Source organism: Bacteroides sp. RCH18 (genome assembly GCF_058231005.1).
In genome coordinates, this window is record NZ_JBIPTC010000001.1 from 1672470 (window position 1) to 1730140 (window position 57671).

Sequence of the window (57671 nt, forward strand, 5' to 3'; positions counted from 1 at the left end):
TTATCATAAATGATGAGTGAGGTAACCCTAGCTCATTCTTTTCAAATGGTTTAGCCTTGTTAAACACTTCCCATTGAATCGCATTAGGAATGGCTACTACTTGTGAATGTCTTATCCATTTTAACAAATTAAATCGTGAGGTTTCACAAACTCCTACAATTATATCAAATTGATTATACATCCATTGCTCTATAAATCTATAAGCCTTGAATTTTCTTCTTTTATTAAAGTTATTGTGTTCCGTTGTTATGAATTTCGCATGTGAATGCGACAATACTTTTCCCAAACTTATATATAATTGGGCCGGCCAAAGATGGACATGTATAATGTCATAATAAGTGAGATATTTTCTCAATACAAAGACATTAAAAGGATTATATAAATTATTATATTTGCCAATATTTACTTTTATCCCATTATCCTCAAATACTTTTTTCATAGATACTGAATTTCTATTCAATACTAGAAGCTCTACCGCATATCCTTTTTCTTTCAGTCGAGGTAATAGGTTTAATAAAAAGCTTTCTACTCCTCCTTCTGATAAACTATTTGTAATATGTAATATTTTCATCAGCTAAAAAAGACCAATTGATAATTCAAATCACCTTTCACAAGGTTAAGAGTCAAAAATATAAAGGATGCCAATCCTATAATAACTGCATATGTTTTTTTGGAAGATAATAACTGATAAAATGAAGCAATCAAGAGTACTTCCCCTATAGAAAAGAAAGTTGCAATACGGGCTGCAATAATACCAAAGTCATTCCAAATAACTAGCCAGCAAAGTGAAAAAACATAAATGGTAACAAGCATCCTAAATGCATAAACCTTTTTATCTAAACGATCATAATATTTTAGACATACTGCTGAAACTATTAATTGTTTCAACACCGTAGGATTGGAAAATACCCCTAAAGTTTGATTGAATCCTTCCCATCCTGAATAATTCTGAATCCTATCCAAACCTTCCATATACGGCAAAGATTTTAGAAATTGCCCAAGTGGCATACACACACCTATAACTAAGGAAATTAATATAAGATATCTCAAAGTTTTTACTCCTATCTTCAAATTACATAGAAAGTATGAAATCAGAAAAGTTATAGCAGCTAAATGGATTGTTGCAGCTAATAGAATAACAAATAAAAAATGATATATTTTCTTACTCACAATATAGCGGATGCTATAAAGGCACAAAGCGCACGCAAGCCCTGCTCGAATTTGCATTAATTCCCGCCCAATATAAGTATGAACATAATAAAATAATATAGCCGTGAAAAAATAAGGAGTATATTTTTTGTAACAAGAAAGATTGATTCCAACGCTTAAAAATGCCATCACAAGAAATAACAGTATCGAATTGTCGGAAAACAAGCCTATAAACTTATTAATATAAATATAGCCTTTATCATTGGCAACAATAGCCAAATCCCCTTCGCTACTAATGACAGATTTATTATTCAATAAGTAAAAAAAATCTGAATATGATTTATAATCAGGAAAATTATAACGTAATCCGGCAAATAAGGCTAATGCAAAAAACACCATGCAAAACAATATTTTCTTCTGTTCCAACTTTACAGGAATAGAATCACAAAAACTGGACATAAAAAGAAAAATAAATAAAAGATAGAATGGTAACACTTCTTACTTCTTTACTTTTAGTGCTATTTTTTTCGCTATAAAATAGAGAACAATAAAAATATCTATAAAGCCATATAGCCTATGTTTTTCCAAAAGTAGTAACAGCTTATAAAAGACAGAAAGAGAAGGATGTTTTATTATCATCTCTCTAGGCGCATTATATAGTTGACACAATTTCTTCCTTATATCTCCTTTAGCATGCATTATAAAATCAACTTTAGCTTTCAACGTCAAAAAAACTAAATCCTGTTGATAGTCATTATTCTGACCAAAAAAATCTCGAAGTATACTAATTACAGCTTGTATATCTAACAGAGACTTTTCTGTTATATTTGTAGTATATGAATTTGAATTATACTGTACGTAATGTAAATAGGCTTGAGGAAGATAAGCTACCTTATTTGCTAAATAACAAATTCGTGCAATCGTAGACATATCTTCCCACATATTAATTCCTTCAATAAAAGATATATTATTATTCAAATACAGTTCCCTTTTTATCAATTTATTAGAATTAGAACTATGTAATCGGCCAGACAATATCCATCGGGCACATTCAGCTCCTGTACTTGGTGCTACTTGTTTTTTATAGATTTGTTTTTGGGGATAATTCACATAATAATCAGCTATTACAATATCTGCACTACTTACTTTAGCTTTATGGTACATCTCCTCCAACATTGCAGGTTCTACATAATCATCACTATCAATGAAGATAATATATTCACCTTTTGCCATTTTAATGCCTATATTACGGACACCAGCTGAACCTATATTTTTTTGATTATTTACTATGTTTACCTTTCTATCAGGATATTGTTTAATAACTCGTTCAGATACCTCAATACTTTTATCCGGAGTACAATCATTAATCAAAATATATTCTACGTTCTCAAACGTTTGTTCAAAAACAGAGCGCAAACACCTCTCAATAAACTGTTCTGTATTATAAATGGGAATTATCAAAGAAACAGCTATAGAACTACCTTCTAAGTTATCTTTCATTTTTATTCAGCAAATACATTAAGATGAGATAAATAAAAGGAATACGATAAATCCATATCCGAATTTTCCTTTTCAGAGAAAGGTGATTAGCACCAATCTTAAAAAAGCCAGAATTTTTATATTGGCTATATATAGTTTCTTTTTCTTTGAATGGAAGAGCCTTTGTTAATAAATTAGTTAAAGCAACGTATTTATAACTATTAATCCATACTTGAGCATAGCAAGAATATTCATCATATGAATCTCTATAACAGTTTTGAAGAGAATTAATTACAATAAACCAACTATTAAAAGAATATCTATTTTGGGCATAAGTTTTTATAGTGGTTATACTGCCACTTTCTCTAATAACATAATTATAGACAGGTAATTCTAGGAACTTCATTCTATTACAGAACCTATATATTCTCAGCATAAATTCATAATCTTCATGAATAATTCCCTCAACGAAACGAAGATTATTTTTTTTATAAATATCCGTCTTTAATATATGTACACAAGCACTTTTCACAATAGGAGCGCTTTTTATATATTCTGTCCCTGACATCACATTCGAAGGTTTCTCTCTCCATTCTGTACCTTTGCATTTTTTCCCTTGTATAACATCATATAAATTAAACCCTATGTAATCCAGCTCATATGTTTCCAGTTGATACAGCAAGGTTTTCAAAACATTTTTTTCTATATAATCATCTGAATCTACAAACCAACAATATTTTCCTTGCGCACGTTCTATACCATAGTTTCTAGCAGAACTTAGTCCTCCATTTTTCTTATGATATATGGTTATATTAGAGTATTCTTTTTGCAATTTCTCTACTATAAAAACTGAATTGTCTGGACTGCCATCATCTATCACAAGAATCTCATATTCATCCTCATTAATATCTTGTTCTTCAAGCGAACGAATACATCTTTCAATGTATTGTTCAACATTATAGGTGGGGAGTATTATTGATAACTTTTTATCAAATATATCTTTCATTTAAAATATCTTTGTTAACTGTTTACACCTTATTATAATTCTAACACACCTATAGTTAACTCCGCTTCATTCGTTTATAAGTCCTTTGATACAGCCAATACCAAACTCTATTTCGTGCTATAAATCTAAATACATTCTTTTTCATTTTATCTCTAAAAGTTCCCCAAGAACCCGCAAAATGATGAATGGTGACAGTATTTTCTGTTAATCTAATTTTGCCATCGGTATAAGACTTAGGACTAAATATATCTTTGGGATATATAGTAATGAAACTTGGAAAATCTTGATAAGAATTATCACGTTTCAAACCATGTACAAACAAGGCATTTGTGACCACAATAGCATTAGTTGTAATATCAAGTGTACCATCTTTTTTTATAAAATGCCTACCTACATAATGGTTTAGATTTTCTTTCACCCACACACCACCTTTCTCACTTGCCATTATTCCTGTAGATAGATCTTCATCACTCTCAAACCCCAAAAATGCACAATGATGTAAAAAAGGGTCTAATGTCTTTACAACTTCAACATCTGTATCCATGTATATGCCACCTTCATGATAAAGCGCATACAGACGTACTATATCTGTTACAAAAGCAAACTTACAACTATTATAAGCTTCTCTAGCATAAGGGTACATATCAAGATCGAAATTATCCTCATTCCACTCTTTAATTTCGTAATCTGAAAGAATCTGCTTCCATGAGTTCATGCATTTTTTTACAATTTCCGGTTTTTCCCCTCTACCAAACCAACAATAATGAACAACTTTAGGTATCATATTTATTTACTTTATTATTCTTTTAAAAAAGCGAAGTATATAAGCAGGAAGCATCAAAGGAATTAAAATAACTATCTGTAAAGATGGATAAGTTTCTCGAATTAAACGAAATTTCGCCATTTTACAATAATGCACATATTGTAAACTCATTTTTAATTTATTTTTAAAAGAAACTTGTTTATACGAAATAAGCTCTTTTGTATAAATCATTGAAGAATATGGACTCTCATCCATTATTTTTCTATAAGTATCGCTCAACCCGCTGGGTAAATACTCACAAACATATAAACCTTCATGCACATATCTTGCCATATATCTTTGAGCAATTCTGTTCCATACAACAGCTTCTGTACAAAAATTTTCTTTTTCTATTTCTGGAAAAGGATATTCTTTCATAATGGATGTACGTACAACTTCCGCTCTATCACCTCTTATTTTATATTTTGTTCGATAAGATAAAAAATCAGTATCCAAAATCTCATATTTACATGGAGTACCCACTGTTTCATAGTTATGACTAACTCTCAAAGCTACAACGCCACAATATTTATTATCACCTTCTATATCTTTCAAAAATTTATCAAGAAGTAAGACAGCATCATCTGTTAAATAATCATCACTATCGACAATGAAAAACCACTCTCCGTTAGCTAATTTTACTCCTCGATTTATCGCACGATGCTTACCACCATTTGGTTGATAATAATAGCGAATTGCAAATCTATCTTCTGACAACGATTGAATATATTCTTTTGTATCATCTGTACTACCATCATCTACAACTAACCATTCAAAATCAAAAGAGGTCTGTCGACAGAGACTTTCGTATAAACGTTCTAACGTATGACAACGATTATAGGTAGAGGTAAATATTGTAATCATAACTAATTCTTCTTTCTAAATGGACAAGCTGAAAGGATAGCATTTAAATCAATTCTATTTGCTGTCCATACTTTCTTATATTCCAACAACGAATTGATTGATATATAATGATCTACTTTCAAGACCGGCTCAGTAAATTCTTTACCCACTGATAAATAATAATCTCTAAATTTTAAACCATTTTCTTCTACACGATAAGTGAATTCACACCAAATATTAGGAACAGAATAAGTGTCCGCAATTATAACTCCATGTAAAGAAGTAGATAAAATGAAATCACAACTACATACAGCGTCAATAAAATACTTCCAGTTATTATAGCTATCCAAACTGATAAGACATACATCTTCTTTTGAATATTCTGATAAAATCTTATAATTTCTTTCAATGCAATCATTATAATGAAGAATAATACCAATTTTATATTTCTTCTTCATTACAGGAGAATAAAATAAAGGGAAAAGAAGTGCTGGATCTCCATAGACAGCAGGACAATCTAAGCCTTTTTTAAGAAAATACTCTCTAGTTAAGGGACCGCGAACAGAAAAAATTTCTAGTGGTTTCAACTCCATTTCCAAACTAGAAACTCCAATACCACTACCCCAAACAATACTCCTTTTATGTATTAACCAAGGAATAATACTTCCAATACATAAATAATTCTTTTTTTTACCATATCGAGAAAACAAAGAGTATTGATAAGGAATAATTCTCCTTTTACTTACTAAAGCAGCAATTATAAGACTCACATCATCGCCCCAATTATTATTAGTAAACTTATAATATCCTCTTGAAGGCGATATACAAGCCGAGACAGTTATAGCATCCTTATCAACTAACTCCCAAAACAAATAATAAGCATATTTTAGGAGATGAAAAGGACGACCAACAAAATATTTTATGCAGTAATACATTACTCCATTCTTACGTAATTGATTAATGATATGAGACATAAAAATTATAATTTATAAAAAAATGTAGCTAATATTATATTGATATACAGACTTTAGTGCCACATAAAATATATTAGTGCGAAAACATTAAGATAGCATTCGATTTTTTAATAAAATAATCTTTTGCGCCACAAAACTTCTCTCGCTCGAAGAACAACCGATATACAATATAGCCAATAAAGAACACAATAAACTACATCCCACAACCAATACAAAACGAATTCCTCCCATTGGTAAGTGATAATAGACACAAATAGGAAGAATCGAAGAGCAAATAGAAACTACTAATATATTCAAATACACTCTCTTAAAATACGACAAAGGCGATATTTCTATTTCGCCTCGCAACATAAATACACGAGCAATTAGGCAACATTGAGAAATAACAATAGCCACAACCAAAGTTATTTCCGGAAAAAGTCCCCAATATAACAACATATAAGAAAAAGGGAAATTAAGCATTTGCAAGCCACCTACAACTAATTGATAATTTCTTATTTTTCCAGTTGCAAGCATAGCTGTCACAAGTGGATTTGATAACGATTCGAATAGAGTTAGGACTAAAACTAACCTAATAAAAGTTACAGTATATTCTGGAACAGTAACAAGCCAAACATTTAAAATGCTATTAGCCTCAATTATCACAGGAAGTGACAATAAAAGTAACATATAAAACGACAAACGTGCTCCTTGATAAATTAAAGTCATCATATGTGAAGACTCCCCGATTGCATAGGATTTTATAATTTGAGGATTCAATGCTGTCATAAAGTTATTCACAAATCCTGAAATAGCAGCATTTACTTGAAGTGATATTCCACGAGCTGCGTTTACCGCCGGACCACAAAAAATATTAATAGCAATATTAACTCCCTGATCACGAAATACAGTAGCAGAAGAACCTATGAAATTCCATCCTGCAAAACTAAGCATTTCTTTTAAAAGAGATTTTTCGTAAACAAAACGATAAGTACATTCTTCAAAATGCTTCTTGCAATATAAAACATAAGTCATTTGGATTATGAATGCTACAAATAATAACAATATTGCATATAAAATCAACTTCTCAAATAAAGTAACATATAAAATAAAAACAACGCCAAGTTTCAACAAAACTTCTAAGATACTTATATAAGCAAAAACTTTCATTTGTTCATGTGCAATAATAGCAGCATTATAAGGAACACTAATCAGGTTAATCATAAAAATCAACATAGAACATTGCAATACCCAATTAGCAGCTTCCATCTTTTCTATTGGAATGTTCATTTTATTATTTAAAAACCAAACCCCACATATTTCAACCAAAAGACATACAAGTAAAGCGATTATTACTTGTACAGTTACTGCCGACGAGAATATTGTTTTTAGTCTATCTTTACTATCACGTCCTAATTCAAAAGTTATAAAACGACTAATTGCAGTAGATAATGAACCTGAAATAACAGAAAACATAGCAACAACTCCACCTACTACATTATAAATTCCAAAATCATCAACTCCTAATATATTCAAGACTAAACGACTTGTATATAAACTTATTCCCATAGTTATAAACATACGGAAATAAAGGAATAATGTATTTCTAGCTATACGCTTATTATCTACAATATAATTCATGCGAAAAGTTCACATTTCCCTAGTGGAAGCTATGAATTCTATTTGCTAATTTCATTTTTCAAATTATCCATTATTCTCTTACCTAGTAATATCCAGATAGCAGTAGAAAAAATAGCTAGAAACATAAATATTAAAACATATACTTTCATTCCTAGACTTGAAGAATATAAAGGTACAACCGCTGGCTCAATCACTGCAAAAACTGGTTTTTCTTCTTGTACCTTAGCTCGCGCAATTTGCAATTGGGTAGCTACTTGGCTATAGACCTGATACGCTAAATTCATATCATTTTGCAAACGTTCTTGCTCTGCACGAACACTTTGAAGTATCAGATTATCATGACTATCTACATAAGTGACATATTTATTTTGAGCCATATAATATTCCAGTTGTCGCTCTTTAAATAAATTTTCTAAGTATGAACAATCTTCTTTTGCCTTAAAAGTACGATAACCAATAATATATTCCTGCAACCTATTAACTGCAGAATCTACTACAACAGCAGCTACTTGAGGATTTTGTAAAGTGACAGAAACTTTGGTAATAGCCGTTTTCTTATTTATTTCAACAGTTATACTATTACGAAGAGCATTAATTTTAGCATTTTCCTCACTTGTTAATTCAATCACATCTTGTTTTCTTTTATTAGAAGTAGGCTTATCATCATCAATAAACAAGGACTTAGTCCCATCAATTATCATATTAGGAATACCTAGAATATAATTCCACCATGGAGAAATTTGCTTATCCAAATAAGCATCTAAAGTCAATGATTTGTCCCCATCTAATACAGGCAATTTAATTGCAAGAAGTTCAATTAAAAAAGGAGTAGAAGCAACTATATCTGATGAAAGAGAGGTATTTAACGCATCAACATCGCTTGTAACAACTCCGTTACCAAAGAAAGAAGCAGCCAGTCCAGCCATTCCTCCTCCTTTATCACTTCCCATTTCCGGAGAAAGTATAATATTAGCAGTATATCTTTTAGGTATACTAAATGCTACAATAATTCCAATAATCAACCCAATTCCTGCAGCTTTATACAATGACTTACGAATATAAATAATATTATAAAAAAAAACTTTCAGATCAATTTCTAATTCTTCCCCTGTACGCTCGCAAACACTCATCGTTTTATTTTTCCTTATATTTTCCTCCTCCATAACAAGCTATTTTTTTATCAAATTAGCAATAGAAGCAATCATCATCCCCAAAGAACTGAAAGAAGTAGCATAACCTAAAATATTAGCTATGTTCCCTTTCTTCTTAGCCTTACTAGGTACGATAATCTCACATCCCGGCTCAATCTGTTTCTTACCACTACCCTTAACCTTAGTCACCTGACCATTCATGTAAACAATGAATTTCTTACTCTTCCTTGCATTATCAGAATAGCCACCGGCCTGATTCAGGTAATAATCCACATCCTTTCCCTTCATATAAGAAACCGTATTGGGGACCATGACAGCACCATTGATAGTCACAGTATTATTATTCTTTGGTATGAAGACCACATCACCTTCACGTAAGACAAGGTCGGCACTACCCTTAGGATTAGTCAAAGCCTTCTCCAGATCAATGCCTACCGTAAAGGTATCCTCAACACCAATACCCAAAGAGTCAATCATGGCCTCACCCAATTGTCTGCTCATCAGGCGAATCACATCACCCATACGTTTCTTCTCACCCGCACTTGCCACACGGGTCAATTTCGCACCACGAAGATAGGCAAGGTTAGTAGGACCACCCGCTTTATTCACCAGATCGGAAAGACGTTCCTCACGGCTGGTCATGGCGTAATTTCCTCCGAAAAGGATTTCACCATCAATGACTACATTCTGTTGTGCCTGATAACCCGGACTGCGACGGACATAAACTTCGTCATAAGGCTGAAGGATAAAACCGGGCTGACCGTCGATGACAAAACCATCCTTTAAAGAGAAGGTATACATCTGACCGATCGTATCATTATCCGCGGTACTACGGGGATTCTTGATTCGTCTCGACACATCAATACGGACAGTAGAGGCGGCTTCTTTCAAGCCACCGGCCTGGATGATCAGATCCTCAAGTGTCATGTTATCAGCATAAGGATAGGAATCGGGGTGCGCGACTTCACCGTGAACTGTGACATTACCCCGGTCTTCCAGGTCATGGATACTTGGAATGTAGAGGATGTCATTCTTCATCAGGGCGAGGTTCGGGGAAGTACCGTTCATGATAGACCTGATGTCTATCTGAACAACTTCACTGGTCAGGTCTTCACGCTGGCGATAGAGGACAGCACGATTCAGGAAAGCGTCACCGGTCAGGCCCTGGGCTTCATGGACAAGTTCGCGGATCGTATTCAGTTTACCGCTGAGCTGGTAGATGCCGGGACGATAGACAGCGCCACGGATTTCCAGTTTGTTTGTGAAGCGGTTAAGGATGGCTTCGGCTGTTACAACGTCACCGTTACGCATTGTGTAGATGCTGTAGTCCATATCCTTGACCGTGTTGACCTCGTATTCCTCACCATTCTGACGGACAACACGTAATGAACGGGTGTAGGCGTCAGCTTCAAAGCCGCCGGCATATTTGATTAAAGTGGCAAGGTTCTCGTCTTTCTTCATTTCGAAACGCATAGGACGTTTTACCTTGCCGCTGATCTTTACCAAGACATCGTAGGCGGGGACGATAACCACGTCACCTTCCTGAAGGCGGATGTCATCCTGTGTGTTGCCTTTCATAATAAATTCGTAGACGTCGATGGTGGCGATATTCTTTCCGTTGCGTACCAACTGAACGTTTCGAAGGCTGCCGATATCACTCACACCGCCTGCACGATAAAGCGCGTGGAAGACGGTAGAGAAGGAAGAAAGGGCGTAGGTACCCGGCTGTACGACCTCTCCCATCACGTTGATCTGGATAGTACGGATATTACCCAAAGTCAGACGGATGTCGGAAGTAGGGTCGGTAGTATTGTTCAGACCGTTATAGATCTTATTCAGGGCGTTCTTCAGATAGTCGTTGGCGGCGGAGACTGTCATACCGCTAAGGTTGACAGGACCGATCTTCTGAATGTTGATGGTGCCTTCAGGAGAGATTTGCTGGCGGATCGTGTTCTGGCTCGCACCCCAGATATCGATGATGACTTCATCACCGGGACCCAGGCGGTAGTTGGCAGGAGTGGCAAGGTTGACACTAGGCTCGAACGTCAGGTTGCGGGTATTGAAGATATTGCGCCCGAAAACCTGGTCCTCACGGGCCAAATCTTCCGTAGTCGGATGATCCTCCAGCATGTCGGAAGTATTCTCCTTAGTCTCTTCACGAAGGCGGGACTCGTTGATATCCGTACCCGTGGATTGGGAGGTGTTTACATTGTTCTGCTGCTCATAGAGCTGCTTCACACGCATAGCCTGTTCCTTGGTCACACCTTTACGCGCAAGTTCGGAAGCAAGCTGTTTCTGTTCCTTGCCTTGCCGGATACCGTCCTTTACATATTCCAGTACCTGTGAGTCACTCATGGACTGGGCCATAAGCGAGCCACTTCCCAGCATAGAACAAAAAAGTAGAATGCTAAAAAGTCGTTGTATTTTCATTGACAAATAAAAAAGTTAGTTGGTTTCACACAGTTCCTGCATACCGTGACAGACCGCAGACAACTGTTGTTTAAGAAGAGAAGGGGGAAGAGCATCAAGGAGGGTCAGAGAACGCTGCAAGACAGACCGTTTTCTATCCTCGTCTTCCGGATTGGCGTACATCGACACATTATATCCCTGAAGGATGGCCAAACACAGGGTAGCATCCTGTTCCGGTGTCTCCCCCCGTTGTGAATATAAATCGTTTATCTGTTCGTGGATGGATTGTTGTAATGCTGAAAGGTCATCCAGATACACGTGGCCTGCACTCCCCTCACCAGGAAGCAGCATGCGCACCAAACTTAATAAACCCTCTATGTTTTCCTGTAAAATAACGGCATCCATATCCCTTGCCTTAAACAGCCGCCATAATAGGCTCTACATAACCGACAGGCATATCCACACAGGCACATCCCAGCATATTCAGGCGAACGGCGATCTTACTCTTGCCATCCACATTAACCAGTTCGCCAACAAGGCCCGTCAGGGGGCCTTTAATCACACGGACCTTTTCGCCACGGGCCAAAGGGGCACTGTTCATGCTTATCGATTCTTCTGAATAATCAAGCATGAAACGGAAACGGGCCATCTGCTCGTCAGGGATTACGGCAGGACTACTCTCGCCGCGCATCACCATGTAACGGCTCACAGTAGAAAAACTCAGGACTTCCATGCGTTCCCTAGGGTCAACGTGTACGAAGACCATCATAGGAAGCAAGACGGAGGTGACCAGCTTGCGACGGTCGCTCCATTGGTGGAATTCCTGTTGAACGGGAACGAAATTCTCGATACCCATCTTGTCCAGATGCTCGGAAACCTTCTTTTCATGATGCATCCGAACCAAAGCAACATACCAGCGTTTTGAGTGTGCTACGCCTTCCCCTGTCCCATAAATAGGCCCAGCATTGAGTGATTTCTTTTTTCTTAAAATCATGTTTTTTTACCCCATGTTTATCCGTTACTTCTTAGGTAACTCACAAACAAAGGACAAGCGAAACAGGGAACTTTTTTCAACGAAAACATCGGAAGAGGACTGGTATTCAGGAAATAAGGCAGAAGTGAAGGGGTTTTTCATAAATTGGAATAAAAAAAGACATAACACGGATATTGTCATTTTCCGTATGTTATGCCGACTTTTGATTCATTTTAAGAAATTAATTTCATTTTTGTTTGCGTATTTTCATAAATATGTCCATCTTTGCGCCATGAATCATTCCGTTACCTAAGAAGTAACACACACCGATAAACACTGTATATCAGGATTCTAAATCACACATACAGGCCAGAACCGCACCTCTTAACGTAAGACAAATTCATCCGGTTTACCTCCGTACGCTCTTTCAGCTCAAAGCCCTTCAGATAAATCTGCGTGGTCTTGATCGACTTATGCCCAAGGGATTCACTGATCATCTCGATAGGGACACCACGGTACTTGGCGGTGGTAGCCCAAGAATGGCGAAGCGTGTAGGAAGTCACGGGGAAGTTGAGACGTAGCCGCTTTGCCAGGGATTTCAGGCAGTAGTTGAATCTCCGGAGAGCGGACTGGTATTCACGGTAAGCTTTCTCATCCTTCCTTTTCTTATCTCCCTGAAGGATGCCGAAAAGGTAGTCGGGACAGCCGGGACGGGGAGACCGTCGGTTACGGAGCTGCTCGAGCATCTCCTGTGCGCTGTCCAGAACCTCGACGCTCATGGGAGTCTTCGTCTTGACACGATTGTAGTGCAGCACATTGCTATCAAGAGCGGATTTCTCCAGATGACTCAGATCGGCGAAAGACATCCCGCAAAACTGGAACATCAGAGCGGCGATAGCCTGGGTACGGCGGAGACGGTCAGACTGGGGGTCTTCATAAAGAAGCCTGCGAAGTGCAACGACGGGAAGCGCCCTTTTCTGACGAACGTCCACTCCCGTATAGACCTCATGGAACAGGCGGTGGACATAAGGAGCGCTACCCGCCTCCACACCACGATTGTAGATACTGCGAAGCATACGCATATACGTGGAAATCGTATTGGGCTTCAGACCACATGCGTAAAGATGCTGTTCGTAACGGCGAAGGCGGTCACGGGTGACTTGACGGAAAGACACACTATGGACACCACAAAACTTGCTAAAAGAAAGAAGGGCGTTCTGATAGACATGCGCCGTAGAATAGCGGCCCTCCTCGCGCAAACGGCCGATATAGATATCGGCACAACGACTAAATCCATTTTTATTCATTATTTATATCACTAGTTAGATTACACAATACAAAGTAAGATGAATAAACATGAAGTCTTAGTTTTATCTTGTTTGACTATATTAAAATTACTAAAAAACTGATGCTCACGAATACAATCGAGTAGGAGGAAAACGAAGTAGAAGTTTTCCTCCTACTTTCGTTTTCCGACCTCTCACACCACCGTACGTGCCGTTCGGCATACGGCGGTTCTCTTAACTGCGATGCAATTGGGTATAAAGAATTATCATTGACGGATAACCCGCCATTACAAGCTTATCTGTTGTGATTGCTCTATGCAATATCCAACTATCCGCAATGGGCCAATAGCCTTTACGGGTATTCGCCCATTCCCAAGATTTCCGACGAGGGATGCCACACTTCTGCAAGCTGGCAAAACGTGTACGTACCCGCTTCCAACTCTTCCATATATACATTCTAAGACGACGATTGTACCACTTCGCTGTTTTGATTATAAAATCTTTCATATCGGCATAACGATAGTATGTCAGCCAACCTCGGATGTATTGCGTCAGGTGGAGTTTCAGCCAAGCGTAGCCTTGACCACTACTACGGCTGGTCAGGTGCTTGATGGTGCGTTTGAACTTGGATTGACTTTTCTTATGAAGATTAAGACCACATTTACGGTCGGCTCTTCAGTAGAAGGAGTGTCCAAGATACTTCTTGCCGCAGATGGAACCGACTTCTGTCTTCTCTTTGTTTACTTTCAAGAATAACTTCTTTTCTATAAACTCGGAAATACTATCACGGACTCGCTCCGTTGCCCGAAGACTATGGACAAGGATCAGACAATCATCGGCATAGCGGACAAACGGGTGCCCCCTGCGTTCCAATTCCTGGTCCAACTCATTAAGAAGAATATTGCTCAATATAGGACTCAATGGACCACCTTGGGGGACGCCCTCGGCAGTCTCCGCGTATTTGTGAGATACTACAACTCCTGCATTAAGGTATTTGTGTATCAAAGATATTACACTGCCGTCCTTGACGGTTCGGGATAAGACCTCTATCAGTTTGCTGTGGTTAACACGGTCAAAGAACTTTTCCAAATCCAAACCGATACAGTAGCGATAACCTTGGTCTGCATATTCCTGCACCTTATGCAGTGCATCGTGAGCACTACGATGAGGGCGGAAGCCGAAGCTGTTGTCACTGAACTGAGGTTCGTAAAGCGGTATCAACACTTGGCTGATTGCCTGCTGAACAAAGCGGTCTACCACTGTCGGGATACCTAATGGGCGAGTTTTACCGTTGTCTTTCGGAATTTCTAACCTGCGCACAGGGGACGGACGATACTTCCCCCTGCGTATCTTTTCCAACAATTCGTCTTTATGGAGGGTAAGGTATGGCAACAGTTCGCTCGTCTCCATCTTATCGACACCTCCCACTCCTCCATTCCTTACGACTTGGCGGTATGCCGCATTCAAGTTCGATGGACTTAGAAGGAGTTCCAACAGATTGTTTTCTTCCAATTGCACTTCCACAAGCTGCTCATCTTTTATCTCCATAAAAGTCTGCACTCCCACATACTCGTCGGATGCTGTCCTATCCATTTGTGGGCAGTTCGTTTTACTGATTTTCCGCATTGACTCTTTCATAAAGTATTAAATGGTACTTGTTTGATTAAAAGTTCAGTCCTTCACCGACTGCCGATTTTTTTACCTTGTCGGTTACTATGACCTCTGCTGACTTCTCACGGTTCGTTATTACTGCTTGACTGTATTTATTTATTTTTCCTCGCCCGTGAGACCTCCCCAGTTATGGACATATTCTTTCCATCTTATGTCTGCTTGATTTACTTCGGATGTTCCGGACAACTATAGGACTTCGTTTTGTTTAGCAAACTTATCCACATCCTTAAGCCTTAATATCAAGTTTCTGTACGTCAGACCAGATATTTGCCGCAGGCTTCCTTCAGATTCCACCTCACGATGGACACCCTTGCCGTTGGCTATATACTTCCCGTTGTCAGGGCGCTTTAGGGACTTACACCCGTTAGAATATGTTCGTGCTGGGCGAACTAAAAAAATGTAAGAGAAAACCTTTCAATTTTCTCTCACATTTGGAAAACAATAAAATTAAACTCACTTACTAATTGCCAATTCGTTCGCTATTGCTTTCTCTTAAAACAGCAATTGGCATCATTCTCCGTTCTTTTCAAGAGACTTCTTCTCTTAAGCAATCTAATTCTCTACCTAATTATTAATTTACTCCCCTTAAAATTCTGTCTAGCCATGGACAGTTCATCTACCTGTTACCTATTGTCTGTTTATAAATAGTTCCTTATATTTATAAGAGGAGCTTTCTTTCCTTTTTTACCAAGAAAAATAGAAGAAAAAATAGATTTAATTAAAAAACGCCTTTCAGAGCACTCTGAAAGGCGTTTTTTAATTGCAGAAAGATTTCACTTCCTGCTTTATATCAAGGATAATTTCTCTTTTTTACGGCGCGGACTTCTGTTCCCGTCTATTCTAATATGACTTTCTGCCCGCTCAACTGATAACTGATTCCTAAAGAACCAAATACTTTTTTCAATGTTTCATGCAGGTCTTTTGTCAGTATCGTACCGTTATAGTACAATTCATTATATTTTTCACACCCTACCACTTCCACATCAAATATATGCTGAATATCTGCTACTACATTGACCAACGGGTCATCTTCATAACCGAGCACTTCGGGCAGTTCTTCCTTTTCCTGAACAGGACCAATCTCATTCTCATTACAGCGTACACTTTCACCGGCATTCAATGTCTGTTCACCGATTGGTGTCTCTACCTTCACACTTCCCTCTTCACAATTGACAGTGATCGTTTTTCCTTCCTGCTCAACCAAGAATTTTGTACCTAACACCGTAACATCTCCGGCTTCCGTTCGTACAGTAAATGTTTTACCCGGAGTCACGTCAAAAAAGGCCGATCCGAGCAGATTCAGTTTACGCCCCCAAAGCCAGCTCACTTTATTATAAGACAAAGTTGAGTTTTGCATCAGCTTCACAGAACTGCCATCCGGTAACTTGTAATCGACAGCTACTGCTTCAGACGTAATCTTCTCTTCCGACAGATAGTAATAACCGCCTATTCCGAAAAGCAGGACAAACAGGGCCGCTACTCTCCAGTAAATACGACTGCTCCTGCGAACAATCAGTTTCTGTCTTCCTGCAGCGTTCGGTCTGCTTGTTAATGCATCCGCACGTTTTTCTTCACGAAATTCTTCTAACTTCCCACCAACTACAGACTTCCGTGCAAACAACTCACCTTTCAGAGGAAGTTTGCCGTCTTCCATATATTGTTCCAGAAGTTCTTTCCTATTCTCCATATCCTCACCTCAATTAAAAATCCATAAATTAGCAGCTACAGTCAACAGGAATGATTTGCTCAATCGCTCTCTCAGTCTGGATATTGCCATGTGGGTAGTATTATAAACAGTACGGGAAGTCAGCCCCATCACTTCGGCTATTTCATCCGAATCCAGTTTTTTATAATACTTCAGGTATAATACCTCTCTCTGCTGCTTTGTCAAGCCATTTATTTCTTTCTGCAGAACTTCTAACTGCTCTCTTTCAAGTTCGGAACGGACAATCGCTGTTTCTATGTCTATCTCCAAATCGAATCTATATTCGCTTGAATTAACTTCGTCCAATGATGTGAATACGCCATTAGCAGTTTTCTTCAACTCATTCAGCAGCATGCGTTTCAGCGCCACACACAGGTAAGCGGATATGGACTGAGGCTCGGAACAACTCTGCCTCTTCTCATACAGATAAACGAACAATGACTGAATGGATTCAGTTACCAGATTATCATCACCGGCAATCTTCATCCCATATCCGTAAAGTAAATCCGAATATTCATTGTAGAGTTGCCGGAATGCTTCTTCATCCCCCTGCTGGATTTTCTCCCAAAATGTTGTATTCATTTCTCCTTCCCTTATTTACAGGTAACATAATTCTTCCCCTTTTACCAATTATTTTTGTTAAATTCCACCAAGCAGACTAAAATTCACTTGTGAAGTGGAATTTAATGTGCTTGAAGTCCATTTGTGCCATCTGAAGCACATAACCTGAATCGGCAAGGAATACGTCACGTCCTTCCCTGTCCTTCGCCATATATTGGTATTTACGTTTCTTGAAAGCTTCCAGCTCAGCAGGATCATCGCTTTCTACCCAACAAGCCTTGTACAAACTTACCGGTTCCCAACGGCAAGAAGCATTGTACTCGTTCAGCAGACGATACTGGATAACCTCAAACTGCAACTGTCCGACCGTACCGATAATCTTGCGGCCGTTGAACTGATTGACAAACAACTGTGCCACACCTTCGTCCATCAACTGGTCGATACCCTTTGCCAGCTGTTTCTGCTTCATCGGATCGGCATTTTCGATATACTTGAACATCTCCGGCGAGAAGCTGGGCAAGCCGCGGAAATGAAGCAGTTCTCCTTCCGTCAGCGTATCACCGATCTTGAAAGTTCCGTTGTCCGGCAAACCGATGATATCTCCTGCATAGGCTTCGTCAATGGTCGTTTTCCGCTGCGCCATAAACTGGGTGGGCGATGAGAAACGCATGGTCTTGCCATGACGGACGTGCTGATAGGGTGCATTACGTACAAATTTGCCCGAACATATCTTGCAGAATGCTACACATGAACGATGATTCGGGTCGATATTGGCGGTAATCTTAAAGATGAATCCGGTGAATTTCGGTTCGTCCGGTTTCACTTCACGCTCTTCTGCCTGTACAGGACGAGGACTGGGAGCAATCTCCACAAAGCAGTTCAACAATTCCTGTACACCAAAATTATTCAAGGCAGAGCCAAAGAATACAGGTGCGCAATCTCCTTCCAGATAAGATTCCACATCCAGTTCCGGATAAACTCCTTCGATCAGTTCCAGATCACCACGCAGCTTGTCTGCCAGCGGCTTACCGATCTGCTTATCCAGCTCTTCCGTATGTATATCGACTTCTACCTTCTCCGTCACCACTTGTTTGGAAGGTTGGTACAAGTCCAGTTTCTTCTCATAAATATTATATACTCCTTTGAAGCGGGCTCCCTGTTCGATAGGCCATGACAGCGGGCGGACCTGAATCATCAGTTCTTCTTCCAGCTCGTCCAGCAAGTCAAACGGATCCTTACCTTCACGGTCCATTTTATTAACGAAAATGATGACCGGAGTTTTTCTCATACGGCACACTTCCATCAGTTTACGGGTTTGTGTTTCCACACCTTTCGCTCCGTCTACTACAATGATAACGCTGTCTACAGCAGTCAGCGTACGGTATGTGTCTTCGGCAAAGTCCTGGTGACCCGGAGTATCGAGAATATTGATCTTGTAGTCCCGATAGTCAAATTCCATTACGGAAGTTGTCACCGAGATACCACGCTGTTTCTCAATCTCCATCCAGTCGGAAGTAGCCGTTTTCTTGATTTTATTGCTCTTGACCGCACCTGCCACCTGAATCTGACCACCGAAAAGCAATAACTTCTCCGTCAATGATGTCTTACCGGCATCCGGATGCGCAATAATGGCGAATGTTCGCCGTCTCTGTATTTCTGTATTATCTGCCATATTTATTATAAGGTGTCGATGCATCTTTTCAGGCTTTCCTCCCAATGAGGAATTTCGATGCCGAACGTTGTTTTTATTTTTGTTTTATCGAGTACGGAATATGCAGGGCGGTTCGCTCTTGTAGGATATTCCGCCGTATGCAGCGGTTTCACTTTGCATGAAGTGATTCCTGCCAAACGATGAATAGCTACCGTAAAGTCATACCAGGAGCAGACTCCTTCGTTGCTGAAATGATAGACTCCACGAACGATGCCTTTATTAATAATAGCAAAGATGGCCTGTGCCAGGTCATTGGCGTAAGTAGGAGTTCCTACCTGATCGAAAATGACTCCCAGACTATCACGCTCTTTGCCCAGACGGATCATCGTCTTCACGAAGTTGTTGCCAAAAGTGGAATAAAGCCATGCGGTACGGATAACGACTGACTTTTCGCAATGATTCAGTACCTCATATTCTCCTTCAAGTTTCGTTGTTCCATATACCGAATTCGGACATGGATCGCATTCTTCTGTATAAGGGATATGAGCGGTGCCGTCAAAAACATAGTCGGTAGACACCTGAATTATCGCCGCACCATTAAACTGCGCTGCACATGCCAGCGTTTTAGGAGCTTCACTGTTCAGCTTGTAAGCCAGTTCCGAATCATCTTCCGCTTTATCTACTGCTGTATATGCCGCACAATTAACAATAAGCTCAATCCGCTTTTCAGCAATATATGCCCAAACAGCGTCCTTATTACAGATGTCCAGTTCCTGCACATCTGTGAAATAATACATATGTTGCGGATTCTCTTTTGCAAGAACTTGCATTTCATTGCCAAGCTGACCATTGGCACCCGTCACTAAAATTCTCATTTATTCATCAAGTTTTAATTCCCCTTTCAGGTCTTTATCGTAATAGTTTGCCAACATGGAAAGAAAGCTGCTGATAGCTTCTACCGCCTTCATAGTTCCCTCGCTGACAGGCTTTTTCTGCAGGCGAAGCAAAAGTAGTCCATAGAGTGCTTCGAAGCAAGTCTCCAGTTCCGGCTCTTCTTTTTTGCCATTCTTATTCCGCAGTTCTACAATAAACGGCAATGCTTTGAAATAAGCGGCACTGTAGAAAGGAAATTTGGGAGAAGAAGTCAACGCATTATGAAGCTCTGTCAGATTGATGATGATGTTCTTGTTAATCTGCAAATGACCTTTTTCACATACCCCTTCCTCATTCATCATGGTGATCAGGTTGCCGTACCACTCTCGCAGGGCAGGACGCTGATCTTCCGGATAACGGGCGATCACATTCGCCTCGATCTCCTCCAGCTCACCATGATTGGCGCGGATCAGGTCTTCTTCTTGCCACATATATATAAGGTACTCGGCAATGTTTTTCTCTTTAAGCTGTCTGGCTATCTGATTCATAAGTTTTCTTCTTAATAAAGTGACTCTCCCAGCAACGTATAGATTAATCCCGCCACCGACACCAGCATCACAATGCTGCCAATCACACGGTTCAGTATCCAGATGCCCCGTAAGTTAAACTTAGTGCGCACTTTATTCACAAAATAAGTGATTCCGAGCCACCACACCAGCGCCCCCGAAGCAATGGCAAGATACCCCGTAATTTCTTCGAACACCACGACACCGGGCTGCACAAAGGCAAAACGGGCAAATAGTCCGATAAACAGGAATATAATCAGAGGATTGGAGAGCGTGACAAAGAATGCGGTAATGAAATTGTGAAAGTAAGAACCTTTATTGGACGATGCCGGACGGATGGATTGTACCGGATTGCTGCGAAAGGTATAGATTCCGAAAAGTAGCAGCATGATGCTGCCCAACAACTGCAGATAAAAAATATTCTTATTAATATAATCGAACACAAAGCTCATGCCATAACCCGTCAACAGAGCATAAGCTATGTCGCTTAATGAGGCCCCAAGCCCTGTCACAAATCCATACCAGCGCCCTTTATTCAACGTCCTCTGAATGCAGAGAACACCCACCGGACCGAGAGGTGCGGACACAACAACGCCTATAATAAAGCCTTTCACTATTATATCGAATATTGTCTCAATCTGAATCATGCCGCAAATATCGCACTTTTTTATGAGAAGAGGATAGGATATTAACGTTTTTTCCACACAAGAGTCACTATATACACCAAAATTGCTTATCTTTGCGCCACAGAAAAATCGTAAAATCAAAAAATAAACATGATTCTTTTTTTCAGAACCCCTTCCAAGAGCGTGATTGCCGTAGAGAGCAACCATCAGCTCACCCCGGACGAAAGTAATAAACTCTGCTGGCTTTTTGGAGAAGCCGTGACGGAAAGTGAAGAAAACCTGAAAGGCTGTTTCGTCGGTCCACGCCGCGAAATGATTACCCCTTGGAGTACAAACGCAGTAGAAATCACCCAAAACATGGGACTTGAAGACATTCTCCGCATCGAAGAATATTTTCCGGTAAAAGATGAAAATGCCGACTACGACCCGATGCTGCAACGCATGTACAAAGGACTCGACCAAAACGTATTCACCACCAACCGCCAACCGGAACCTATCGTATCCATCGAAGACCTCGAAGCCTACAACGAAAAAGAAGGCCTCGCACTCTCGAAAGAAGAAATGGACTATCTGAAAAAGGTAGAAAACGATCTGGGACGCAAGTTGACTGACTCCGAAGTTTTCGGTTTCGCACAGATCAACTCCGAACACTGTCGCCACAAAATATTCGGTGGAACATTCATCATCGACGGTGTAGAACAGGAATCGTCTCTGTTCCAGATGATCAAAAAGACCACACAGGAGAATCCGAATAAAATCATCTCTGCTTATAAGGACAACGTAGCCTTCGCCGAAGGTCCGGTAGTTGAACAGTTTGCTCCGGCAGATCACTCAAAACCTGACTTCTTCCAGGTGAAAGACATCAAGAGCGTCATCTCACTGAAAGCAGAAACTCATAACTTCCCGACGACTGTAGAACCGTTCAACGGCGCATCTACCGGTACAGGCGGTGAAATCCGCGACCGTATGGGTGGTGGCAAGGGCTCATGGCCGATCGCAGGTACTGCTGTCTACATGACTTCCTATCCCCGCACGGACGAAGGCCGCGAATGGGAAGAAATTCTTCCGGTACGCAAATGGCTATACCAGACTCCGGAACAGATTCTGATCAAGGCATCCAACGGTGCTTCCGACTTCGGTAACAAGTTCGGCCAACCGCTGATCTGCGGCTCGGTACTGACTTTCGAACACACGGAAAACAACGAAGTTTACGGCTACGACAAAGTAATCATGCTTGCGGGCGGTGTAGGCTACGGCACACAACGTGACTGCCTCAAAGGTACTCCGGAAGCAGGAAACAAAGTAGTCGTCATCGGTGGAGACAACTATCGTATCGGACTGGGTGGCGGTTCCGTATCTTCTGTAGATACCGGTCGTTACAGCAGCGGTATCGAACTGAATGCCGTACAACGTGCCAACGCCGAAATGCAGAAACGTGCCAACAACGTAGTACGCGCACTCTGCGAGGAAGATGTGAATCCGGTAGTTTCTATCCACGACCACGGTTCGGCAGGTCACGTAAACTGTCTGTCGGAATTGGTGGAAGAATGTGGCGGTCTGATCGACATGAGCAAACTTCCGATCGGCGACAAGACATTGTCCGCTAAAGAAATTATCGCCAACGAAAGTCAGGAACGTATGGGACTTCTGATCAAAGAAGAAGCCATCGAACATGTACGTAAGATCGCCGAACGCGAACGCGCTCCGATGTACGTAGTAGGTGAAACAACCGGCGACCACCGCTTCTCTTTCCAGCAGGCAGACGGCGTACGTCCGTTCGACCTGGCCGTTGAGCAGATGTTCGGTTCATCTCCGAAGACTTATATGATCGACAAGACCGTAGAACGTCATTATGAAATGCCGGAATACGAATTGCCGAAATTACATGAATACCTGACCAATGTGCTGCAACTCGAAGCCGTAGCTTGTAAGGACTGGCTGACAAATAAGGTAGACCGCTCCGTAACGGGTAAAGTGGCCCGCCAGCAATGCCAAGGCGAACTTCAGTTGCCGTTGAGCGACTGTGGTGTCGTAGCACTCGACTATCGTGGTGAAAAAGGTATCGCCACTTCTATCGGTCACGCTCCGCAAGCCGCACTGGCTGATCCGGCTGCCGGCTCTATCCTTTCGGTATCCGAAGCACTGACAAACCTTGTATGGGCTCCGATGGCAGAAGGCATGGACAGCATTTCCCTGTCTGCCAACTGGATGTGGCCGTGCCGCTCACAGGAAGGTGAAGACGCCCGTCTTTACACTGCCGTGAAGGCATTGAGCGACTTCTGCTGCGCTCTGCAAATCAATGTTCCTACTGGAAAGGATTCTTTGTCCATGACACAGAAATATCCGAACGGTGAGAAAGTGATTTCTCCGGGAACAGTGATCGTTTCTGCCGGCGGCGAAATATCCGACGTGAAGAAAGTCGTATCTCCGGTACTGGTGAACAACAAAAAGACAACACTCTATCATATCGATTTCAGCTTCGACGAACTGAAGCTAGGAGGTTCCGCTTTTGCACAGTCTCTGGGTAAAGTAGGCGATGACGTGCCTTGCGTACAGGATGCCGAATACTTCCGCGATGCTTTCCTCGCCGTACAGGAACTGGTGAACAAGGGACTGATCCTGGCAGGACACGATATCTCAGCAGGTGGTCTGATCACTACATTACTGGAAATGTGCTTCGCCAACGTTGAAGGCGGTATGGAAATCAGCCTCGACAAGATGAAGGAACAAGATATCATCAAGATTCTGTTTGCAGAAAATCCGGGTATCGTGATCCAGATCAGTGACAAGCATAAAGAAGAAGTGAAAAAGATTCTGGAAGATGCAGGCGTAGGATTCGTGAAACTGGGTAAACCGACCGACGAACGTCATATCCTGGTATCGAAGGGCGACGCTACTTATCAGTTCGGTGTTGACTATATGCGCGACGTATGGTATTCTTCTTCTTACCTGCTCGACCGCAAACAGTCTATGAACGGCTGCGCAAAGAAACGTTTCGAAAACTATAAGATGCAACCGGTTGAATTCGCTTTCATGCCCGGATTCAAAGGTAAACTCTCTCAGTATGGTATCACTCCGGACCGTCGTACTCCAAGCGGTGTCCGCGCTGCCATCATCCGCGAGAAAGGAACGAACGGCGAACGCGAAATGGCTTACTCACTCTATCTTGCCGGCTTCGACGTGAAAGACGTGACGATGACCGACCTGATCAGCGGACGCGAAACACTGGAAGATGTAAATATGATTGTTTACTGCGGTGGATTCTCCAACTCCGACGTACTCGGTTCGGCCAAAGGATGGGCAGGAGGTTTCTTGTTCAACCCTAAAGCCAAAGAGGCACTTGATAAGTTCTACGCACGTGAAGATACGCTTTCACTGGGTATCTGCAACGGTTGCCAGCTGATGATGGAACTGGGACTTATCAATCCGGAACACGAAAAGAAAGGCAAGATGCTGCACAACGACTCACATAAATTCGAATCGACTTATGTAGGCCTGACAATCCCGACCAACCGCAGTGTAATGTTCGGCTCATTGAGCGGCAGCAAACTGGGTATCTGGGTGGCTCACGGAGAAGGTAAATTCTCTCTGCCTTACGATGAAGACCAATACAACGTAGTGGCAAAATACAGCTACGATGAATACCCCGGCAACCCGAACGGTTCCGATTATTCGATCGCAGGTCTTGCCAGCGCCGACGGCCGCCATCTGGCAATGATGCCTCACCTCGAACGTGCTATCTTCCCGTGGCAGAATGGTTGCTATCCTGCTGACCGTAAGAACAGCGATCAGATTACTCCATGGATAGAAGCGTTTGTCAACGCCCGCAAATGGGTAGAAGAAAAGACTAAATAAGAAATCTTTTTATCATTGAAACGGAGGCTGTTATTTTTATAAAGTAACAGCCTCTCGTTTTAACTCCTTTTCCATACCCAAAGTCTGCATATTACAACTTAACTTCCCTAAATAAACAGGATATACAAATAGCTGCGAAAGCTCCTGTATACTTCACTTTGAGAGCACCGTTATCTTAACCTAAAATTTTGTAGTGTCGAAAAATCTTCTTAATTTTGTCAAACTTTCCCCCTCACTAAAGATTCAATAACCCATAAAAGTCCTATTTGTATGAAAAAATGGCTTTTTTTATTATTATTGTTTCCTCTGACCTGTGTCGCCCAGACCTATCAGTATCTAGGAGTGGAAGACGGGTTAAGCAACCGGAGAGTGTACTACATTCAAAAAGATAATGTTGGATATATGTGGTTCCTCACACACGAAGGAATCGACCGGTACAACGGCAAAGAGTTTAAACGGTATAAATTAATGGACGGCGACAAAGAACTCAACTCGCTGTTAAATCTGAATTGGTTATATATCGATCCGGAAGGAACGCTATGGGAAATCGGTAAGAAAGGCAAGATTTTCCGGTATGACCGTATTCATGACACTTTTGAACTCGTCTACAAGTTGCCGATAGAGGACTTTAAGGATTTACCGGCTCCCATCACTTTCAGCTGGATCGATCATAACAATCATATCTGGCTGTGCAACGAAGAAACGATCTTCCTTTACAACACCCGGACGGAAGAAGTTACTCATGTTAAAAACTGCCTCAGCGAAGCTATAAACGACATCGAACAAATCGACGAATCCCACTATTTTATCGGGACGGAGATGGGTATTCATCATGCCCAGCTGAAAGACAACACACTGCAACTTCTCCCCTGCGACAAGCTCGACAACGTCAATATTCAAGTTAACGATTTACACTTCGACCCCAAAATCCGCAAGCTGTTCATCGGTGCCTTCCAACGGGGAGTCATGGTTTACGACATGAAGACGAAAACCATCACACAACCGGAAGTCAGCCTGAAAGACGTAAGCATATCACGAATCAAACCACTGAATGCCAAAGAACTGCTGATTGCTACCGATGGCGGAGGTATCTATAAAATGAATGTCGATACGTACCAGACCGTACCTTTTATCGTAGCAGACTACAACAGCTACAATGGCATGAACGGAAACAGCATTAACGACATCTACATAGACGACGAAGAACGGATATGGATGGCAAACTATCCGATAGGAATTACCATTCAGAACAATCGTTATCCGAGTTATAAATGGATCAAACATTCTGTCGGTAATAAGCAGTCGCTGATTAACGACCAGGTGAATTCTATCATAGAAGACAGCGAGGGAGATTTATGGTATGGCACCAACAACGGAATTAGCCTGCAGGACTCAAAAACCGGAAAATGGCGCTCGTTTCTGAGCACCTTTGAGAATGTACAGAACAGCAAAAACCATATATTTACAACCTTATGTGAAGTATCTCCCGGCATTATTTGGGCAGGCGGATATTTCTCGGGACTTTATCAGATAGATAAACGCACGTCGAAAACAACTTATTTTACACCCGCTTTGTATGCTCATGAAAGTATACGTCCGGATAAATACATACGTGACATACGCAAAGACTCACGCGGTTATGTATGGAGCGGAGGATATTATAACCTGAAGCGAATCAACGTACAAACCAAAGACATACGGCTCTACCACGGACTGCATTCCGTTACCGCCATCATCGAAAAGGATGACAAAAGTATGTGGATAGGTACGGCAACAGGCCTGTTTCTTCTGGATATAGAATCCGGAAAATATGAACGCATCCAACTGCCGGTAGAATCTACCTATGTCTACTCCCTGTATCAGACCAAACAAGGCTCACTATATATAGGTACCAGCGGATCGGGAGTACTGATTTATGATCCCCAGACAAAGTTGTTTACCCATTATTATACGGGAAACTGTGCCATGATATCCAACAATATCTACACGATTTTATCGGATGAAGACAATGAAATTCGGAGAACGGACTCACCAGCTTCTATCCCAAACAAAAAACCTTCTACAACTGGACAAAGGAAATGGGACTGATGACTACGCACTTCAATGCGTTGTCCGGTACCCTGCGCAGAAATAACAATTTTATCTTCGGTAGCTCGGACGGTGCCATAGAGTTCAATAAAGACATGAAGCTCCCCAGGACGTACTCTTCCAAGATGATCTTCAGTGATTTCAAGCTGTTTTATCAGACGGTATATCCGGGAGACAAGAATTCACCATTGGAAAAAGATATCAACGAAACCAAAGAATTAAGACTAAAATATAATCAGAATATCTTTTCACTGATGGTTTCTTCCATCAACTATGATTATCCTTCCAATGTTCTTTATTCATGGAAGCTGGAAGGATTTTACGAAGAGTGGAGCAAACCCGGCAATGAAAGTACAATCCGTTATACCAACCTCGCTCCGGGAAAATATGTATTGCGTGTGCGTGCCATCTCCAACGAAGACCAACGGGTGATGCTTGAAGAAAGAAGCATTGATATTATCATTGCCCAACCTTTCTGGCTCACTCCCTGGGCAATGATATTGTATGCAATCCTGATTTCTCTCATTGCTGTTATCATCCTGCGTGTTCTTATTCTGAAAAAACAGCGGAAGGTTTCCAATGAAAAGATACACTTCTTCATCAATACGGCACACGATATACGCACCCCGTTGACATTGATTAAAGCTCCTCTGGAAGATTTACGCGAAAAAGAAGCTCTGAGCAAGGAAGGCATAGCCAACATGAACACTGCCATACGCAATGTAAATGCCTTGTTGCGTCTGACAACGAATCTTATCAACTTTGAGAGAGCAGATGTTTATTCTTCGGAATTGTACATTTCGGAGCATGAGCTAAACACGTTCATGACAGAAATATTCAACGCATTTCAGTCTTATGCCAATATCAAGCATATCAACTTTACGTACGAAAGCAATTTCCGGTATATGAATGTATGGTTTGACAAGGAAAAGATGGAATCTATTCTGAAGAATATAATATCGAACGCATTAAAATACACGCCGGAAAATGGTAATGTGCAGATTTTCGTATCAGAGAACAATGATTCGTGGAGTGTGGAAGTGAAGGATACCGGAATCGGTATTCCAGCCAGCGAGCAAAAGAAACTGTTCAAGCTTCATTTCCGTGGCAGCAATGCCATCAATTCGAAAGTGACGGGAAGCGGTATCGGTTTGATGCTGGTATGGAAACTTGTCCGGTTACATAAGGGCAAAATCAACCTGTCGAGCGTGGAGAATCAGGGATCGGTGATTAAGATATCTTTCCCTAAAGACAGCAAACGCTTCCATAAAGCACACCTTGCCGCACCAAGCAAACGCCGGCAAGAGATTACAAGCACAACCAATGTGCCTGCCAGCATCTATGAGAATGTGCATAAGGAACAGAATCCGAATCATCAGCGAATCCTAATCGTAGAAGATAATGATGAGCTGCGCAACTATCTGTCACAGACACTGGCAGAAGAATATACGGTGCAGAACTGCTGCAACGGGAAAGAAGCACTGACCATCATTCCGGAATACAAACCGGAACTGGTTATCTCGGACATTATGATGCCGGAAATGAGAGGGGATGAATTGTGTGACGCCATTAAAAATAATATCGAAACGTCGCATATTCCTGTTATCCTGCTAACAGCTCTTAATAATGAAAAAGACATATTGTCCGGCCTTCAGATTGGTGCTGACGAGTATATTGTCAAGCCATTTAATATTGGAATATTGAAAGCTACCATCTCCAATCTGTTGATCAACCGCGCCCTTTTGCGAAGCAAATACGGTAGTCTGGATATGGACGATGAGGATGATCATGAAGACGAATGCATCAACTGCTCGCAGGATATCGACTGGAAGTTTATCGCCAATGTACGGAAGAATATAGAAGATAATATAGACAATCCAGCTCTTACAGTAGATGTGCTTTGCAATCTGATGGGAATGAGCCGTACCAGCTTCTACAACAAACTCAGGGCATTGACCGATCAGGCTCCGGGCGATTACATCCGCCTGATCCGCCTGAAACGTTCGGTGAAGTTGCTGAAAGAAGGTACACACAGTATAACAGAAATAGCAGAAATGACAGGATTTAGTGATGCGAAGTACTTCCGCGAAGTATTCAAGAAGCACTTCAACGTAAGCCCCAGCCAATACGGTAAAGAAGGTAAGCCCCACAAGGAGGGAAAGGCTGGAAAAGAAAACAAGTCCGGTAAGGAAGGAGGAGAAAAGGAAGAATGAACATTTACCTCGAATCATTTGGAATCTTTTTTAAAATAGGCGCCTTCACCATTGGCGGAGGCTATGCAATGGTTCCACTTATTGAGAATGAAATCGTAACCAAACGGAAATGGATCGCACAGGAAGACTTTATCGATCTGCTGGCTATCTCTCAGTCCGCTCCGGGCATTCTGGCAGTGAATATCTCTATCTTTATAGGATATAAGCTGCGTGGCATCCGGGGAAGTATTGTCACGGCACTGGGGACTATACTCCCCTCATTTATTATCATTCTGGCCATCGCGCTCTTTTTCCATTCTTTCAAGGATAATCCGATTGTAGAACGTATATTTAAAGGAATACGTCCCGCCGTGGTGGCTTTGATCGCCGCACCGACTTTCACCATGGGACGGTCGGCCAAAATCAACCGGTACAACTTATGGATCCCCGTCGTATCGGCATTATTGATCTGGCTATTGGGCTTCTCCCCGATCTGGATTATCATTGCTGCCGGTGTAGGAGGTTTCCTATGGGGAAAATTTAAAAAAGTGAAGAGTTAAATAAGTTGAGAGTTGAGAATGGAGAGTTGAGAGTGTGCACTCAAGGCTATGATTCAAGATTCATAATTCTAAGTTAAAAAGAGATGATTTATCTTCAGTTATTTTATACGTTCTTTAAAATCGGACTTTTCGGTTTTGGCGGAGGTTACGCCATGCTTTCGATGATACAAGGTGAAGTAGTAACCCGCTATGGGTGGGTGACTTCGCAAGAATTCACAGACATTGTTGCCATCAGTCAGATGACTCCGGGTCCTATCGGTATCAATGCGGCTACTTATGTCGGTTTTACGTCGACAGGAAGTGTATGGGGATCAGTTGTTGCTACATTCGCTGTTGTTTTTCCCTCTTTCATACTGATGCTGACAATCAGCAAATTCTTTCTGAAATATCAGAAACATCCGGTAGTGGAATCTATTTTTGCAGGACTGCGTCCGGCAGTTGTCGGATTATTAGCTTCCGCCGCACTGGTATTGATGAATGTGGAAAACTTCGGTTCACCTACAGAAGACACCTACACATTTGTCATCAGCATCATTATCTTCCTGATAGCCTTTATCGGCACCAGAAAATACAAGGCAAATCCGATATTAATGATTATCGCCTGCGGGATTGCAGGACTACTGCTTTATTAAAATAAAGTAATAAGAGGCTAACTAAAAAGTCAGTAGTATCTTAAATCTCCTCCTTCGAGAAGGAGGAGTACCCGCAGGGGGAGGTGGTAGGTGAACATGCAGTCCTTACAGCTTGACCTTCTTACTTACCGATTTTGACTCATTATGAATACGGTCTAAAGCCGTCACCACATAGCGGTATTTGGTCTTACCCGTTTCATACGGCAGTTTGTAGAAAGGATTTCGGGTGATAGCTACGATATGTGACGGATCATCAAGATTCACCTTTTCTTTGGAACCGAAACGGTATACTACGTACTGAATGGCTTTGTCCATTTCAGTCTCCGCTTTCGGAGCAGTCCAGAAAAGGATATAGCCATCTTCTGTCCATACCTTTTTCATCTTGCGTACTTTGCCCGGAGCTTTATCATCCATAAAGTCGAATACCGGAATTAAAGCCGGATATTTATGATACTCCTGTACCAAGGCATCCCGATATTTTCCAGCGTTCTCGACTACGGCTGCCGCATACCACTGGCAACTTCCGCCGATAGTCTGATAAGAACGCTGCAAAGCCATCTTTCGTGGAAGCTGGTTGATAGAAGGGTTCTTCGGATCGGCATGCTGAATGGTATTCATGACTGCCTGACCGATAAACAACGGACGGTTCTCCGAATGCTTCGCCCACCAGTCAACCAGTGTTTCGTAATCGGCTGCCTTGTGTCCTATCTCCCAATAAATCTGAGGAATGTTATAATCAATCCATCCTTCACGTGCCCAAAGCAATACGTCGGCATAAAGATCATCATAGTTCTGCAAACCATTTGTGTTGCTGCCCAACGGATCTGTTTTCTGATTGCGGTAAATACCGAACGGGCTGATACCGAACTTCACCCACGGCTTGATGCCCCGTATCGTTTCATGAAGTTTCTTGATCAGGATATTCACGTTGCCACGACGCCAGTCCGCCTTATTGCTGAAACCGCCTCCGTAACGGGCAAAGCTCGCATTGTCCGGGAAATCGACTCCCTTGATCGGATAAGGATAGAAATAGTCGTCCATGTGGATAGCATCTACATCGTAACGGGATACAATATCGGAAACAATCTTGCAGATATGCTCACGGCTTTCGGGAAGTGCCGGATCAAAATAGATCTGATCACCATAAGTGACAAACCATTCCGGATGTTCATGATAGATATGTGTCGGTGCCAGTTGATTCTTCAATGAAGTCTTCACACGGTAGGGATTGATCCATGCATGGAATTCCATATTCCGTTTATGGCATTCTTCGATCATGAATTGCATCGGGTCCCACATCGGGGAAGGCATTTGCCCTTGTGTTCCTGTCAGGAAACGACTCCACGGTTCGTGTTGTGAAGCATACAATGCATCCGCTTCGGGACGCACCTGAAAGATAATCGCATTGATACCCGCTCCCTGAAGAGAGTTCAACTGACCGACCAGTGTCTGTTTCAGCTTCTCTGTCGGTATGCCACGGAACTGTCCGTTGACAGCCTGTATCCATGCAGCACGAAACTCACGTTTAGGATATGCATTGCCCGATGGCGCCTGCGCTCTTACTTCTGCCGCCAGAAGCAGAACTAATAAGAAAAGATAGTTTTTCAGATTCATAATGTTCTTGAGTCATAAAATAATGTGGTGCAAAGATAATAGATGCAGATACTATCTCCAACTATTATTGAGGCCATTCGACAACAAATCTTGCACCACCCGCGTAGCTGGTGTCCAGATAGACATTTCCATCCACTAATTCCATGATCTGACGGATAATAGACAATCCTAGTCCGGTACCCTGAGTGAAGGCGTCGACCTTCGCGAACCGTTCGAAAATGGAGTCCCGATAGTTTTCATTGATTCCGGGACCGGAATCTTCGATAATGAAACGTACCAGACGATTCGGTTTGTCTTCTGCATAACTGAGACGTATAAAGCCGGATTCCGTGAATTTATTGGCATTGTTCAGCAAACCGAGCAGCACACGCTTCATCCAGATTTCAACCGTACACACTTCGACCGGAGTGGAAGAAGGCATATATTGTAACTCAATTCCCTCTTTCAGATTCTGACGAATCAATCCCAAACATTCCTGACAACACGCATCTACACTCACTGGCTTCTTCGGTATATCATCGGTCTGAGAGTCCATGTCGGCTATATCAATCACATTATTTACCAAATCCAGCAGATAAGCATTGCTGCTTTCCATCTGACGGGCATATTCTTCCATCTCTTCCTGCGTCAGCCCACCGGCAGCCATCAAGGATGAAAAACCGATAATCGAATTGAGCGGAGTACGGATTTCATGTGTAATATGCTGGATAAAAGAGCTTTTCATGTGGCTGGCCTTGATAACTGCCTTATTTGCCGCATCCAGTTTCCGGTTCAACGACAAGGAGCGCATATAGTAGAACGTGATAACAATCAACAATATCAACACCAGGCATCCGACAATCACGGAAGTTATAAAGAGATTGCGGTTGACCTCCGCCCGCAGTTCCAGCTTATCGTGCTCCAACTTATCTACTTCGAACTGCACGGTATATTTGCTTAATTGCTCGTCCAGCTCTGCCGAACGAATGGAATCATTAATATGTGCATAAGATTTATAAACCTCGCAGGCATCTTCAAAGCGTCCCATCTGCTCCATAAACTGGGCTTTCAACAGGTGATTGGCAGGATAACAGCTCCCCACCGAATGATGATAATCCATCAATGAGTCCAGATAGTTGAGTGCCATCTGATTGTCATTCAACGTCCGGGCACAAAGAATTTTATATCCCAACCATCCTTCACGGGGAAAAGCATTTATATTTTCGTGATAAAACTTATCCGTTTCTGCAATAAACGGCTGCGCCTCCTTCTTCCCTTTCAATGCCAACGTAGCAATCACTTGAAACTGATAATAACGCATAGTAAGCTCCGGTCGGACAGGGATATCCTTACGCTTCATTTTCTCAATCAGTCCCGGCATGCAGTTCAAGTATTCTATCGCATTGGCATACTCCCCTCTAGCCAGATGAGTCTGGATAATATTCAGTGACACCACGTAGGCATCTTCATAAAAACCTGCATCGCTAAAACGTGTCAGTGCGGAAGAATAGTATTCGAGACAGAGCTTGACGTTGTTACTGAACACCCGATGATTATATCCGATACACATTTCGCTACAAGCCATTCCGAAAGCACTCTTGGCCGCATCCGCATCTTTCTGAAGAAGTTCTGTCTCACGCATGGCCTCATCCTGCAACCCCTTCTCGGTAAGCAACTGAATATACTGGCGCCACTGTGTATAGCGATTATTAACATTGCCACGTTTCAAAGACCAGTCCATATATTCGTATGCAACCACCTTCAGGCTATCTGTATTCCTCAACCGATAATAATGGGAAGTAATCAGAGAATAAGCATCGTCGATTCTGGCAGTATCGTTCTGCTGCCTTGCCAATCGCATATACTCCTGATAGAAAGGTATGAAATCTTTCTGACCTATTTTTTTTGAGATACTGTCGGAAAGGACTTCCAACTGTTGTTCTTTGTTTGTGCTACTAAAGGCTAAAGTAGATGCAAAACACAGAATGAATAAGCTAATAACCATCCGGATGTTTTTCACGATTCAAGTCAATTTGTTGTTATTTTGAAATGTTTGTTGTAAATTCTGGACCAAGATACGCCAATTATCCCGAAGAGATTTCTTTTTATTACTAATTATAACATATCTTAACCCGACCAAAAACCTTTCTTCTACCAATAAAATCGCTAACTTTGCCGACTATCATAAAAAAGGAGTATTTTATGTCAGAAAACAAACATATTTCGATCAAAGGAGCGCGGGTTAACAACCTGAAAAACATCGATGTAGATATTCCACGCAACAAGCTTGTCGTGATCACCGGACTATCCGGTTCGGGGAAATCGTCGCTCGCTTTTGACACTCTCTATGCAGAAGGACAACGTCGTTATGTAGAAAGTCTTAGCAGCTACGCACGCCAGTTTTTGGGACGAATGAGCAAACCCGAATGTGATTTTATTAAAGGAATCCCACCGGCAATCGCCATCGAACAGAAAGTGAACAGCCGCAATCCGAGATCTACCGTAGGAACTTCCACCGAGATTTATGAATATCTGCGCTTGCTTTATGCGCGGGTGGGACGGACATATAGCCCCGTCAGCGGAGAAGAAGTCAAGAAGCATTCGACGGAGGATATCGTCAACTGTATGCTTTCGCATCCGGAGGGAACCAGATATACCGTATTGACCCCTATCCGCCTGCGCGAAGACCGTACCCTGCAACAACAACTGGAGATAGACCTGAAACAAGGCTTCAATCGGGTGGAAGTGAACGGTGAAATGAAACGTATCGATGAATACAAGCCGGTGGCAGGCGACGAAGTTTATCTGCTGGTAGACCGTATGGCAGTGGCAAGCACGAAAGATGCCATCAGCCGACTGACGGACTCTGCCGAAACCGCCATGTATGAAGGTGACGGTACGTGTATGCTACGTTTTTATCTGCCGGACGGCACCACCAAACTATATAGTTTCAGCACGAAATTCGAAGCGGACGGCATCACTTTTGAGGAGCCGAACGATCAGATGTTCTCGTTCAACTCTCCTATCGGTGCCTGCCCCGTATGCGAAGGATTCGGCAAGGTGATCGGCATTGACGAACATCTGGTAGTGCCCAACCGCTCGTTATCCGTGTATGAAGGGGCCATCGTCTGCTGGCGTGGCGAGAAAATGGGAGAATGGAAAGATGAACTGATTCATAATGCGGATAAGTTCGATTTCCCGATTTTCACCCCTTACTATGAGCTGACAGACGAGCAACGTCGCACACTTTGGGAAGGAAACCAATACTTCCACGGCATCAACGATTTCTTCAAGATGCTGGAAGAGAATCAATATAAGATACAGTACAGGGTAATGCTGGCACGCTACCGTGGAAAAACAATCTGTCCGAAATGTCACGGTACACGTTTGAAACCGGAGGCAGGATATGTGCGGGTAGACGGAAAGAGCATTTCCGAACTGGTGGATTTACCCATCACTGAACTAAAAGAGTTCTTCGACCATCTGAACCTCAACGAACACGACAGCAATGTAGCCCGCAGAATTCTGATTGAAATCAACAGCCGCATCCGCTTTCTGATAGATGTAGGGTTGGGATATCTGACTTTAAACCGGCTCAGCAACTCACTGTCGGGTGGAGAAAGCCAGCGTATCAATCTGGCAACGTCATTAGGAAGCAGCCTCGTCGGCAGTCTCTATATTCTGGATGAGCCGAGTATTGGTTTGCACAGCCGTGACACCGACCGTCTGATCCGCGTATTGCGTCAATTGCAGGAACTCGGAAATACAGTGGTAGTGGTAGAGCACGATGAAGAAATAATCCGTGCCGCCGATTACATCATCGATATCGGTCCGAATGCCGGCCGCCTGGGTGGAGAAGTCGTTTATCAGGGTGATATGAAAGACCTGAAAAAAGGCAGCAATAGTCATACGGTACGTTATCTGTTGGGAGAAGAGGAGATTCCCGTTCCCGAACATCGTCGGCCGTGGAACAATTATATCGAACTGACAGGTGCCCGCGAAAACAATCTGAAAGGAGTGAATGTAAAGTTCCCTCTCAATGTGATGACAGTAGTCACGGGTGTTTCCGGTTCCGGTAAGAGTACGTTAGTGCGGGATATCTTCTATCGGGCACTAAAACGCGAACTGGATGAATGCAGCGACCGCCCGGGAGAGTTCTCTTCTATCGGTGGAAGCCTGCGTGACTTGAGAAATATCGAATTTGTCGATCAAAACCCGATTGGCAAATCGTCCCGTTCCAATCCGGTGACTTACATCAAGGCTTATGACGAAATCCGGAAGCTATGGGCGGAACAGCCTCTGGCAAAACAAATGGGATACACAGCCGGACATTTCAGTTTCAACAGCGAAGGCGGACGATGCGAGGAATGTAAAGGCGAAGGAACCATCACTGTAGAAATGCAGTTTATGGCAGACTTGGTGCTGGAATGCGAATCCTGTCACGGTAAACGTTTTAAAGCAGATACACTGGAGGTGAAATTCCAGGATAAGAACATCTATGATGTACTGGAAATGACAGTAAACCAAGCCGTCGAATTCTTCACCGAACACGGTCAGAAGAAGATTGTAAAAAGACTGCTTCCGCTACAGGATGTCGGACTGGGATATATCAAATTAGGCCAATCCTCTTCTACCCTATCCGGTGGTGAAAACCAACGTGTGAAGCTGGCATTCTACCTGAGTCAGGAGAAAGCCGATCCGACCCTGTTTATCTTTGACGAACCAACCACCGGACTGCACTTCCACGACATCCGCAAGCTGCTGGATGCCTTCGACGCACTCATCCGACGGGGACACAGCATCGTCATCATCGAACATAATATGGACGTTATCAAATGTGCCGATTATGTAATCGACCTCGGACCGGAAGGCGGAGACAAAGGCGGAAATATCGTAGCGGTAGGTACCCCGGAGGAAGTAGCCGCTTGCGGAGCAAGCTATACGGGGCAGTTTCTGAAAGAAAAGCTTGCTTAATGGATAATGGATAATTGAAAATGGATAATGAGCTGCGCTGTTTACTGCATAGCCATTATCCATTTTCAATTATCCATTATCCATTGTTAGAAGTAGAATCCGAATCCGACTTTAACGCCGAAACGTGACATGTCGCTGTCGTTGAAGCGCCATTTGTAATATACGGCAGGTTCGATGGTTACGGTGCGGGAAAGGAAGTAAGCGTATCCGGCTTCGATGCCTAGCCCCCAGTCAGTCTGGTGATGTCCTCCGCTCCAACGGAAGCGGTTCCAGTCGAGACCTCCGCCCAGATAAACACCGGTGGAATTAAAGTAGAAACGCATTCCTGTTCCTAATGTGTATTCGTCTACGGGTTTTGACCAATCAGCACCGACATTAACCATCAATGCGATACCGTCGGCAAGGAATGTACCGGCTTGCGCACCAATACCAAACTTCGCCTTATCGTTTTTACTATACGAAAAATCCAATCCCGTTACAGAAGGATTAAGAATCATTTTTCCTTTCTCAAATTGTGCCTGGGCAGCTATTGATACCACCAGCAGACAAATAGCTAAAGCTAATTTCTTCATAAATTTACTTTTTTAAGTGAATAGATTGTTCGTCTTTTTTACGGCGTTCACGCATTTGTTCCTTCTTTCGGAGCACGAGCCAAAGCAAGAGTACGATGACGTAAGAACCTACCACCGTAAGAATCTTCTCCGTCTGGCCGACTTCCGTGTTGCGAGGTAACAAATAGGCTGCCGTTACTGATACATAAATAAGGAATGCGATAGCAACTCCTGTCGATTTTTTTATTTTCTTCATTCTGATAATTTTCTAGTTTTTTGTTTTCCCAGCCAGATAAAGAACCAGGCAATAGCTACCACTACGCATCCTATACCGATGCAGTAGGAAACTATATGCGAGAGTCCCAGCCCTTCGGGAGCAATACATATATAAGTAGAACAAACACTCGTCATAAATAAGGCGGGGATCAGCGTAATCCAATAAGGCTTTTTGGCTACCACAAGGTAGACTGTGATAGCCCAGAGGGTGAACACCGCCAATGTCTGGTTGGCCCAAGCAAAGTAACGCCAGATCATGTTAAATCCGTCCGCGTCACGCAAGCTATAAAGAAGCAGGCCGATAGCTACTGCGAACATCGGAATACAAATGTATAAACGACGGCGCATACTTTTTTGTTCCAGTCCCAGAAAGTCCGCCACAATCAGGCGGGCGGAACGGAAAGCGGTATCTCCCGAAGTAATGGGAGCCGCAATTACTCCAAGAATAGCGAGCACTCCACCGATAGCTCCCAGCCAGTCTTTAGTGATAGCGTCTACTATCACAGAAGCATTACTTTCTTCCATTCCATTTTCATGGAAGAAATAAGTAGCGGCTGCCGCCCATATCAAAGCAACGATGCCTTCGGTAATCATTGCACCATAGAAAACCGGACGTCCATGACGTTCTGAAGTCATGCAGCGGGCCATTAAAGGACTCTGCGTGGCATGGAAACCGGATATGGCACCGCAGGCGATACTCACAAACATAATCGGGAAGATCGGCAGTTCACTGGCATCCGGATTGGTATTCTGCAAGCCGTCCCATAGTTCGGGCAAAGCAGGGTGATTGACATAAAGCATCACCAGGATACCAACCGCCATAAACAGCAAGGCTACTGCAAACAACGGATATATTTTACCGATGATCTTATCGACCGGAAGCAGGGTAGCCAGAATATAATATAGGAAGACCACGACAATCCAAAAGGTAGCGTCCAGACTTTCCGGAGTCAGCTTGGCCAATAGTCCGGCAGGTCCGGCTACGAAGACGGAACCGACGAGAATCATCAGAAGAACAGTAAATCCACGCATTATCTGTTTGGTAGTCAGCCCCAGATAACGGCCTATGATTTCGGGAAGACTCTCTCCCCCATGACGCAAAGAAAGCATTCCGGCAAAGTAATCATGAACAGCACCTGCAAAAATACTTCCCAATACAATCCATAAATAAGAAGAAGTACCGAACTTCGCTCCCATAATCGCACCGAATATCGGACCCAGTCCGGCGATATTAAGGAATTGAATCATGAATATTTTCCAGGTAGGCAACGGAATATAGTCTACTCCGTCGGCTTTGGTAAGAGCCGGTGTTTTACGGTCGTCCGGACCAAAGACGCGCTCCATCAGGCGTCCATACGTGAAATAGCCTGCTATCAACGCCAGCAGGCACAGGGTAAATGTAATCATGGCGTGTTGTTTTTTTAACTGTCGCAAATGTAACATAATCTCACGAAACAGCCCAACAATACCGACACTTTTGCTAACTTTGCAGGGATTTAAAACAAAAAATAAAGAATATGCACCGAACTATTTTCATTCTTTCACTTTTGTTTCTTGTTCTTCCGGCAAAGGTTTAGATACAACCTCCTTTCTTTTCAATGCTAATATAGGTAATCCGATATATACACCAAGGTCTGAATTACTGCTTCTTCATTTCATCAGCTGTCACGATTTTCCATTTATCCAAGTCTTCAATTTGGCCGCTTCTATTGCCTACCACCTCTGTACTGTTCGCAGAAGACAAACCTATTCTTGCTTCAGGAGACAGCTCCAATGAATAATAGCCTTCATCATCCGTAGGTGTCAGGAACAATGCATATTTAGGATCATGCACTCGCCAGTCATCACCCGGTTTACCCACAATCACTTTATCTCCATTATTCATTACATGAAGGTTGGTCGCTATATTTCTGACACGGAGGATATGATACGTCAAATTCTCGATACAAAACAACTGGGACTTCTTTTCCGAATCATATTTTGCGGCAGAAATCAGTTTCGAATCCGGATTACAATCCAGTACCATACCGGTTGCCTTGTTTACCAAATAGACCTGAGATACATTATCGGTTACATAAGGCATATATTTTTCCTTGATAGTTACTGATTTCAGTTTGGCATCCTGTCCTCTCCATTGTACAGTCACTTTATGTTTACCTTTTATCCGACGGTCGAAAAGAGCAGATTGCGTAGTGAAGTTCTTGGAGTCGGCACCCGAAACATCAACTGAGGCAAAAGGAATTGTTTCAGTATCCAGATAGAAATCCAAGTATCCCGATTTCTTTTTATTCAATTGTACGTCAACCTCTACTTTCTCATACGTAGGCAACGAGCCAAAATGTACATCGAATGACAATCTCGTACCGTTCTTCACTTTTTCAATAGCACTATTCTTCATCTTCGCCTTCGAATCTGAAAGAGAAATATCCGAAGCAGCCACCGTTACCCCACCAGGGTTCATAACGAATTCACCCGTTATCGCCTTATACACTTCCTTCGCTATAATATAATGCCCTCTATGGTCGGGATGCACCCAATCGTTGCCGCCCGGCATAAATTCCGGATGCCCCTTTAAGGGATTATACAGATCTACACAGACCAGATTAAGTTCCTCCGCAATCTCTCTTACGGCAGGCTGAATATAATTCTTTGCTACATTGTCATCAAATGAACCTAGAAATCCCCCATCGCCATAATACATCGGAGGAGGCGTACAAATATAAATATCCGGTTTGGTCGAAAGAGCCTGGAATTTAGCGATCAACTTCTTATAGTCTGCCTTAAAAGTCTCCTTACCATATTTTTCGAAATTCTTCTTGTTGGCATCATTTGCACCGAACTTAATAATGACAATATTAGGTTTATACTCAAGTGCCGCTGCGCATTGCTCAGAATTAATGTAAGCGAATTGATATTCATTAGGATTTTCGGGAGTAGTCGCATCTTCTCTTAATTTTATAAATACCCCGGAAGAGCCTTTACCAAATTTGGTAACTTCATAATCATCACCGAGCATTTCAGCCAGAGGCATCGCGTAATAACCATAATCATTCGTTCCCCCGGTAATACTGTTTCCAACAGTAGCAACTCTAATCTTTCCCGTCTGGGCAGTCAGACTCGCCGCAAACAAAAGACAGAGCGACACAGATAGTAGCTTTTTCATTGTTTATTATATTGTTATATTAATATTTTCTATTTCGTACCTTATTAAAAGACGGCTAAGAATGCAGATACCACTAAAAGAGAATCAGTAATTTTCTGTCAAATAGCATTAAATAAAAAAGGAATAATCAATTTACAGACATTTTTGCTAGCTTTGCAGAGATTTAGCATCTAAAAGGGAATAATATGCACCGAACTATTTTCATTCTTTCACTTTTGTTTCTTATCCTTCCGGCTAAGGCGCAACCCAAGCACGAAGTTCGTGCAGCATGGATTACGGCTGTATATGGTCTGGACTGGCCCCGTACACGGGCTACGACTCCTCAGGGCATCTGCAAGCAAAAGGAAGAATTGGTGGATATCCTTGATAAACTGAAAGCTGCCAACTTCAATACTGTCCTGTTTCAGACACGTACACGCGGAGATGTGCTGTATCCTTCTTCCATCGAACCGTTCAATTCTATCCTGACCGGAAAAGTCGGAGGAAATCCGGGATATGATCCGTTGGCCTTTGCAATTGAGGAATGCCACAAGCGGGGGATGGAATGTCATGCGTGGATGGTGACAATTCCGCTAGGCAACAAAAAGCACGTCGCTTCTCTCGGCAAACAATCTGTCACCAAGCGAGTGAAAGATATATGCGTGCCTTATAAGAATGAATATTTCCTTAATCCGGGGCATCCTGCTACGAAAGAGTATCTCATGAGACTCGTTCGGGAAGTGGTGGACCGCTATGATATAGACGGAGTGCATTTCGACTACCTGCGCTATCCGGAGAATGCGCCTCTATTCCCCGACAAATATGACTTCCGCCGTTACAGCAAAGGACGTACTTTGGATCAATGGCGACGGGATAACATTTCCGAAATCGTCCGATATATATATAAAGGAGTAAAAGCAATGAAGCCGTGGGTAAAGGTAAGCACTTGTCCTGTAGGAAAATACAGAGACACTTCCCGCTATTCTTCCCGTGGTTGGAACGCATTTTATACCGTTTATCAAGACCCGCAAGGATGGCTCGGAGAAGGTATTCAGGATCAGATATATCCCATGATGTATTTTCAGGGAAACAGTTTCTATCCTTTCGCGCTCGACTGGCAGGAACAGAGCAACGGACGACAGGTTATTCCGGGGCTGGGCATCTATTTCCTCCATCCCGACGAAGGGAAGTGGACACGCGACGAAGTGGATCGTCAGATTAATTTCATCCGTAATCAGAAAATGGCAGGAGAAGGGCATTACCGTGTCAAGTATCTGATGGACAATACTCAGGGAATTTATGACGAACTGATTGAGAACTTCTATGCCTATCCGGCATTACAGCCCCCGATGACATGGTTGGATAACGTTCCGCCGTCTGCCCCCTCAGCACTCAAAGTTACGTCCATCGACAACGGATATACCGAATTGAACTGGCAACCAGCGACGGATAATGACCAACGGAATAAACCGATGTACGTGATTTATGCTTCCAATGAATATCCGGTAGATACAAAGAAAGCGGAAAATATTGTCGCACAAAGTATTCGTGAAACAAGTTACATTTATGCACCCATCCAGCCTTGGAATGCCAAGAAGTATTTTGCAGTAACGGCTATCGACCGTTGCGGGAATGAGAGTGCACCCATAAATGGAGATAAGTAGGCATTTCAGACAGTATTACCACAATATGACTTTTCCGATGTTCACCAATTCCAATTTAGCAGTATCTTCAAAGAGTTTCCATTGCTTGAAACCAGAGTTTCATCGGTGTGAAACTGTAGTTTCATCGGTGAGAAACTAGAGTTTCATACGCTTGAAACTTTAGTTCCAAACGCTCGAAACTATCTGAAACTACTGTTGATTTGATTGACTTAACCGCATGTTCCAATCACATTGAACGCATCAGCTACTTCAATAGTACTGCTCTCTCTGAAAACATTAAATCATATATCAGTCAATAATACATAAATTATCAGTCCTTAATACTTGATTTCTCAATTATTAATATCTGAGAAATCAAACGTTAACAGTTGAGATATCAGATATTAACATCCTGTAAATCAAAGAATAACACAGTAAAAACGGTATTTATCAGGACGATGCAGAGTGAGAGCAAGTCCTTGCTCTCACTCTGCTACCACTGGATCTCTAACAGCTAAAACATCGATGAATAAAGGGATACAGACGAACTGTTAGAGCATGAGAGCAAAAGCACTATCTTTTTCACTGGGGGAGAGTAAGCAAAAGAAACGCACGATACCGGCTTTGAGGCGTCACCGGTACTAACGGCAAATATCCGGCACACACCCGATTATTCTCTACGGACAAAGGGAACGAAGCCGACATCTGCCGATGTTCCTCCAAAGCCTGACCGGCTAAAGGATAATAATCAATCCGAAAAGCTCCTTCCGCATCCGCAGCCAAATAACGATCCGTCAAGAGCCATGCCACCACCCCCATATTCATTCGCAGATTAATTTCGACACAAGGATGAATCCGGTAAACAGGCGCTTCACCCGGAAAATGACAAATCATCATATCCACTCCCAAGTATCCATGATAAAAGCCACCGAACAAAGCTGACAATTCTTCTTCCAGACAAGTCCGCAGCCTGATAAATTCTTCTTGTGGCACATAAGCCGATAGTTTCTGCAGAATCTTCTCGTCAGACAGCAAGTCATTTCCCGCATACATCCCACTCCCACCCGTGTGGAAGACCGAATATCCGGCAAAAACAACCCGTCCTCTCCCATCAGCATAAAACTCCATAGCGAAATCTTCCACCTTATTATATATAGGTTCGCCTACCACCCCGCCCTGAGAAGCAGCGACACGGGCACACCAACCGGAAATAAAAGTAGTAAATATGCCTTTACACCAATTCAATCCTTTCCCGCTTCCGGAAAGCGGAGCTTTTAACAAGCACGCTTCCCGCCCTTCGACGAACGCACTGCACTCCGCCAAAGTATTCAAATAAAAAGATTCTCCACAGAAGTATTCATTCAACCGCAACCCAGGCAACAACTTTACCGCCTGCAGACGATGTGAGTGCTCCCTCAGAATATCCATATATTCTGCAGAAGGCAGCTCCGTCTGATCTGCCCCCAATATCATCAAACGCTTCCGCAAAGCAGGGTCCCAACCCCACGGAGAGAACTTCCGGTCTTTACCGCCAGCCACTTCCGGTTCCGTCAACAAGGCCACATCCATGCCCAAAAGTTCACTCTTTGTTTTCAGGAAATCCGCATTATAAGCAGACGGTGCAAGCACCGCACTTCCCGCTTCGGCATACCACATAGGAAGCAATGCCAGGTCACTCGCCATCTGTCGGGCGGAAGCCGGCGCCATATAGTTCGTCTCACCGCTTGCCAACGCCATATCATGCTCCGGATTGAATATATAAACAGGTCTTTTCGTCATGTCAAAGATGGATTCAACACATTATTCTGCAAATATATACAGGAAATAATCAGGAACTTACACAATAAAGAGAAACTTATAAATTAAAGCACATTTTTGCTATCTCTACTTTGCAAATCCTAAAAAAAGCACTATATTTGCCAGCCGAAAAACAAAGAAACGAAATGGAATCATTCTATCGCACACACGCCTACCTCGTTGAGCACACCAATGCCCCCGTTCGCCGTGATCTTATGGACGAGATCGACTGGAGTGACCGTCTGATTGGTATCAAAGGGACACGTGGCGTAGGAAAAACCACTTTCCTCCTGCAGTACGCCAAAGAGAAATTCGGAACCGACCGTTCCTGTCTGTTCATCAACATGAACAACTTTTATTTCTCCGGTCACAGCCTTGTTGACTTCGCCAACGAGTTTCAGAAACGTGGCGGAAAAGTACTGCTGATCGACCAGGTGTTCAAACATCCCGAATGGAGCAGAGAGCTACGAATGTGCTATGACCGTTTCCCCAGCCTGAAGATTGTCTTCACCGGTTCTTCCGTCATGCGACTCAAAGAAGAAAACCTCGAATTGCGTGACATTGCGAAAAGTTATAACCTGCGCGGATTCTCTTTCCGTGAATTTCTGAACCTGCAGACAGGAATGAAATTCCGGGCATACAGCCTCGAAGAAATCCTCAGTACACATGAACAGATAGCCAAAGGAGTACTTTCCAAAGTACGACCGCTGGATTATTTTCAGGATTACCTGCATCATGGTTTCTACCCTTTCTTCCTTGAAAAACGTAATTTCTCGGAGAATCTGCTGAAAACAATGAACATGATGGTAGAAGTGGATATCTTGCTGATCAAACAAATTGAGCTGAAATATCTTTCAAAGATAAAAAAATTACTATATTTGTTGGCTGTGGACGGACCGAAAGCTCCGAACGTGAGCCAACTGGCAAGTGACGTACAGACATCCCGCGCTACGGTAATGAACTATATCAAGTATCTGGCAGACGCACGTCTGATTAATCTGGTTTACCCGAAAGGAGAAGAATTCCCAAAGAAACCGTCAAAGATTATGATGCACAACTCTAACCTGATGTACTCCATTTATCCGGTGAAAGTGGAAGAACAGGATGTACTCGACACGTTCTTCGTTAACACTTTATGGAAAGACCATAAGGTACATAAAGGAGATAAAAACGTCTCTTTCATGGTAGACGAAGTGATGCCGTTCAAAATTTGTGCGGAAGGTACAAAAATAAAGAATAACCCGGACGTGACGTATGCGTTGCAAAAGGCTGAGATAGGCCGCGGCAACCACATACCTCTCTGGATGTTCGGATTCTTATACTAAAAAGATTTATTTACTTAAATATTTAATTTAGTTATGACTAAACAGAAGAAATTCATCACATGTGATGGTAACCAAGCTGCAGCACATATCTCGTATATGTTTTCTGAAGTAGCAGCTATCTACCCCATCACTCCTTCTTCGACTATGGCTGAGTACGTAGACGAATGGGCTGCCGCAGGACGTAAGAACATCTTCGGCGAAACAGTATTGGTACAGGAAATGCAATCTGAAGGTGGTGCTGCCGGTGCAGTTCACGGTTCTCTTCAGGCTGGTGCATTGACTACTACTTACACTGCTTCTCAGGGTCTTCTTTTGATGATCCCTAACATGTACAAGATTGCCGGTGAATTCTTGCCTTGTGTATTCCACGTTTCTGCTCGTACACTGGCTTCTCACGCATTGTGTATCTTCGGTGACCATCAGGACGTAATGTCAGCTCGTCAGACTGGCTTCGCTATGTTGGCAGAAGGTTCTGTACAGGAAGTTATGGATTTGGCAGGTGTTGCTCATCTGGCTACTATCAAATCACGCGTTCCGTTCATGAACTTCTTCGATGGTTTCCGTACTTCTCACGAAATCCAGAAGATCGAAATGTTGGAAAACGACGATCTCGCTCCGCTGATCGACCAGGAAGCTTTGGCTGAATTCCGTGCCCGTGCACTGAATCCGATGAAGCCGGTTGCCCGTGGTATGGCTGAAAACCCCGACCACTTCTTCCAACATCGTGAATCATGCAATAACTACTATGAAGCAGTCCCTGCTATCGTAGAAGAATACATGAACGAAATTTCCAAGATCACAGGCCGCAAATACGGTTTGTTCGATTACTACGGTGCAGAAGATGCAGAACGCGTAATTATCGCAATGGGTTCTGTAACTGAAGCTGCCCGCGAAGCTATCGACCACTTGGTAGCAAACGGCGAAAAAGTAGGTATGGTTGCCGTACACTTGTATCGTCCGTTCTCTGCTAAACACTTCCTGGCTGCTGTACCCAAGACTGCAAAGAGCATCGCAGTGCTTGACCGTACAAAAGAACCGGGTGCTAACGGCGAACCTCTTTACCTTGACGTTAAAGACTGCTTCTATGGCGCAGAAAATGCTCCTGTTATCGTTGGCGGTCGCTACGGTCTGGGTTCAAAAGATACCACTCCGGCACAGATCATCTCTGTATTCGAAAACTTGGCTATGCCAATGCCGAAGAACCACTTCACTATCGGTATCGTAGACGACGTTACGTTCACTTCTCTTCCTCAGAAAGAAGAAATCGCTCTGGGCGGTGAAGGTATGTTCGAAGCTAAATTCTACGGTCTGGGTGCTGACGGTACGGTAGGTGCCAACAAGAACTCTGTTAAGATTATCGGTGACAACACCGACAAACACTGTCAGGCTTACTTCTCTTACGACTCCAAGAAGTCGGGTGGTTTCACTTGTTCTCACCTGCGTTTCGGTGATACTCCGATCCGTTCTACTTACTTGGTAAATACTCCGAACTTCGTTGCTTGTCACGTTCAGGCTTACCTGCACATGTACGACGTAACACGTGGTTTGCGTAAGAACGGTTCTTTCTTGCTGAACACCATCTGGGAAGGCGAAGAACTGGCTAAGAACCTGCCTAACAAGGTGAAGAAATACTTTGCACAGAACAACATCTCTGTATACTATATCAACGCAACTCAGATTGCAATGGAAATTGGTCTGGGCAACCGTACCAATACAATCCTTCAGTCTGCATTCTTCCGTATCACAGGCGTTATTCCTGTAGATCAAGCTGTTGAACAGATGAAGAAATTCATCGTTAAGTCTTACGGCAAGAAGGGTGAAGACGTTGTTAACAAGAACTACGCTGCTGTAGACCGCGGTGGTGAATACAAGACTCTGACTGTCGATCCTGCTTGGGCTAACCTGCCGGATGATGCAAAAGCAGAAAACAACGATCCTGCTTTCATCAACGAAGTAGTTCGTCCGATCAATGCACAAGACGGTGATTTGCTGCCGGTATCTGCATTCAAGGGTATAGAAGACGGTACTTGGTATCAAGGTACTTCCAAATACGAAAAACGTGGTGTAGCTGCATTCGTTCCCGAATGGAATGCTGAAAACTGTATCCAGTGTAACAAGTGTGCTTACGTTTGTCCTCACGCTTCTATCCGTCCGTTTGTACTCGATGCTGAAGAGCAGAAGGGTGCTAAGTTCGAGCAACTGAAAGCTGTAGGTAAAGTATTCGACGGTATGACATTCCGTATTCAGGTAGACGTTCTCGACTGTCTGGGTTGCGGTAACTGTGCCGACATCTGTCCGGGTAATCCGAAGAAGGGTGGCAAGGCATTGACCATGAAACACCTTGAAAGCCAGTTGGCCGAAGCTGATAACTGGACTTACTGCGCTGAAAACGTGAAGAGCAAACAACACCTAGTAGACATCAAGGCTAACGTGAAGAACTCTCAGTTCGCAACTCCGTTGTTTGAGTTCTCAGGCGCTTGCTCCGGTTGTGGTGAAACTCCGTACGTGAAACTGATTTCTCAGTTGTTCGGTGACCGTGAAATGGTTGCTAACGCTACAGGATGTTCTTCTATCTACTCAGGTTCAGTTCCTTCTACTCCGTACACTATGAACGAAAAGGGTCACGGTCCTGCATGGGCTAACTCCTTGTTCGAAGACTTCTGTGAATTTGGTCTGGGTATGGAACTGGCTAACGAAAAGATGCGTGCCCGTCTGGTGAAAGTAATGAACGAAGCTATCGCTTCTGATTGCTGCCCGGCTGAATACAAAGAAGTATTCGCTGAATGGATCAACAATATGCTGGATGCAGAAAAGACTAAGGAACTGGCTGAAAAGATCATTCCGATGGTAGAAGCTGCTAAGGATAAATGCAACCACTGCAAGCAAATCGCTGATCTGCAACAATATCTTGTTAAACGTAGTCAGTGGATCATCGGTGGTGACGGCGCTTCTTACGATATCGGTTACGGTGGTCTTGACCATGTAATCGCTTCCGGTAAGGACGTTAACATCCTTGTATTGGATACTGAGGTTTACTCTAACACAGGTGGTCAGTCTTCTAAAGCTACTCCGGTAGGCGCTATCGCTAAGTTTGCTGCTGCAGGTAAGCGTGTACGTAAGAAAGACCTCGGTCTGATGGCTACTACTTACGGTTATGTATATGTTGCTCAGATTGCTATGGGTGCTGACCAGGCTCAGACTCTGAAAGCCATCCGCGAAGCTGAAGCATATCCGGGACCATCACTGATCATCGCTTACGCTCCATGTATCAACCACGGTCTGAAAGCCGGTATGGGTAAGAGCCAGGAAGAAGAAGAAAAGGCTGTTAAGTGCGGTTACTGGCACTTGTGGCGTTACAACCCTGCTTTGGAAGAAGAAGGCAAGAATCCGTTCCAGCTGGATAGCAAAGAACCTAACTGGGAAGACTTCCAAGGTTTCTTGAAGGGTGAAGTTCGTTACGCTTCTGTAATGAAACAATACCCTGCTGAAGCTGAAGAACTGTTTAAAGCTGCTGAAGAAAACGCTAAATGGCGTTACAACAGCTACAAACGTCTTGCCAGAGAAAACTGGGGAGCTGATACAGCTGAATAATAAGTAGAAATACTTTGTACATAATAAAAGGCAGGAATCCTGGAAACAGATTCCTGCCTTTTTTGTTTATATATTAGAAGTAACGATTACTTCTCACGAAGATATTCATTAAAACTCTAAAGATATGATCGGATTTGTTATTTGGATTGTCGGTTTGATACTGACTTTCAGAGCTGCCATAGAGATTTGGAATATAAATGCGGCTGTAGAGAAAAGGCTTATAGCGATTGTATTAATCGTTCTTACCAGCTGGCTGGGACTACTTTTCTACTACTTCTATGGTAAAGAAAGAATGGCGGGATGGTTGAAGTAGTGTTTGCTTATCAATCTTTCTTAGGAATCCAACTGTTTACCAGTTCCTGATGTTCTTCCATCCATTGACGGGCAGCCTGTCTTTCCGTCGTCTGCGCCTCTTCCAGAGCAGTCATTAAAGAACTGATTTCCGCATCAGTCAGACGAATATTGCCCAGAAGTTCGGCAGCAAAAGGATCTTTCTCGCTAAAACCTTTCCACGCTATGGTATGAATGGTTTCCGCATTTCCATATATCAGCTTCGGGTCCTGAAGAACTTTCAGTTTGAAACGGTCGAACATCCAGTGAGGCGTCCATCCCGTCACGACAATCCAGTCCTTCTTATCAATCGCTTTCTTTAGGGAAGCAGTCATGGCAGGTCCGCTCGAAGTCATCAGTTTATAATCCAATCCATAATCTTTGATGGCCTGATCGGTAGCTTTCATAATACCGGCTCCGGCATCAATGCCGACAATCTGGCCAGAGAAACGTTCCTTTTCCGCATTCAACTCTTCGATCGAGTTGATTGTAACGTAATCCGGAACCACCAGCCCGATACGGGCACCATCATAAATATCCCCGATAACTTCGAGTTTATCTCCGTATTGTTTCATATAATCTTCCATAGTGACAGGCATCCAGACATCCATAAATACGTCTGCTTTCTTACGGGAGATAGAGGTAAATATAGGTGCAAGGTCGGCATTCAGCAACTTTACATCGTACCCCTGATCTTCAAAAATCGCTTTGGCAAGGTTTGTCATGGCAATCCCTTCCGACCAGTTGGCATAAGCGATACTTATCTTCTTACTCTTTCCGTTGTCTCCGCAGGAAACGAAGGTTAAGAGTATGCCGGCAATAAACATTGCCACAATCATTTTTATCTTATTCATTGATTATTCCTTTCTTTGGTGTGATTCTTATTTCTTTTTACTTTTTCTGTTATCTGCCATACCCTGAGTGATGCGGTCCAGTACGATCGCCAATATCACGACTGCGATACCGCCTTCAAATCCGAGTCCGATTTTCATTTGGGTGATACCTTTCAGTACGATTTCTCCCAATCCTCCGGCAGAAATCATGGCGGCAATCACTACCATCGAAAGTGACATCATGATCGTCTGGTTGATTCCCGTCAGAATAGTAGGCAACGCCAAAGGCAATTGCACCTTATAAAGAAGCTGCCAGGGAGTAGCTCCAAAAGAACGGGAGGCTTCTACTACGTTTTTAGGAACCTGACGAATGCCCAGACCGGTCAGACGAACCACAGGAGGCATTGCAAAGATGATGGTGGCAAAAGCTCCCGGCACAGTTCCCAATCCGAAGAATAGAACGGCAGGAATCAGATAGACAAAGGCAGGCATTGTCTGCATAAAGTCGAGGACAGGGCGCATTATCTTGTTACAACGATCACTGTTGGCAGTCCAGATTCCCAGCGGAACGCCTAAAAGCAATGCCAGACAAGTGGAAGAAAGTACTAACGCCAATGTCTGCATCGTTTCTTCCCAAAAGCCCATGCCGTAAATAAGCAATAAGCCCAAGAGGGTAAATACGGCTGTCCCCTTACCCGACTTAAACCAGGCGAGCGCAGCCAGCACTGCAATTGTGATATAAAAAGGTATTCCAAACAGTACGTGCTGAAAACCGTCTATGAATCCTCCGATCCCCATGCTGAGAGCATCAAAAAAGGAAGCAAAATGTTCTGTGAGCCAATTAATGGCAGTTTCTATATATTGTCCGATATTTATCATAATTCTATTGCGTTTTGAATGATTTCATTAATTTCTTCTTTATCTTTTCCCGTTACTTCGATGATCAATGAGGAAAGTGGCACTACGCCTTCAAACTCCCGATTCTCATTTACGACCCAGATTGGCGAGTTCGTTTTTGTCATCAACGGAAGAATATCTTCCAGCACCGTATCACCCAGCACTGAATGAACTTCATGCCTTACTACGGACTCGATGGAGCGGATTTGCTCTTTTCGCAGTTTCAGCAAGTCATTCAACCGCACCTCTCCTACTAACAGATTATTGGAATCGACTACCGGAAGAACGGTCAGATTCCGTTCGCGCATCTTACGGATCAGCACCTCCGGACCTTCTTTCTTCAAACGTGCCACTATGGGTTTATCTACCATAACAGAGGAAGCCGTAATAATCTTGCTTCGATCTACATTCTCCACAAATCGTTCTACATAAGCGTTGGCAGGTTCGGTCAGGATTTCTTCCGATGTACCGATTTGTACAATTTCTCCATCCTTCATGATAGCAATCCGGTCACCCAATTTAATCGCTTCACTCAGGTCGTGAGTAATAAAGACAATCGTTTTTTTCATCTTCGACTGCAAAGTCAGCAGTTCATCCTGCATCTGTACGCGGATCAAAGGATCGAGTGCCGAGAAGGCCTCATCCATCAACAGGACTTCGGGATTATTGGCCAAAGCCCGTGCCAGCCCGACACGCTGCTGCATCCCACCCGACAGTTCACTTACCATCTGATTCTCGTAGCCTTTCAGCCCCACCAGTTGCATACTTTCCATCGCTTTCTGCTCCCGTTCTCCCTTTTTAACTCCCTGTAGTTCGAGTCCGAAAGCTATATTATGCAAGACAGAACGGTGAGGAAGCAGACCGAAGTTCTGAAAGACCATAGCCAGTTCTTTCCGGCGAATCTGCAACAGTTCTTTATCCGACACTTTGGCTATGTCTGTTCCATTGATAATCACTTCTCCGGAAGTAGGGCGTATCAAACGGTTGATGCAGCGGAGTAAAGTGGACTTTCCACTACCGGACAGCCCCATAATGACGAATATTTCGCCTTCATTAATGGAAAGATTCGCATCTTTCACCGCAACCGTACATCCGGTCGCTTTTAATATTACACTTTTTGTTTTACCTTCTTTCAACATCTTCAAAGCCTTCTGCTTCTCATTGCCAAAAACCAGATAGAGATCTTTAATTTCTATTTTACTCATACAATAAAATGGTTTAGGTTATTAAAATAATATACACAGCAAGACAAGAACAAACGATAATAGGAATCTTTCTTTATATCGTATAAAGTTCTGATTTAAATACGGGACAAATAACAATGAATCCCGAAATAATTAATAGAATGATTATTGACAGACTGAGTAATTAAAAAAGGAATAGAATTTGATAAGATAATCCTTTCAACGAATAGCAAAAAAATAGCATTTTTATGTATAGAAACAGCCTGTTCCAGTATCTTGCTGGCACAAAGATACAAAAAACAGATTAAACATGCAAATTATATTCAAAATCCGGGGCATACAGAGGGCTTTAATTGTAATGATATGGAAAGTTTTCGGGTAATATTCCCCTATCACTCAGCAAAATAGAACAAACCGGCAGATAAATATAAAATAAGTTTGAATATTTCACCTAAACACCGTATATTTGGCGTCAATAACTAAACTAGATTTATATGTTCAACAGGGCTATTACAATTTTCCTGGGGAAGGATAATTGTCATTACACAACAAAAGAAAAACAAACAGGTACTGCCACACTAGACGACAAAAGCCAAGTACAGTTCCTTAGTAAAATGAACCCCAAAATGCCGTTTTTCTATAGTCGGCGGAATCTCTACATGATAGGCTTCCTGCTCGCTTTTATAGTGACTCTGCTCGAATTTATGCGAGGACGACATCAAAACTTTATGGTCTTCTCGGACGCTACTCAATTCTTCTGGCAGGGGATCAGCCCATACACAACTGAATTTGTAGAAACTCACGGACGCTACTTCCTTTATTCTCCTGTTTTCACGGTATTGTTCGCTCCGTTTGCGTATCTGCCTGCATGGCTGGGACCTTTCGCGTGGAATCTATTCAATTATTCGCTGTTCTTTGTGGCGATCTTCACGCTGCCCCACCAATTCACCCAGCAGCAGAAATGCCGTATGTTCCTTTTTCTGTTACTGATTTTAGGACAAAGTTTACTTTCATTTCAGTATAACATAACGGTAGCCTATTTATTCTTATTCGCCTATACGTTATTGGAAAAAGACCGTGGATTTCTGGCTGTTCTGTTAATCATGATTTCGGGATGTACCAAAGTATATGGAATTTTCGAACTGGCATTGTTACTGTGCTATCCTCACGTATGGCGTAACTTTGGCTATGCCGTCGCAATGGGCATTGTATTGCTTGCGTTACCGTTAATCAAAATAGCTCCTGCAGATTTGCTCCCCTATTATGAAGAATGGTGCCATAGTCTTGCTGTTCATCAATCCACCGGAGCTTATGATTCATTTTTCTATGCCCACCCCATTGCAGCATGGACATTGCCACACTTCCGTGCACTTCAGATAGGAATGCTCGGTCTGCTGACTCTGCTCTTTTTGGGGAATTTCCGCAAATGGTCGTCTTTTGCCTTCCGTGCCCAAGCTTTGGGCATTCTCATGGGCTGGGTAGTATTACTGAGTGACTCCGCCGAGAAACATACCTATATTATCGCATTGGCAGGTTTCATGCTCTGGTATTGGAGCAGGCCAACACGTACCGCAACAGACAAGATTCTATTTTGGTGCTGTTTTGTGCTGTTATGTATCGTTCCTATCGACATATTCGTCCCTGTTCCCATCAGAGATTTCATTACCAGGACCTTATGGCTTCATGTATGGGTTTTCTTTATTGTATGGATACGGATGATATGGCTTACCTTCCTTGCATCCTTCATTCATCCACGTGCCACAAATGATCTTTCAGATTAACGCATCCGTTAGCTTTGAAAGAAACTTCTTCTGCCAGCAAGAGTTGTTTTTGTTCCACCCAACCGGGCACCAGCCTTCCGGCGGAATTTACAACTCTATGGCAGGGAATGGATAATTCATCCGGCACTTCTTTCAATGCACGCCCCACCATCCGCGAGCATTGAGGTGCCCCCAAGAGCAAAGCAATACCTCCATAGGTAGATACTTTTCCTACAGGTATCTGGGATACGACTTCGTATACTTCCTTCCGAAAGGATTCGGAAAAGCTCTCTTTATCTACTTTATAATCTTTCATATATCCCTCTTTACGATCACAATGAAATCATCCTTTCCTTTTCAGGAAGTCTGTCGGGCTCTCTCCGAACTGCTCTTTATAGCACTTGGTGAAATAAGAAGGTGAACTGAAACCGACTTCATAACCAATCTCCGCTACGGTCATGTCCGAAGAAGCAAGCAAAGAAGCTGCCTTCTTCAAACGGGCGATACGAAGCAATTCATTCGGAGAGTAGTTAGTCAATGATTTAATTTTGCGGTAAAGCTGCACACGGCTTAGTCCCATATCCTTGCCCAAGTCCTCCACATTCAAACCGGAGTCTCCCATTTTCTCTTCAATCAATGACTTGAATCTTTCTACAAAATCCTTGTCCATATCGCAAACATCTTCCTTCGCCAATGTCTGCCCGTCACCAAAGAACTGTTTCAGACGACGGTGAGAATCGATCAGGTTGCGGACACGTGCCAGCAACAGTTGTGAACTGAACGGCTTTGAAATATAAGAATCCGCACCACCGTCATATCCCTGAATACGCTGTTCGTCCAGTGAACACGCTGTCAGCAGAATAACCGGAATATGACAGGTCTGTAACTCACTTTTCAGCCGGCGGCAACATTCAATGCCATCAATGCCCGGCATCATCACATCGGAAATGATCAGGTCCGGAACATACTTCATAGCCTTACGGATTCCTTCGGAGCCGTCTGCCGCTTCAATCACCGTATAGTCTGTATGCAACAGCGTATGGACATACGAACGGATATCCTCATTATCATCAATAATCAGTACGGGCGATTTGGAAGAGTCATATCCTTTTTCCAGTTCTTCCTCTTCCGCCAATAGAACATCTGTTGTACGGGAATCCGCAGAAGCAAGGGTGGTATCCGGTTCGGCAGCAACAGCCTCGCAAGACTGTACAGGCAGTTCAACGGTAAAGACCGTGCCCTGTTTCTCATCGCTCTCTACAGAGATCATACCACCGTGCATTTCTACGAAGGCTTTTACCAATGCCAGTCCGATTCCCGAACCGGTATGGTGCATATCGATCTTATAGAAACGGTCGAATACATTGCGGATATGTTCGGCAGAAATCATTGAACCGGTATTTGCCACCGTGAAACGTATCCATCGTTTGTCCTCTTTACTAAGGGAAGACAGACGCACAGCAATTCTTCCGTTTTCCGGTGTAAACTTAAAGGCATTGGACAGAAGATTGAAATAAATGCGTTCCAGCTTCTCCATGTCTGCCAATGTATGATAATCCGTATCCGGCATATTATCAAAAGAGAAATGGATATGTTTCTTACGGGCTGCCGCCTGAAAAGACTCATTCCATCCTTCGAAAGAAGAAAGGACATCCACCGTAACCGGAGTATATTCCATCTTGCCATTTTCATATTTACGGAAATCCAGAATCTGATTGACCAGACGCAGAAGAATGTTCACATTCCGCTGAATCAGCATGAGCATCCGGTGCTGATCTCCGCTCAGTGTCTTGTCCGCCAACAAATGTTCTACCGGATCGGCAACCAATGTCAACGGAGTACGGAAGTCGTGAGAAATATTGGTGAAGAATACCAGCTTGGCATGAGTAGCTTCTTCCAGTTGATGAGAAAGTTGTATCAATTGGTCACGCTGTTCTTCCAGTTTGTCACGTTGCTCTTCCAATTGTTGCTTCTGCTTAAAAAGTTCTTTATTCAAGCGATTCTTTGAGCGGAGTGATTTATAAACGACCAATAATAAGCCGGCTACCAATAAAAGGATAATCAGACTGCCGTATAAAACGACCTGTTGTGTAGCTACCTGAGAGAGATAGCCACCGATACGTCCGTTGAGCGTTTCAATCTTTTTGTCGAGTTCGGAAATGTGTGTGGTCTGCAACTGCATGACGTGTGCGTTGGTACGGTCCACAACAGCGGTATTCATCACCGTTTCTTTGGGATAGGGTTTCTTCTCCAGAATATCCATAGCCAGTTGCAGTACCTTATCACCATTGGTCGGATAGATAAAGGTGGCATCCAGCACACTGTCCAGAACCAGTTCCAGTCCGTTTCCCTTACCCGGCAAGGCATCTATGCCGACAAAAATCATTTCCTTCTCCCGCCCTGCCATCTTTGCTGCCTGATAGGCACCCGGAGCGATACGGTCATTATGGGCATACACAGCATCAATCTTAGGATGCCTCCGAAGCATACTATCCATTTCTATCTCTGCCGGACCACGTTCCCAAGCAGCATCCGCTTTATCAATCAGCTTTATATCCGGGAATTTACTGATGGCAGCCATAAATCCCTGATGCCGTTCCATTGCAGGAGTCGAACCGCTCAATCCTGTCAGTTCTACTATATTTCCCTTCCCTTTCAGACTGGAGGCAATATAGTTTCCTACCGAACGACCGATTTCATAATTATCGGCTCCGATATAGGCAGTATATTTATCCGAAAGAATCTTCCGGTCTACAAGAATAACGGGGATGCCTTTCTGATAAGCTTCTTCTACAATCGGAGTCATAGGAGCAGCTTCGTTAGCGGAAATAATCAGCAGATCGACTCCTTCGTCCATAAAATAATGGACATCTTCCGCCTGCTTACTGTTATCATCCCCTGCCGAACGGATTTCCACCGAAACACCATTATAAAACATCGCTTCCCGAAGAATCTCATCATTCATCTTATGTCGCCATGAATCATCGCTGCATTGAGCCACCCCAATACGAAAACGGGGTGTATCCTGCCGGCAAGCCGTCATCCCGATTAAACAAAACAGCACCAGCATCCACTTCAGATATCTCATCGTCTTCATCCATCT

At 42.9% G+C, this 57671-nt stretch carries 40 protein-coding genes and 2 pseudogenes (1 of these 42 only partly in view); 10 read left to right on the plus strand and 32 right to left on the minus strand.

Annotated elements, in window-relative coordinates:
- The 20 genes and pseudogenes from ACHLI0_RS06810 to ACHLI0_RS06905 form a co-directional block, all read right to left on the minus strand.
- Positions 1–571, minus strand: the 5' portion of a protein-coding gene (locus ACHLI0_RS06810; protein ID WP_490748719.1) for a glycosyltransferase family 4 protein. It extends 506 nt beyond the left edge of the window; 571 of the gene's 1077 nt are visible here — the first part of the coding sequence; its start codon is at positions 569–571; its stop codon lies beyond the left edge, outside the window.
- A complete protein-coding gene (locus ACHLI0_RS06815) occupies positions 571–1575 on the minus strand; it encodes an EpsG family protein (protein ID WP_032813265.1) in 1005 nt (334 codons plus the stop codon). The genes ACHLI0_RS06810 and ACHLI0_RS06815 overlap by 1 nt, the downstream gene beginning before the upstream one ends.
- A gap of 72 nt (positions 1576–1647) precedes the next feature.
- Complete coding sequence (locus tag ACHLI0_RS06820; RefSeq protein WP_490748720.1) at positions 1648–2649, minus strand: glycosyltransferase family 2 protein; 1002 nt, start codon at positions 2647–2649, stop codon at positions 1648–1650.
- Complete coding sequence (locus tag ACHLI0_RS06825; RefSeq protein ID WP_490748721.1) at positions 2639–3634, minus strand: glycosyltransferase family 2 protein; 996 nt, start codon at positions 3632–3634, stop codon at positions 2639–2641. Before ACHLI0_RS06825 ends, ACHLI0_RS06820 begins: the two co-directional genes overlap by 11 nt.
- 55 nt (positions 3635–3689) lie before the next feature.
- On the minus strand, positions 3690–4418 hold the full coding sequence (locus tag ACHLI0_RS06830; protein ID WP_490748722.1) for a glycosyltransferase family 32 protein: 729 nt from the start codon (positions 4416–4418) through the stop codon (positions 3690–3692).
- A gap of 6 nt (positions 4419–4424) precedes the next feature.
- A complete protein-coding gene (locus ACHLI0_RS06835) occupies positions 4425–5300 on the minus strand; it encodes a glycosyltransferase family 2 protein (RefSeq protein WP_490748723.1) in 876 nt (291 codons plus the stop codon).
- Positions 5301–5302: 2 nt separating this feature from the next.
- A complete protein-coding gene (locus ACHLI0_RS06840; protein ID WP_016267022.1) occupies positions 5303–6253 on the minus strand; it encodes a polysaccharide pyruvyl transferase family protein in 951 nt (316 codons plus the stop codon).
- Positions 6254–6340: 87 nt separating this feature from the next.
- The gene (locus tag ACHLI0_RS06845) at positions 6341–7873 is read right to left on the minus strand and encodes an MATE family efflux transporter (RefSeq protein WP_490748724.1); all 1533 of its coding nucleotides are present in this window, start codon (positions 7871–7873) and stop codon (positions 6341–6343) included.
- Between the two features lie 38 nt (positions 7874–7911).
- On the minus strand, positions 7912–9036 hold the full coding sequence (locus ACHLI0_RS06850) for a chain-length determining protein (RefSeq protein ID WP_490748725.1): 1125 nt from the start codon (positions 9034–9036) through the stop codon (positions 7912–7914).
- A gap of 6 nt (positions 9037–9042) precedes the next feature.
- Entirely contained in the window at positions 9043–11454 is a 2412-nt protein-coding gene (locus tag ACHLI0_RS06855; RefSeq protein ID WP_490748726.1) for an SLBB domain-containing protein, read from the minus strand.
- A 15-nt stretch (positions 11455–11469) separates the two neighbouring features.
- Complete coding sequence (locus ACHLI0_RS06860) at positions 11470–11838, minus strand: UpxZ family transcription anti-terminator antagonist (protein ID WP_414238310.1); 369 nt, start codon at positions 11836–11838, stop codon at positions 11470–11472.
- Between the two features lie 10 nt (positions 11839–11848).
- Positions 11849–12427: a UpxY family transcription antiterminator gene (locus tag ACHLI0_RS06865; RefSeq protein WP_055301178.1), complete on the minus strand. Its 579-nt coding sequence runs from the start codon at positions 12425–12427 to the stop codon at positions 11849–11851.
- Positions 12428–12762: 335 nt separating this feature from the next.
- Entirely contained in the window at positions 12763–13713 is a 951-nt protein-coding gene (locus ACHLI0_RS06870; RefSeq protein WP_490748727.1) for a tyrosine-type DNA invertase cluster 3b, read from the minus strand.
- A gap of 213 nt (positions 13714–13926) precedes the next feature.
- Positions 13927–15330: pseudogene (ltrA, locus tag ACHLI0_RS06875) on the minus strand (group II intron reverse transcriptase/maturase).
- 868 nt (positions 15331–16198) lie between these two features.
- Positions 16199–17050, minus strand: a complete 852-nt coding sequence (locus tag ACHLI0_RS06880; RefSeq protein WP_490748728.1) for a FecR family protein — start codon at positions 17048–17050, stop codon at positions 16199–16201.
- 9 nt (positions 17051–17059) lie between these two features.
- Positions 17060–17650 carry an RNA polymerase sigma factor gene (locus tag ACHLI0_RS06885; protein ID WP_008767805.1) on the minus strand — a complete coding sequence of 197 codons (591 nt, stop codon included), beginning with the start codon at positions 17648–17650 and terminating at the stop codon, positions 17060–17062.
- Positions 17651–17726: 76 nt separating this feature from the next.
- On the minus strand, positions 17727–19301 hold the full coding sequence (locus ACHLI0_RS06890) for a peptide chain release factor 3 (RefSeq protein ID WP_074858885.1): 1575 nt from the start codon (positions 19299–19301) through the stop codon (positions 17727–17729).
- Between the two features lie 5 nt (positions 19302–19306).
- Positions 19307–20155 carry a dTDP-4-dehydrorhamnose reductase gene (gene rfbD, locus ACHLI0_RS06895; RefSeq protein WP_490748729.1) on the minus strand — a complete coding sequence of 283 codons (849 nt, stop codon included), beginning with the start codon at positions 20153–20155 and terminating at the stop codon, positions 19307–19309.
- A complete protein-coding gene (locus ACHLI0_RS06900; RefSeq protein WP_490748730.1) occupies positions 20156–20701 on the minus strand; it encodes a DUF4924 family protein in 546 nt (181 codons plus the stop codon).
- An 11-nt stretch (positions 20702–20712) separates the two neighbouring features.
- Positions 20713–21366, minus strand: a complete 654-nt coding sequence (locus ACHLI0_RS06905) for a LysE family translocator (protein WP_008767802.1) — start codon at positions 21364–21366, stop codon at positions 20713–20715.
- Positions 21367–21495: 129 nt separating this feature from the next.
- On the opposite strand from ACHLI0_RS06905, the gene purL reads away from it, so the two are divergent.
- From purL to ACHLI0_RS06925, 4 genes and pseudogenes are all read left to right on the plus strand, one after another.
- On the plus strand, positions 21496–25200 hold the full coding sequence (purL, locus tag ACHLI0_RS06910; RefSeq protein ID WP_490748731.1) for a phosphoribosylformylglycinamidine synthase: 3705 nt from the start codon (positions 21496–21498) through the stop codon (positions 25198–25200).
- 270 nt (positions 25201–25470) lie between these two features.
- Positions 25471–29501 (plus strand): annotated as a pseudogene (locus ACHLI0_RS06915) (hybrid sensor histidine kinase/response regulator transcription factor).
- Positions 29498–30040: a chromate transporter gene (locus tag ACHLI0_RS06920; protein WP_490748732.1), complete on the plus strand. Its 543-nt coding sequence runs from the start codon at positions 29498–29500 to the stop codon at positions 30038–30040. The pseudogene ACHLI0_RS06915 and the gene ACHLI0_RS06920 overlap by 4 nt, the downstream one beginning before the upstream one ends.
- 83 nt (positions 30041–30123) lie before the next feature.
- Positions 30124–30672 carry a chromate transporter gene (locus ACHLI0_RS06925; protein ID WP_118417769.1) on the plus strand — a complete coding sequence of 183 codons (549 nt, stop codon included), beginning with the start codon at positions 30124–30126 and terminating at the stop codon, positions 30670–30672.
- A 105-nt stretch (positions 30673–30777) separates the two neighbouring features.
- Here the strand turns inward: ACHLI0_RS06925 and ACHLI0_RS06930 are convergent, their stop codons facing one another.
- Positions 30778–32286: a glycoside hydrolase family 10-like protein gene (locus tag ACHLI0_RS06930; protein WP_490748733.1), complete on the minus strand. Its 1509-nt coding sequence runs from the start codon at positions 32284–32286 to the stop codon at positions 30778–30780.
- Between the two features lie 64 nt (positions 32287–32350).
- Complete coding sequence (locus tag ACHLI0_RS06935; RefSeq protein WP_490748734.1) at positions 32351–34270, minus strand: sensor histidine kinase; 1920 nt, start codon at positions 34268–34270, stop codon at positions 32351–32353.
- 197 nt (positions 34271–34467) lie between these two features.
- On the opposite strand from ACHLI0_RS06935, the gene uvrA reads away from it, so the two are divergent.
- A complete protein-coding gene (uvrA, locus tag ACHLI0_RS06940; protein ID WP_055221375.1) occupies positions 34468–37239 on the plus strand; it encodes an excinuclease ABC subunit UvrA in 2772 nt (923 codons plus the stop codon).
- An 86-nt stretch (positions 37240–37325) separates the two neighbouring features.
- Here the strand turns inward: uvrA and ACHLI0_RS06945 are convergent, their stop codons facing one another.
- The 4 genes from ACHLI0_RS06945 to ACHLI0_RS06960 form a co-directional block, all read right to left on the minus strand.
- Positions 37326–37811, minus strand: coding sequence for an outer membrane beta-barrel protein (locus ACHLI0_RS06945; protein WP_008763307.1), 486 nt, complete (start codon positions 37809–37811; stop codon positions 37326–37328).
- Positions 37812–37815: 4 nt separating this feature from the next.
- Positions 37816–38046: a hypothetical protein gene (locus tag ACHLI0_RS06950; RefSeq protein WP_008763306.1), complete on the minus strand. Its 231-nt coding sequence runs from the start codon at positions 38044–38046 to the stop codon at positions 37816–37818.
- Positions 38043–39473 carry a carbon starvation CstA family protein gene (locus ACHLI0_RS06955; protein ID WP_008763305.1) on the minus strand — a complete coding sequence of 477 codons (1431 nt, stop codon included), beginning with the start codon at positions 39471–39473 and terminating at the stop codon, positions 38043–38045. The genes ACHLI0_RS06950 and ACHLI0_RS06955 overlap by 4 nt, the downstream gene beginning before the upstream one ends.
- Before the next feature lie 232 nt (positions 39474–39705).
- Positions 39706–41229 (minus strand): GDSL-type esterase/lipase family protein, encoded by a 1524-nt coding sequence (locus tag ACHLI0_RS06960; RefSeq protein ID WP_490748735.1) that lies wholly within the window; start codon positions 41227–41229, stop codon positions 39706–39708.
- Positions 41230–41414: 185 nt separating this feature from the next.
- On the opposite strand from ACHLI0_RS06960, the gene ACHLI0_RS06965 reads away from it, so the two are divergent.
- Positions 41415–42872, plus strand: a complete 1458-nt coding sequence (locus ACHLI0_RS06965; protein WP_490748737.1) for a glycoside hydrolase family 10-like protein — start codon at positions 41415–41417, stop codon at positions 42870–42872.
- Between the two features lie 561 nt (positions 42873–43433).
- Here the strand turns inward: ACHLI0_RS06965 and ACHLI0_RS06970 are convergent.
- Complete coding sequence (locus tag ACHLI0_RS06970; protein ID WP_490748739.1) at positions 43434–44630, minus strand: hypothetical protein; 1197 nt, start codon at positions 44628–44630, stop codon at positions 43434–43436.
- Positions 44631–44794: 164 nt separating this feature from the next.
- On the opposite strand from ACHLI0_RS06970, the gene ACHLI0_RS06975 reads away from it, so the two are divergent.
- The 3 genes from ACHLI0_RS06975 to ACHLI0_RS06985 all read left to right on the plus strand — a co-directional run bounded on the left by ACHLI0_RS06975 (position 44795) and on the right by ACHLI0_RS06985 (position 49877).
- Positions 44795–45973: an ATP-binding protein gene (locus tag ACHLI0_RS06975; protein WP_490748741.1), complete on the plus strand. Its 1179-nt coding sequence runs from the start codon at positions 44795–44797 to the stop codon at positions 45971–45973.
- Between the two features lie 33 nt (positions 45974–46006).
- On the plus strand, positions 46007–49564 hold the full coding sequence (gene nifJ, locus ACHLI0_RS06980; RefSeq protein WP_055229588.1) for a pyruvate:ferredoxin (flavodoxin) oxidoreductase: 3558 nt from the start codon (positions 46007–46009) through the stop codon (positions 49562–49564).
- A 124-nt stretch (positions 49565–49688) separates the two neighbouring features.
- Complete coding sequence (locus ACHLI0_RS06985; protein WP_055229586.1) at positions 49689–49877, plus strand: hypothetical protein; 189 nt, start codon at positions 49689–49691, stop codon at positions 49875–49877.
- Between the two features lie 10 nt (positions 49878–49887).
- On the opposite strand, the gene ACHLI0_RS06990 is transcribed toward ACHLI0_RS06985, so the two are convergent.
- From ACHLI0_RS06990 to ACHLI0_RS07000, 3 genes are read right to left on the minus strand one after another with little or no spacing between them, the layout of a single operon-like run.
- On the minus strand, positions 49888–50748 hold the full coding sequence (locus ACHLI0_RS06990; protein WP_055229583.1) for a glycine betaine ABC transporter substrate-binding protein: 861 nt from the start codon (positions 50746–50748) through the stop codon (positions 49888–49890).
- Positions 50749–50775: 27 nt separating this feature from the next.
- Positions 50776–51606 (minus strand): ABC transporter permease, encoded by an 831-nt coding sequence (locus tag ACHLI0_RS06995; protein ID WP_008763296.1) that lies wholly within the window; start codon positions 51604–51606, stop codon positions 50776–50778.
- Positions 51603–52829 carry a quaternary amine ABC transporter ATP-binding protein gene (locus ACHLI0_RS07000; protein WP_490748742.1) on the minus strand — a complete coding sequence of 409 codons (1227 nt, stop codon included), beginning with the start codon at positions 52827–52829 and terminating at the stop codon, positions 51603–51605. Before ACHLI0_RS07000 ends, ACHLI0_RS06995 begins: the two co-directional genes overlap by 4 nt.
- Before the next feature lie 605 nt (positions 52830–53434).
- Between ACHLI0_RS07000 and ACHLI0_RS07005 the strand changes: the two genes are divergently transcribed.
- Positions 53435–54589, plus strand: a complete 1155-nt coding sequence (locus tag ACHLI0_RS07005) for a glycosyltransferase family 87 protein (RefSeq protein WP_490748743.1) — start codon at positions 53435–53437, stop codon at positions 54587–54589.
- Here the strand turns inward: ACHLI0_RS07005 and ACHLI0_RS07010 are convergent.
- Positions 54552–54884, minus strand: a complete 333-nt coding sequence (locus ACHLI0_RS07010) for an MGMT family protein (RefSeq protein ID WP_490748744.1) — start codon at positions 54882–54884, stop codon at positions 54552–54554. The two genes, ACHLI0_RS07005 and ACHLI0_RS07010, sit on opposite strands and share 38 nt — an antisense overlap.
- A gap of 27 nt (positions 54885–54911) precedes the next feature.
- On the minus strand, positions 54912–57656 hold the full coding sequence (locus ACHLI0_RS07015; RefSeq protein WP_490749556.1) for a hybrid sensor histidine kinase/response regulator transcription factor: 2745 nt from the start codon (positions 57654–57656) through the stop codon (positions 54912–54914).
- Positions 57657–57671: the final 15 nt, after the last annotated feature.

Excerpts from the sequence above, each read along its gene's own strand:
- ACHLI0_RS06995 (WP_008763296.1), bottom strand. The coding sequence starts at position 51,606 with ATGATAAATATCGGACAATATATAGAAACTGCCATTAATTGGCTCACA.
- ACHLI0_RS06965 (WP_490748737.1), top strand. The coding sequence starts at position 41,415 with ATGCACCGAACTATTTTCATTCTTTCACTTTTGTTTCTTATCCTTCCG.
- ACHLI0_RS07010 (WP_490748744.1), bottom strand. The coding sequence starts at position 54,884 with ATGAAAGATTATAAAGTAGATAAAGAGAGCTTTTCCGAATCCTTTCGG.
- ACHLI0_RS06900 (WP_490748730.1), bottom strand. The coding sequence starts at position 20,701 with ATGAATCAGATAGCCAGACAGCTTAAAGAGAAAAACATTGCCGAGTAC.
- ACHLI0_RS06975 (WP_490748741.1), top strand. The coding sequence starts at position 44,795 with ATGGAATCATTCTATCGCACACACGCCTACCTCGTTGAGCACACCAAT.
- ACHLI0_RS06930 (WP_490748733.1), bottom strand. The coding sequence starts at position 32,286 with ATGAATCTGAAAAACTATCTTTTCTTATTAGTTCTGCTTCTGGCGGCA.
- ACHLI0_RS06855 (WP_490748726.1), bottom strand. The coding sequence starts at position 11,454 with ATGAAAATACAACGACTTTTTAGCATTCTACTTTTTTGTTCTATGCTG.
- ACHLI0_RS06835 (WP_490748723.1), bottom strand. The coding sequence starts at position 5,300 with ATGATTACAATATTTACCTCTACCTATAATCGTTGTCATACGTTAGAA.
- ACHLI0_RS06920 (WP_490748732.1), top strand. The coding sequence starts at position 29,498 with ATGAACATTTACCTCGAATCATTTGGAATCTTTTTTAAAATAGGCGCC.
- ACHLI0_RS06820 (WP_490748720.1), bottom strand. The coding sequence starts at position 2,649 with ATGAAAGATAACTTAGAAGGTAGTTCTATAGCTGTTTCTTTGATAATT.
- ACHLI0_RS06955 (WP_008763305.1), bottom strand. The coding sequence starts at position 39,473 with ATGATTACATTTACCCTGTGCCTGCTGGCGTTGATAGCAGGCTATTTC.
- ACHLI0_RS06840 (WP_016267022.1), bottom strand. The coding sequence starts at position 6,253 with ATGTCTCATATCATTAATCAATTACGTAAGAATGGAGTAATGTATTAC.
- ACHLI0_RS06925 (WP_118417769.1), top strand. The coding sequence starts at position 30,124 with ATGATTTATCTTCAGTTATTTTATACGTTCTTTAAAATCGGACTTTTC.
- rfbD (WP_490748729.1), bottom strand. The coding sequence starts at position 20,155 with ATGAGAATTTTAGTGACGGGTGCCAATGGTCAGCTTGGCAATGAAATG.
- uvrA (WP_055221375.1), top strand. The coding sequence starts at position 34,468 with ATGTCAGAAAACAAACATATTTCGATCAAAGGAGCGCGGGTTAACAAC.
- ACHLI0_RS06885 (WP_008767805.1), bottom strand. The coding sequence starts at position 17,650 with ATGAATACAACATTTTGGGAGAAAATCCAGCAGGGGGATGAAGAAGCA.
- ACHLI0_RS06990 (WP_055229583.1), bottom strand. The coding sequence starts at position 50,748 with ATGAATAAGATAAAAATGATTGTGGCAATGTTTATTGCCGGCATACTC.
- ACHLI0_RS06945 (WP_008763307.1), bottom strand. The coding sequence starts at position 37,811 with ATGAAGAAATTAGCTTTAGCTATTTGTCTGCTGGTGGTATCAATAGCT.
- ACHLI0_RS06890 (WP_074858885.1), bottom strand. The coding sequence starts at position 19,301 with ATGGCAGATAATACAGAAATACAGAGACGGCGAACATTCGCCATTATT.
- ACHLI0_RS06825 (WP_490748721.1), bottom strand. The coding sequence starts at position 3,634 with ATGAAAGATATATTTGATAAAAAGTTATCAATAATACTCCCCACCTAT.
- ACHLI0_RS06935 (WP_490748734.1), bottom strand. The coding sequence starts at position 34,270 with ATGGTTATTAGCTTATTCATTCTGTGTTTTGCATCTACTTTAGCCTTT.
- ACHLI0_RS06870 (WP_490748727.1), bottom strand. The coding sequence starts at position 13,713 with ATGAATAAAAATGGATTTAGTCGTTGTGCCGATATCTATATCGGCCGT.
- ACHLI0_RS07005 (WP_490748743.1), top strand. The coding sequence starts at position 53,435 with ATGCCGTTTTTCTATAGTCGGCGGAATCTCTACATGATAGGCTTCCTG.
- ACHLI0_RS06845 (WP_490748724.1), bottom strand. The coding sequence starts at position 7,873 with ATGAATTATATTGTAGATAATAAGCGTATAGCTAGAAATACATTATTC.
- ACHLI0_RS06905 (WP_008767802.1), bottom strand. The coding sequence starts at position 21,366 with ATGATTCAGATTGAGACAATATTCGATATAATAGTGAAAGGCTTTATT.
- ACHLI0_RS06865 (WP_055301178.1), bottom strand. The coding sequence starts at position 12,427 with ATGATTTTAAGAAAAAAGAAATCACTCAATGCTGGGCCTATTTATGGG.
- ACHLI0_RS07000 (WP_490748742.1), bottom strand. The coding sequence starts at position 52,829 with ATGAGTAAAATAGAAATTAAAGATCTCTATCTGGTTTTTGGCAATGAG.
- ACHLI0_RS06950 (WP_008763306.1), bottom strand. The coding sequence starts at position 38,046 with ATGAAGAAAATAAAAAAATCGACAGGAGTTGCTATCGCATTCCTTATT.
- nifJ (WP_055229588.1), top strand. The coding sequence starts at position 46,007 with ATGACTAAACAGAAGAAATTCATCACATGTGATGGTAACCAAGCTGCA.
- ACHLI0_RS06830 (WP_490748722.1), bottom strand. The coding sequence starts at position 4,418 with ATGATACCTAAAGTTGTTCATTATTGTTGGTTTGGTAGAGGGGAAAAA.
- ACHLI0_RS06960 (WP_490748735.1), bottom strand. The coding sequence starts at position 41,229 with ATGAAAAAGCTACTATCTGTGTCGCTCTGTCTTTTGTTTGCGGCGAGT.
- ACHLI0_RS06880 (WP_490748728.1), bottom strand. The coding sequence starts at position 17,050 with ATGGAGAATAGGAAAGAACTTCTGGAACAATATATGGAAGACGGCAAA.
- ACHLI0_RS06860 (WP_414238310.1), bottom strand. The coding sequence starts at position 11,838 with ATGGATGCCGTTATTTTACAGGAAAACATAGAGGGTTTATTAAGTTTG.
- ACHLI0_RS06850 (WP_490748725.1), bottom strand. The coding sequence starts at position 9,036 with ATGGAGGAGGAAAATATAAGGAAAAATAAAACGATGAGTGTTTGCGAG.
- ACHLI0_RS06970 (WP_490748739.1), bottom strand. The coding sequence starts at position 44,630 with ATGACGAAAAGACCTGTTTATATATTCAATCCGGAGCATGATATGGCG.
- purL (WP_490748731.1), top strand. The coding sequence starts at position 21,496 with ATGATTCTTTTTTTCAGAACCCCTTCCAAGAGCGTGATTGCCGTAGAG.
- ACHLI0_RS07015 (WP_490749556.1), bottom strand. The coding sequence starts at position 57,656 with ATGAGATATCTGAAGTGGATGCTGGTGCTGTTTTGTTTAATCGGGATG.
- ACHLI0_RS06985 (WP_055229586.1), top strand. The coding sequence starts at position 49,689 with ATGATCGGATTTGTTATTTGGATTGTCGGTTTGATACTGACTTTCAGA.